The sequence below is a fragment of the Streptomyces venetus genome (assembly GCF_039540295.1).
GTDB classification, from domain to species: Bacteria; Actinomycetota; Actinomycetes; order Streptomycetales; family Streptomycetaceae; genus Streptomyces; species Streptomyces venetus.
Genome location: NZ_BAABET010000003.1, coordinates 396,214 through 452,460, shown reverse-complemented (window position 1 = coordinate 452,460; position 56,247 = coordinate 396,214). Strand labels below are relative to the sequence as shown.

Below are 56,247 nucleotides of genomic sequence, written 5' to 3'. Positions count from 1 at the left end.
GGACCAGCGCTACGGCCCCTCCACCCGCCTGCTCGTCTCCTCCACCCCGCCGGAGCTGCTGCGCGGCGGTGAGGGCGCGGGGACGGACCTGTCCCGCACCCTCGAACTCGACCCCGCCGTACCGGAGGGCGTGCTGCACGTCTCCGCCATGGCCGCCTCCTGCGACGACGACCCGGACAACGAGTACCCCGCCTGTCACGTCCACCAGCAGGACTGGGGGGTTCCCGTCCGTCTCACCGAGACGGGGACGGACCGGCTTCCCCTGGTGCTGGCCGGGATGGACGCCTGACCGGCCCCGGCGACGTCGTCGTCACACCCCCAGCTCCTCCGGTGCTTCCTCGTCGTCCGTGACCGTCTCCTCCGGGGCGGCCTTCCGGCGCAGGTTCTCCACGTCGGTCTGGAGGCCGATGAGCAGCTTGTGCAGTTCGTCGAGGACGCCCACCGGGACGATGGGGGTGTGGCCACCGACCTCCGGTTCGAGGAGGAGCAGCCGGTCCAGGGCGTCCCGGGCGCCGGCGACGCTCTGCCGCAGGACGTACCGGTGTTCGGCGGCCCGCTGGCTGGCGGGCCGGGACACCTCCTGCGGCCGGCCAGGGGCCGGATCGGTGGACGAGCCGGCCTCTCCGCTCCCTCCCTCGCCGGTCTCCTCGCCCCCGTCGCCCGGCACGCCCTCGTCGGCTTCGGCAGAGCCCGCCGCCGGTCCTGCCGCCGGTCCCGCCGTCGGCCCGGCCCCGGACCCCGGCTGGGGCGGCACGAAGAGGGCCTTCGGCGGGTGCGCCTTGAGCGCCCGGTCCGGGTTCGACGCCCAGACGACATCCCACTGGTGCAGCATCACCGGCACGCCGTCGGCGTCGCGCTCGATCCGGTCGGGTTCGCCGAGGTCGGTCTTGAAATGCACGTACGGCGTGCCGGCCTCGCCCTCCGTCTTCTGCTTGTGGATGAGCTGGCGCATCGTCACCGCGTTCTCGGGCAGGGCGTCGCTGCGGAACCGGTTCGCGGCCAGGGCGAGGGTCCACAGCCCCAGTTCGTTGTGCTGCTGGGACAGGTCCTCGACGACCTGGTTGACGTCGGCGCGGAACGGGACACCGCCCTTCTCCTTCGCGGCGTTCAGGGCCGATCCGACGTTCCGCGTGAGGAGCTTGTCGGCGATCAGCGCCACGCCCCCGGCCACGGCCAGGGTGCAGCGGGCGTCCCGGTCGCCGAGCAGGGCGGGCTTCACCAGGCTGGTGAAGTCGTCGGTGGGCAGGGGTTCCCACTCCTGGATCACGTCGGAGGTGAGGACACCGCCGTTGTTCCAGGCGTTGCGGGCCTGGGTGGTGACGTGCTTCTTGTACGAGCGCCAGGGGAGGTCGATCAGCGGACCGAGCAGTTCCGCGAACCCCTTCAGGCCCATGCGCTTGCCGCCCTTGATGGCCTTGGCCTGGTCCTTCAACGGCTCGAGGAGCTCCGGGCGGGTCAGCGCGTGCACCAGGTAGACACTGCGCCACAGGGCGGTTCCGGGCGGGGCCGTGCCGCCGTCGGTGGTGAACACCGAGGGGAGCTCCTCCACCGGGATCCGGCCGACGGCGAGGCCGTAGACGACCTGGAGGTCGTCCTTGGGGACGAGCGAGTCGCCGAGCTGGATCACGCGCTTGAGGGCGCGGGTGGCGACCTCGACGTTCTGTGCGGCCGCGTCCCACTGCTTGAACTCGACGTGGACCGAGGCCAGTACGGAGCGGATCGCGTCGTCGAAGATGTCCTCGGCGGCCAGCAGATGCCCGGGGTGGCCTTCCGCCCCGACGGCGATCTGGGCCGGGAGGACGGAGGTCTGGGCGATCTGGGCGGCGCGGGTTCCCGGCTCCTCCGTGGCCATGGCCTGGGCGAACTCATCCCTGAGCGCCCGGCGCCACCGCTCGCGGCCCGTGGCCAGCCGCTGCCCGAATGGGTCACCGCCGGTTCCCGGGGACACGGTGGGGTTCTTGCCGAACAGCGAGTCCACCGCGAGCCCCGCCGCCTCCGCCGCGTCCGCGTCCGGCCCGGCCTGCACGGCCCAGGCGCTGGCGAGCCGGGTGATGCCGTCCCGGACGACCAGGGCGTGGAAGGACTCCGTGCCGTCCTCGAAGGTGATCTCGACGGGGTGGGTGATGAGGTTGCGGGTGACCTTGCGGGCGAGGATCGAGGGCGCGTAGCTGTTGAGCGACAGGGTGCCGTGGATGGTCTGCCACACGTGGTTCCGCAGGTGGGTGGGGTCCTGGTACCGGTAGCGGACGATGGCGCAGGGCCGGTCGGCGTCGGTGATGCCCTGGACCTGCGGGTCGGGGATCTCCATGACCTCCATGCCGGTGCGGGGCTGGATGCCGGGCAGCACTTCGCTCAGGTGGACCCGGGTGACCACCGAGTGCAGGGTCGCGCCGTCGACGTTCTCCACCATCAGCAGCCCCGCCGGCTCCTCGGGGGTGGGCCGGAGCTGCACGGCCACCCCGTCGGGCCCGGTCGTGGCGCGGGCGACGGCCCGCCAGGCCTCCTCCGGCAGGAGCGTCACCGGGTTGGCCCGGCCCGCCGCCACCACCTTCGCCAGCTCCGCGTCCCCGGTGGCGACCGGCAGATCGGGCTCGACATTGGACACGAGTACGGACTCGGAGCCCCACTGCACGGTGAAGGAGCGGGGAGCGTGAACGGGCATGGGTGCTGTCCTCCGGGACATGGGAGCGGTGAGGCGGTGCGGGTGTGCAGGGGGAGCAGCGGCCCGTGGCTCTCGGGCCGCTGCTCGGCGCTCGGCGGACCGGGTTCCGTCAGAGGGCGAGGGGCCGTGCGGCGTCCGGCAGCAGCTCGGGGAGCCACTCCCACAGGAACCGGCGGTGGTGGGACCTGGCGTAGTGCTGGTAGGCGCAGTACGCGACGAACTCCGCCGCCTCCAGCAGGCCTCCCACCTCGGCCGTTGCGTACGGACCACCCTGGGCCGGGCTCGGGACGGTGGGGCCGGGGGTGAGCTCGTACCAGGCGGTCACGGCCGGGGTGCGGATGAGGGCCAGGGTGGACGACCTGTCCCTGGCGTGCCGGGACGACAGCCCGCCGAGGACGGCCTCGGTCGTCGCGGCGGGGCTCATGCCCCGTCCGAGGGCGGTGCCGACGGTGGTCCCGGGCAGCCGGGCGACCACCTCCAGCCCGCGGCGCAGGACCCGGCGGTAACCCAGCTGTTCGGCCTTGCTCGGTCCGCGCCGGGCCGACGGGAAGCGCGGTCTGCCCTGTCCGGCGGCGAGTTTCCTGGCGCGAAGCATGTCACCGCGCCTGATGTTCAGCGCGGGGTCCGTGTACAGCTCCTCGCGGAACTCGCCCCAGACGTCCAGAGCTTCCTTCGACTCCAGGGCCTCGTAGGACAGGTGGAGCCATCCGGCGACGGACATGTCCGGGCCGCCGGACAGGACCGTGAAGTAGACACTCCCGGGTGGGTTGTTCGCGTTCGCGAACATGGGAGATATGTGTTCGTCCTCGCCGCCGGCGGCGGGGACGGCAGGGTGGTTCTCGGAAGCGCTCAAGGCTCAACTCCAGTGCATGACAAGGGATGTCATGGAGCCTCCGCTGCAACGCGGTGCTCGTGCGTTGCAGGCGCCTCGCTTCGCACACCGATGAAACTACTGTCTGCGTGGCGGGCCACCAAGCCGATTCGGCCGGTCGATCGAACCTGGACGAATCCCGGTCTGAATCGACCGATCGGGACGCGATCAGGAGCGATAGAGAGTGATGAGGGCGCGTCGGGCGGGAGCACCGGCACGGCGCCCTGGCCGAGCCCGGCAAGGACGTGATCGTGCGGCGGGCGGTCGCCTACGAACCCAAATGCCCCAGCGCTTCGGGGTAGTTGTCGAAGAGCCGGGGCAACGGGCTCTGCCCGAGCTTGTCGAGGGCGGCGAGTGTCGACGCGACGGCCACGGTCTGTCCGAGGATGCTGTTCTTCTCGATCACGAACACGTACTCGTTCTCGGACGTCGGCAGGCGCCGGGGCAGCGTGATGAGCCCGAGCTTGTCCAGCTCCTTCGAGATCTCGTCACACAGCTCGGCGCTCAGCCGCTGCCGCTCCGGCGCCGCGTACTTCTTGATGAAGCGCATGGAGAGCCGCTTGATGCCGTGATCGACCTCGACGGCATGAGCGATAACGGTGAAGTTCATAACTCAGCACATTACTGAATTAGTTACTGAGTTGACTGGAACTTGAGTCGAAAGCCTCCTGGATGCTCGGGCGACCCGGGGTGCGGACCTCGCTGTCCTACACCCCGTACCCGTCGCTGTACCCGTCGCGCCGGTGGTGGTGGGCCGCCGGGTCGTCCATGACGCCCGGGGTCGTGGGGGGAACCACCACGCGCCTGCGCCGGTAGATGCTGCTGAACGTGGTGACGCCGATCAGTCCGACGATCATGAAGATGATGCCGACCAGGTCGAGGTTGACCCCCTGCATGTCCCAGTCGGTCGCGAACGTGAGGATGGCTCCCACGGCGATGAGGATGATGCATCCGCCGAGGCCCATGAGTTTCGCCTCCCTGTACGGTCCGGTCTCTCCGGTCCGCACTCCGGGTACCCCCGAGGGGAACACCCATGCGGTGGCGGCCTGTTCTACCTCTCCAGGAACGCCGTCAACGCGTTCGCGAGCAGGAACGGGTCGTCGGCGCCGCACAGTTCGCGTGCGCTGTGCATCGACAGGATGGCCACGCCGATGTCGACCGTCTTGATTCCGTGCCGGGCGGCGGTGATCGGGCCGATCGTGGTGCCGCACGGCATGGAGTTGTTGGAGACGAAGGACTGGAAGGGGACTCCGGCCCTCTCGCAGGCCGCCGTGAACTCGGCGCGGCCCGCACCGTCCGTGGCGTAGCGGTTGTTGACGTTGACCTTGAGGATCGGGCCGCCGTTCACGCGAGGGTGGTGCGTCGGGTCGTGCCGCTCCGCGTAGTTGGGGTGGACCGCGTGGCCCGTGTCGGAGGAGAGGCAGATCGTGCCGGCGAAGGCGCGGGCCCGGTCCTCGAAGGAGCCGCCGCGCGCGAACACCGAGCGTTCCAGCACGTTTCCGAGCAGCGGACCGTCCGCGCCGGTGTCCGACTGGGAGCCGTTCTCCTCGTGGTCGAAGGCGGCCAGGACCGGGATGGAGGAGAGCGTGGACCTCCCGGAAGTCCCGGAAGTCCCGGACGCCCCGGACGCCACAGCGGCCAGGGCCGCCGTACCCGCGTGCACCGACAGGAGGTTGTCCATGCGCGGACCGGCCAGCAGTTCGCGGTCACGGCCCAGGTAGGCGGGCGCTTCCACGGAGTGCGTCATCAGGTCCCAGCCGGTGACCTCGCCCGCGGGGAGGCCGGCCGTCTCCTCCAGGAAGGCGATCAGGTCGCCGTCGCGGACGTCGTTGCCGAGGCCCCAGACCGGCTGCATGTGCCGCTGCTTGTCGAGCTTGAGGCCGTCCGCCGTGACCGAGCGGTCCAGGTGGATGGCGAGCTGCGGGACCCGCAGCAGCGGGCGGTCGACGTTCACCAGCCGGGTCGAGCCGTCGCGCAGGGTGAGGCGGCCCGCGAGGCCGAGGTCGCGGTCCAGCCAGGAGTTGAGCAGCGGTCCGCCGTAGATCTCCACGGCGATCTGGCGCCAGCCGTGCGCCCCGCTGTCGGGGAGCGGCTTGACGCGCAGGTTGGGGGAGTCGGTGTGGGCGCCGACGATCCGGAACGGCGTGTGGGGCGCGGCGCCCTCCGGCACGTACCAGGCGATGATCGCGCCGCCGCGCAGCACGTACTTGCCGCCGTGCGTCCCGTCCCAGGCGTCCGTCTCGGCGACCTGCTTGAAGCCCGCCTTCTCCAGTCGCTCGGCGGCTGTGGCCACGGCGTGGTACGGCGACGGGCTCGCCGCCAGGAAGGTCATGAGATCGTCGGTGTGGCCGCGGTCGAAGCGGGCTGATTCGGTCATGGTTTCACCTTAACGACGGACGAGGGCCCGTTCCCGGGGTAAGGGAACAGGCCCTCGAACAGAGGACGTGGAGGAGACTAGAACGCGGCCTCGTCCAGCTCCATCAGGTCCAGCTCGACGCCCTCGGCGACCTTGCGGGCCAGGGTGACGCCCGGCAGGACGTTGGCGGCGAAGAACTTCGCCGCGGCGATCTTGCCGGTGTAGAAGGCCTTGTCCTTGGCGGAGGCGGTCTCCAGCTTCTCGGCGGCGATCGAGGCGCCCTTGAGCAGCAGGTACCCGACGACCACGTCACCGGAGGCCATCAGCAGGCGGGTGGTGTTGAGGCCCACCTTGTAGATGTTCTTGACGTCCTGCTCGGTGGCCGCGAGGTCGGTCAGCATCAGGCCGACGATGGCCTCCAGCTCGACAGCGGCCTTGGCGAGGTGCTCGCGGGCACCGGCCAGCTCCTCGCCGCCCGTGCCGAGGGCGAGGAACTTCTTGATGTCCTCGGCGAGGGAGTTCAGCGCGGCGCCCTGGTTGCGGACGATCTTCCGGAAGAAGAAGTCCTGGCCCTGGATCGCCGTGGTGCCCTCGTAGAGGGTGTCGATCTTGGAGTCCCGGATGTACTGCTCGATCGGGTACTCCTGGAGGAAGCCGGAGCCGCCGAAGGTCTGGAGCGACTGGGCGAGCTGCTCGTAGCCCTTCTCGGAGCCGTAGCCCTTGACGATGGGAAGCAGCAGGTCGTTCAGGGCCTCCAGGGCGGAGATGTCCTCGCCCGCGGCCTCCTTGACCTGGATCTCGTCCTGGATGGAGGCCGTGTAGAGGACCAGCGCCCGCATGCCCTCCGCGTACGCCTTCTGCGTCATCAGCGAGCGGCGCACGTCCGGGTGGTGCGTGATGGTGACCTTGGGCGCGGTCTTGTCCATGAAGTTCGCCAGGTCGGGGCCCTGGACGCGCTCCTTGGCGTACTCCAGCGCGTTCAGGTAGCCCGTCGACAGGGTGGAGATCGCCTTCGTGCCGACCATCATGCGGGCGAACTCGATGATGCGGAACATCTGGCGGATGCCGTCGTGCTTGTCGCCGATCAGCCAGCCCTTGGCGGGGTGCTGGTCGCCGAAGGTCATCTCGCAGGTGTTGGAGGCCTTCAGGCCCATCTTGTGCTCGACGTTGGTGGCGTAGACGCCGTTGCGCTCGCCCAGCTCGCCGGTCTCGAAGTCGAAGAGGTACTTCGGGACGAGGAAGAGGGACAGGCCCTTGGTGCCGGGGCCGGCGCCCTCGGGGCGGGCCAGCACGTAGTGGAGGATGTTCTCCGACATGTCGTGCTCACCGGAGGTGATGAAGCGCTTCACGCCCTCGATGTGCCAGGAGCCGTCCTCCTGCTGCACGGCCTTGGTGCGGCCGGCGCCCACGTCGGAGCCCGCGTCGGGCTCGGTGAGCACCATCGTGGAGCCCCACTGCTTCTCCGTGGCGACCTTGGCTATGTGCTTCTGGACCTCGTTGCCCTCCTCGAAGAGGATGCCGGCGAACGCCGGGCCCGAGGAGTACATCCACACGGCCGGGTTGGCGCCCAGGATCAGCTCGGCGTAGGCCCAGATCAGGGAGCGGGGCGAGGTGGTGCCGCCGATCTCCTCGGGCAGGCCCAGGCGCCAGTACTCGGAGTCCATGAAGGCCTGGTAGCTCTTCTTGAACGAGGCGGGGACCGGCGCGGTGTTGGTCTCCGGGTCGAAGACCGGCGGGTTGCGGTCGGCGTCGATGAAGGACTCGGCCAGCTCGTTCTCCGAGAGGCGGGTCAGCTCCTCCAGGATGCTCTTCGCGGTCTCGACGTCCATCTCCCCGAACGGACCGGTGCCGTACACCTTGTCGCGCCCGAGTACCTCGAAGAGGTTGAACTCGATGTCGCGGAGATTCGACTTGTAGTGCCCCATGGCGACAGGCTCCCGGCTCCGTAGAGAGATCGGCGAGGCACTGGATCCTCGCGCTAGTTCACGTACCAACAAGTAGCTCCGATGATGCTACCCGTCGGTAATAAGAAGCAACCCCGAACCGGTCATCTGTGACAGGGCACACCGGCGCCGGGCCGCTCTCGGTACGCTTGCGCCCATGTACGGCTACGACCAGACAGCGGGTGCGCAGTACGCCCCTCCGCAGCAGCCGATGTCCGGCGGATACGGGCAGCAGCCGCCGCTCTACCCCGAGCCGTCCCCGCCCTCGCTCACGGACGCGGTGCGCGCGTTCACCACCGGGCAGATGGCCGCCGAGGACTTCCAGCAGGTCTTCGCCACGTCGAAGGTGTACTGCCCGCGCGGCGACAACCCCGGCTTCCTCGCCCTGCACAACACCCAGCAGCCGGTCATCCCGATGTTCAGCACGCTCAAGGAGCTGCGCCGGTACGCGGGCAAGGAGTCCAAGTACTTCGTGATCACCGGCGCCGAGGTGCTGGACCTGCTGCCCACCGGCTACGGCTTCGTCCTCGACATGGAGGGCGAGCACCGCATGGTGTTCGACGCGAAGGCCGTGGAGCAGATGGTCGAGTTCGCGATGCGCCGGATGTATGGCTAGACGCCATTGCTGCGCAGACGGCGGCTGAGCCCCGCTCCCTCTCCTTCTTACTGCGGCAGGCGCAGTGCCAGGCCGTCGAGGACGACCTCCAGGCCGTAGGCGAACTTGTCGTCGCGGAGCCGCGCGGGGTCGGCGGCCTGTGCGCTGGTCTCGGCCTCGGTGGCCGCCAGGTGGTCGTAGCCGGCGGAGACCTGCCGGGCCGTGGGCAGCAGCCGGGCCACGAACTCCGACTCGGACTCCCCGGAGCGGGCGACCGCCGTGAGCCAGGCGGCCTCCGTCGTGCTCATACCGATGACGTACGAGAAGACGGCGTCGATCGCCCGGCTCGGCTCCGGGAACCCCGCCGCCGTGAACAGCGCCGCGAGGCGCTCGGAGAAGCTCATGTAGTTGGGCCCCAGGTAGGCGAGCCCCGCCTGCCCCAGCACCAGGGTCAGCCAGGGGTGCCGTAGCGCCGTCGTGCGGAAGGACCCGGCCGCCTCGGTCACCGCCGCGCGCCAGTCGGGGTCGCCGGCCGGCGGGACGTGGATCTCGGCGGCGACCTCGTCCACCGCGAGCTCCATCAGTTCGTCCTTGGTGGCGACATGCCGGTACAGGGACGTCGCCCCGGCGTTCAGGCGGGCGCCGAGCTTGCGCATGCTGAGCGCCTCGATGCCCTCGGCGTCGAGCATCGCGATCGCCTCCCGCACGATCGCGTCGCGGCTGAGCGCGGGCTGGTCGGTGCGGCGCTGTTCGCGGGCCCATACGGACGGGATCGGGTTCGGGCCCTTGCTCTTCGTGCTCCTGGTCATCGGCGCTCCTCCTGACGTCGTGCGAACAGCGTGCGCAATCAGCGTACAGAACTCAAGGCTTGCGAACGCCGTTCCGCTGTGCGTACAGTGTTCGCATCGAAGGAACGGTGTACGCAGCAAGTGAGTCGGAGGGGAACTGCTATGGAAGCCCGCAATCCACGTCGCTGGTGGATCCTGATCGTGCTGTGCCTCAGCACGCTGGTGCTGGTCGTCGACAACATGGCGCTGACCGTGGCGGTGCCCTCGCTGACCGAGGACCTCGGGGCGAGCACGCAGGACATGCAGTGGATCCTCGACTCCTACACCCTGGTCTTCGCCGGTCTGCTGCTGACCTCGGGGAGCCTCGGGGACCGCTTCGGGCGCCGGAAGGTGATGCTGATCGGTCTGCTGCTGTTCGGGGCGGCCTCGCTGGGGGCGGTGTTCTGTGCGAGTCCGGGTGAGCTGATCGCGGTGCGGATCGCCATGGGGGTCGGCGGTGCGCTGATCATGCCGTCGACGCTGTCCATCCTGATCACGGTCTTCGACGAGGACGAGCGGCCCAAGGCGATGGCCGCGTGGGGGTCGGTGTCGATGCTGGGACTGGTGGGCAGCCCGGTCCTCGGCGGTGTGCTGATCGACCACTTCGCCTGGCAGGCCATCTTCCTGATCAACGTCCCGATCGTCGGGCTCGCGCTGCTGGCCGGTGTGCTGCTGATGCCGGAGTCGAAGGCGCCCTGGCAGAAGCCTGACCCGCTGGGCGCGGTGCTGTCGGCGGTGGGCATGACGGCCCTGGTGTGGTGGATCATCGAGATTCCGCAGCACGGCGCGTTCGGCGGCCGCTCCCTCCTCGTCCTGGCCGTCGCGGTGGCCGCCCTGGCCGGCTTCGTGGTCTGGGAGAACGTGACCCGCTCGCCGATGGTCCCGCTGGTCCTCTTCAAGCACCGCAACTTCAGCGGTGGCTCGCTCTCCCTGGCGCTCGTCCAGATCGGCAACGCCGGCCTGCTGCTGGTCCTGACCCAGTACCTCCAGTTCGTGCTCGGCTGGTCCGCCGTCAAGGCGGGCCTGGCCTTCCTGCCGCTGGCGGTGGCCGCGCTGGCCGGCAACACCGCCGGGGCGCAGCTCGCCGTGAAGGTGGGCAACCGGTTCGTCATCCTCGCCGGGATGCTGCTGATGGCCGCGTCCTTCGGGCTGCTGACCACGCTGAGCGCCGACAGTGGCTTCACGGTCCCGGCCGTGGCGCTGGGTGTCCTGGGGCTGGGCGCCGGGCTGGCGATGCCGGCCGCGGTGGCCGCGCTGATGGGCACCATCCCGGAGGACAAGGCGGGCGTCGGTTCGGCGCTCAACGACACCATCCAGCAGTCCGGTACCGCCCTCGGCATCGCGATCCTCGGGTCCCTGCTCTCCCACGGCTACGCCGACGAGATGCCGGCCGGTGCCCCTGGGCAGGCCAGGGAGTCCATCGGTGGCGCGCTCGCCGTTGCCGGCGGTGACACGGGTCTGGTGCGGGCGGCCCGCGAGGCCTTCACCTCCTCGATGTCGACGACCTTCACGATCAGCGCGATCGGTGTCCTGGTGGCGGCCGCGGTGGCCACGGTGGTGATGCGGGACCGCACGGCGGAGCCCGCCGCAGCCGAGAGCGAGGAGCACGAGCTGATCGCCTGAGGCGGACCTGCGGAAGACCGGCCACCTGGAGGGGGGCCGGTCTTCCGCCATGCCGGTGTCCCGTGATTCGCTGCGCCGTCCCCCGGGAATGCCCTCCCGGTTTTCTCTGTTTGGGGTGGCAGAAAGTTCAACGCTCAACTAAACTGGGCGTACACGAGGAGGAACCGACATGCCTGCTGTGACCGTCGAGAACCCGTTGACGCTGCCCCGCGTGACCGCACCGACCGAGGCCGTGGCACGTCCCGTGCTCACCGTCACGACCGCCCCGAGCGGCTTCGAGGGCGAGGGCTTCCCGGTGCGCCGGGCGTTCGCGGGGATCAACTACCGCCACCTCGACCCGTTCATCATGATGGACCAGATGGGCGAGGTGGAGTACGCGCCGGGCGAGCCCAAGGGCACCCCCTGGCACCCGCACCGCGGCTTCGAGACCGTCACCTACATCATCGACGGGATCTTCGACCACCAGGACTCCAACGGCGGTGGCGGCACCATCACCAACGGCGACACCCAATGGATGACCGCGGGCTCGGGCCTGCTGCACATCGAGGCCCCACCGGAGCATCTCGTCGTGTCCGGCGGGCTCTTCCACGGCCTCCAGCTGTGGGTGAACCTCCCCGCCAGGGACAAGATGATGGCCCCGCGCTACCAGGACATCCGCGGCGGCTCGGTCCAGCTGCTCAGCACCCCCGACGGCGGCGCGCTGCTCCGCGTCATCGCCGGTGAGCTGGACGGACACCAGGGCCCCGGCATCACGCACACGCCGATCACGATGATCCACGCGACGGTGGCGCCGGGTGCGGAACTCACCCTCCCGTGGCGCGAGGACTTCAACGGCCTGGCGTACGTGCTGGCCGGGCGCGGCAGCGTCGGCCCCGAGCGCCGGCCGGTGCACATGGGCCAGACCGCCGTGTTCGGCGCGGGCTCCTCGCTGACCGTCCGCGCGGACGAGAAGCAGGACTCCCACACGCCGGACCTGGAGGTCGTCCTGCTCGGCGGACAGCCGATCCGTGAGCCCATGGCCCACTACGGCCCGTTCGTCATGAACACCAAGGACGAGCTCATGCAGGCCTTCGAGGACTTCCAGAAGGGACGGCTGGGCACGGTCCCGGCGGTGCACGGGATGTCCGAGGCAGGCCCCCAGGGCTGACGCCCCGTCACCCGGGCGGACCGTTCCGACGGGACGGCCCGCCCGGGTCGTGGTCGGGTGGAGGAGTGCAGGACACCCCCTCGCCCGGCCCCGGCCCGTTCCTCCCCGGGCCCGTCCAGCGCCTCGCCGCCTGGTGTGCCGTCCTGCTGCTCGTCTCCGGGGTCGTCTACGTCGGGATCCGGCTGTGCGACGAGCTCCGGACCGCCGTCGTGCCGGTGCTGCTCGCGCTGCTCGGGACCGCCCTGCTCGGGCCCCTGCACCGGCGGCTCGTGAAGGCCGGGGTGCACCGGTCGGTCGCGGCGGCCCTCACCTGCGTAGCCGTCGTCGCCGTGGTCGGCGGGGCCGTGTACATCGTGGTCGCCGCGCTCATCGACACCGGCGACCAGATCGTCGCCTCGCTCAAGGAGGCCTCCCGGGGCGTCTCCGAGCACTTCGGGGCGGCCGGGACCTCGCTGGACGACCTCGCCTCCAACGCCCGGGAACTGCTGGGCAAGTTCGGCGGCACGGCCGCCTCCGGCGTGATCAGCGGATTCAGCGTGGTCGGCGAATCCATCGCCGTGGCGGTCCTCGCGCTGCTGCTCGTCTTCTTCTTCCTGCGCGACTCCGACAAGGCCGCCGGGGCACTGCGGTCCCTGGCGCCCCGCGGATCGGCCGACACCCTGGAGGCCATGGCACGGCGGGCCCTCAGGGCCGTCGAGGGGTTCATGCGGGGGACGACCATCATCGCCCTCATCGACGCGCTCTGCATCACCGTCGGACTGCTCCTCCTCGACGTGCCCGGGGCGCCCGGGCTGGGAGCGCTGGTCTTCGTCGGGGCGTACATCCCCTACCTCGGCGCCTTCATCTCCGGCGCCGTCGCCGTGCTGGTCGCGCTCGCCGACCGGGGGTTCGTCATCGCGCTGTGGGTGCTCGGGGTGGTGTTCGCGGTGCAGGTGCTGGAGGGGCATGTGCTCCAGCCGGCGATCCAGAGCCGGACCGTGCAGATGCACCCGGCGGTGGTCATGGTGACGATCACGGCCGGGGCGTCGGTCGCCGGAGTGCTCGGCTTGCTGCTCGCCGTGCCGCTCACCGCGGCCGCCTTCGGCGTCGCCCAGGAACTCCGCACCCGCTACGAGGGCCAGGAGCCGTCGCCCGAACCGTCCACGGACTCGTAGAGCTCGTACCAGATGCTCTTGCCCTGGCCGCGCGGGTCGACGCCCCACGCGTGGGCGAGCAGTTCGATCAGCACCAGGCCGCGGCCGGAGGACGCCAGCTCCCCCGGTCTGCGCTTGTGCGGCAGGTCGTCACCGGTGTCGGTGACCTCGATCCGCAGCCGCCGCTCCCCCACCCCGCCGGTGATCTCCGCGACGAGCAGCGCGTCGGAGTCGGTGTGCACGAGGACGTTCGTCAGCAGCTCGGACAGCAGCAGCACCGCCGAGTCCCGCTGGTCCGGCGAGGACCAGTCGTGCAGCAGATCACGCAGCTGCTGCCGGGCCTCCGCGACCCGCTCGGGCTCGGCCTGCGCGACCGTCAGCACCGTGCGCCGCACCGGCTGCGGCACGGTCATGGTGTCGCCGCAGCCACAGCCCCCGCCCTCCCGGCTGAGCAGCAGCATGGCGATGTCGTCCTCGCGGCGGTCGGTCAGCGGGCCGGTGGTGTGGTGCGAGGAAGGGCCGTGCACCGCCTGCACCAGGGTGTCGGCGAGCTCCTCCAGATCGCCCTTGTGGTCCTCCAGGATCACCCGCAGGCGGAGCCAGCCGGAATCCAGGTCGTGCCCGCCGGTCTCGATCAGGCCGTCCGTGCAGAGCAGCATGGTCTCGCCGGGTTCCAGAGCGAGCCGTGTCGTGGGGTAGTCGGCGTCCGGGTCGATGCCCAGCGGCAGACCGCCCGACGTCGGCCGCGTCAGCACCGTGCCGTCGGACATCCGGAACGCCGGGTCCGGATGCCCGGCACGGGCGATGTCCAGCACCCCGTTCGCCGGGTCGACCTCGACGTACACGCAGGTCGCGAACCGCGGGTCGGAAGGCTCCTCGTCGCCGATGCCGTGCAGGAAACGCGAGGCCCGGGAGAGGACGGCGTCGGGGCGGTGACCCTCGGACGCGTAGGCCCGCAGGGCGATGCGGAGCTGGCCCATCAGCCCCGCCGCCCGTACGTCATGGCCCTGGACGTCCCCGATGACCAGCGCGAACCGCCCGCTCGGCAACGGGATCACGTCGTACCAGTCGCCGCCGACCTGGAGCCCGCCGCCGGTCGGGACGTAGCGGGCGGCGACGCTCATGCCCGGGATGCGCTGAGGGCCGAGCCTCGGCAGCATCGTGCGCTGGAGCCCGTCGGTCAGCGCCCGCTCGCTCTCCGCCAGCCCCGCCCGGGTCAGCGCCTGCGCCAGCATCCGCGCCACGGTGGCGAGCACCGACCGCTCGTCCGGCGTGAACGCCACCGGGTAGGTGAAGGCGGCCATCCACGCGCCCATCGTGCGACCGGCCACCGTCAGCGGCAGGAACGCCCAGGACCGGCGGCCGAAGCGCTGGGCGAGCGGCCAGGTCAGCGGGTAGCGGGCCTGGTACTGCTCGGGGCTGGACAGATACAACGCCCGGCCGGTCCGTACGACTTCGGCGGCCGGGTAGTCGGTGTCCAGAGCCATGTCGGAGAAGGGGCTGTCGTCGCCCGGCTGCTGCCCGTGGTGCCCGATGACCGTCAGGCGATCGCCCGAGACCCCGAACACCGCCAGGCCGTCCGGCGAGAACCCGGGCATCGACAGATTGGCCGTCACCCGCAGGACCTCCTGCGTGGAGCGCGCCTCGGCCAGCGCACGGCCCGCGTCCAGCAGGAACGCCTCGCGGGAGCGCCGCCAGTCGCCGGTGACCGCACTGCGCCCCGCCGGGGTGCCCGGCGTCGGCTCGGTGACCTCCTGGAGCGTCCCGATCAGCCGGTACGCCTTGTGGACCCGGTCGAAGGACGGCTTGGAGCGGCTGCGGACGACCCGGACGATCCGCCCCTGCTCGTCCATGACCCGGATCCGCACCTCGGCGAGGGTCCCCTCGGCGACGGCGAGCTGGACCACGCCGGTGATCTCGTTCCAGTCGACCGGGTGCAGCCGGGCCCGGGCCTGGGCCTCCGTGAGGCTGACCTGTTCGGCGGGCAGCCCGAGCAGCCGTGCCGCCTCGGCATCGACCGTGACCAGCCCGGTGGCGGTGTCCCATTGCCAGAGGCCGGTCGCGAGGGCGGCGAGAGCCTCCCCCACGGCGGGCAGAGGCTCGCCAGTGCGCATTGCCCTACTTTAAGAAGAGGGGATCGAAGACTGCCACCGAAGACTGAAGCGTGCTCGATCGTTAACTGTGGAGAGCCGATCTTGCCCTGCCCGGTACGCTGGGGTCTGTGTTTCACGTGAAACACAGACCCCGATCAGCGAAGACTGGATGAACGACGATGCATCGGTACAGGTCCCACACCTGCGGCGAGCTCCGCTCCTCTGACGTCGGCACCGACGTCCGGCTGAGTGGCTGGCTGCACAATCGGCGCGACCTGGGCGGCATCCTCTTCATCGATCTGCGCGACCACTACGGCATCACGCAGCTCGTGGCCCGTCCCGGAACCCCCTCCTACGAGGCCCTCGACAAGCTCTCCAAGGAGTCGACCGTCCGCGTCGACGGCAAGGTCGTCTCCCGGGGCGGCGAGAACATCAACCCCGAGCTCCCCACCGGTGAGGTCGAGGTCGAGGTCGGCGAGGTCGAACTCCTCGGCGCCGCCGCCCCGCTGCCCTTCACGATCAACACCGAGGACGGGGTCAACGAGGAGCGGCGCCTGGAGTACCGCTTCCTGGACCTGCGCCGCGAGCGCATGCACCGCAACATCATGCTGCGTACCGCGGTCATCTCGGCGATCCGGCACAAGATGACGGCGCTGGGCTTCAACGAGATGGCGACGCCGATCCTGTCCGCGACCTCCCCCGAGGGCGCCCGCGACTTCGTCGTCCCGTCCCGTCTGCACCCGGGCAAGTTCTATGCCCTCCCGCAGGCCCCGCAGCAGTTCAAGCAGCTGCTGATGATCTCCGGCTTCGACCGCTACTTCCAGATCGCGCCCTGTTTCCGTGACGAGGACGCGCGGGCCGACCGCTCGCCGGGCGAGTTCTACCAGCTCGACATCGAGATGAGCTTCGTCGAGCAGGAGGACGTCTTCCAGCCCGTCGAGAAGCTGATGACCGAGCTCTTCGAGGAGTTCGGCGGCGGCCGTCACGTCACCTCGCCGTTCCCGCGGATCCCGTTCCGCGAGGCGATGCTGAAGTACGGCTCCGACAAGCCCGACCTGCGCGCCCAGCTCGAACTCGTCGACATCACCGACATCTTCGAGGGTTCGGAGTTCAAGGCCTTCGCCGGCAAGCACGTCCGTGCCCTGCCGGTCCCGGACGTCTCCGCGCAGCCCCGCAAGTTCTTCGACCAGCTCGGTGACTACGCCGTCTCGCAGGGCGCCAAGGGCCTGGCCTGGGTCCGTGTCGCCGAGGACGGCTCGCTGTCCGGCCCGATCGCGAAGTTCCTCACCGAGGAGAACGTCGCCGAGCTGACCAAGCGCCTGTCGCTCGCGGCCGGCCACGCGGTCTTCTTCGGCGCGGGCGAGTTCGACGAGGTCTCCAAGATCATGGGCGCGGTGCGGGTCGAGGCCGCCAAGCGCGCCGGGCACTTCGAGGAGAACGTCTTCCGGTTCTGCTGGATCGTCGACTTCCCGATGTACGAGAAGGACGAGGAGACCGGCGCGATCGACTTCTCGCACAACCCCTTCTCCATGCCGCAGGGCGGCCTGGAGGCCCTGGAGAGCCAGGACCCGCTGGACATCCTCGGCTGGCAGTACGACATCGTCTGCAACGGCGTCGAGCTGTCCTCCGGCGCGATCCGGAACCACGAGCCGGAGATCATGCTCAAGGCCTTCGAGATCGCCGGATACGACCGCGACACCGTCGAGGAGAAGTTCGCCGGCATGCTGCGCGCCTTCCGCTTCGGCGCCCCGCCGCACGGCGGCATCGCCCCCGGCGTCGACCGCATCGTGATGCTGCTCGCCGACGAGCCCAACATTCGCGAGACCATCTCCTTCCCGCTCAACGGCAACGCCCAGGACCTGATGATGGGCGCGCCGACCGAGCTGGAGGAGGCGCGGCTGAAGGAGCTGCACCTGTCGGTGCGCAAGCCGCAGCCGAAGTAGGGCATACGCGTGTGAGTGGCCCGGGACCGGCGACGGTTTCGGGCCACTTTCGTACGCTGGGCTCTCACCCAGCTCTCACCCAGGCTCCTGACAGGCGTGATCCCTAACTTCCCTTTCCATGACGGGACAGGAAACGGCCGAAGGGCCGAAGCACAAACGGGATCTGACACGCCGTAAGGTCGTCGCCGCGGGCGCCGGCGCGGTGGTGGCGGCGGGTGTCGGCGGTACGTTCGCGGCGGGCGCGTTCGCGGGCGAGGAGACGAAGGCATCCGCACCGGGGAAGGCCGCCGCGAGCTCCGGTGAGGCCTGCTACAAGCTCACTTCGGAGACCACCGAGGGCCCTTACTACATCGACGCGGACAAGCTCCGCAGGGACGTCACCGAGGACCAGGAGGGCATCCCGCTCACCCTGCGCCTGAAGGTGATCGACTCCGAGACCTGCAAGCCCCTCGCGAACGCCGCGGTCGACATCTGGCACTGCAACGCGCTGGGCGTGTACTCGGGGTACGAGGACATGGGCAGCGGCGGTGGGGGCGGTGGGGGCGGTACGCCGCCGTCCGGTACGCCGACCGGTACGCCCACGGGTCCGCCGCCCGGCGGTGGTGGCGGAGGCGGGGGCCACCAGGAGCCCACCGACGACGAGCGCTACCTGCGCGGCACGTGGCGGACGGACAAGAAGGGCGAGGTCGAGTTCCGTACGGTCTTCCCCGGCTGGTACCAGGGCCGCTGCGTGCACATCCACACCAAGGTCCACGTGGGCGGCACCTGGACCGACGCGGGCTACGAGGGCGGCACGACCTGCCACACCGGCCAGCTCTTCTTCGACGAGGCGTCCGTGCTGGCCTCCGCCGAGGTCGAGCCGTACTCCACCAACACCACGACCCGCACCACCCTCGACGAGGACACCATCTACCCGGACAACGGCACCGAGGGCGGGCTGCTGAAGCTCAAGTACAAGAAGAACGCCATCGCCAAGGGCGTGACGGCCACCCTCACCATGGGCGTCGACCCCGAGGCGACGCACGAGGGCACGGAGGCCTCGGTCCAGCCGGGCGCGTCGGAGTCGGCGTCGGCGAGCTGACGGACGCGGTCGCGCGGGGCGGACGTCTGCGGATGGTCCGCCCCGCATTCACATACATGTACTTCTGCTCCATCCGTTGACCCGGAAGGCGGGCCTCCATAAGGTCCCTTCGAGAACGCGTACGTGATTGCTATTCACGTATGTGCACATCGAGGGAGACAACGATGTCAGAAACCGCGATACCGGAGGCCGAACAGCGAGCGGTGGGCAAGTTCCTGCGCCGCATGCTGCCGATCCTGGTCCTGATGCTGCTGGTCAACCAGATGGACCGGACGAACGTGGGCTTCGTCCAGGACGAGTTGCGGGCCGACGTCGGGGTCAGCGCCACGGCGTACGGGCTCGGGGCGGGCCTGTTCTTCATCGGCTACGCGCTGTTCGAGGTGCCCAGCAACATGTGGCTGGAGCGGTTCGGCGCCCGGGTCTGGCTGACCCGGATCATGATCACCTGGGGTGCGGTGATCGTGGCGATGTGCTTCATCCACAACGTGTGGATGTTCTACGGCCTGCGCTTCCTGCTCGGTGTCGCCGAGGCCGGCTTCTTCCCCGGGGTGCTCCTCTACTTCACGCAGTGGCTGCCGGACTCCAGCCGGGGCCGGGCGAGTGCGATCTTCCTGGGCGGCTCGGCCACGGCGTACATCGTGACCGGCCCGATCACCGGCGCGCTGCTGGAGCTGCACGGCGCGGGCGGCATCGCGGGCTGGCGCTGGATGTTCGCCCTCGAAGGGGCCTTCTCCATCCTGGTCGGCTTCATCGCCGGGTTCTTCCTCGTCTCCCGGATCCAGGACGCGAAGTGGCTCACGCAGGAGGAGAAGGACGCGCTGAGCGAGGCGGTGGCCCGGGACAAGGAGGCGCGTGACCGCGCGCCGTCGGTGTCCCGACTGAAGCTGATCTTCCACCCGCAGGTCGCCGTCCTGACGGCGGTCTTCTTCGCGATGGCACTCACCGGCTACGCGATCACCTTCTGGCTGCCGAGCCTGGTGGAGGAGATCGGCGGCCTGTCGCCCTTCCAGATCGGCCTGCTGTCGGCGATCCCCTGGATCTGCGCCGTGATCGCGATGTACACGATGAGCTACTTCACCGACCGGGCCCCGGACCGTCGCCCCTACCTCGCGATCGCCCTGGCCCTCTCCGCCGCCGGCACGTTCCTCGCCACCCTCGGCTCCCCCTGGTTCGGCCTGGCCGCCCTCACACTGGCGGCGGTGGGCGGCAAGTGCGCGGCCACGTTGTTCTGGCCGATGGCCCAGTCGGGCCTCGACCTGAAGATCGCGGCACCGGGTCTGGCCCTGGTCAACTCCATCGGCAACCTGGGCGGTTTCGTCTCTCCGACGCTGTTCGGCTACCTGAAGGACACGACCGGCAGCACGAACGGAGGCCTGTACACGCTGTCGGCGGCGTCGATCCTTGCGGTGCTGGGGGTGGCGTTCGTGCGGCACACGAACCGGGGGTCGCAGGCGGGGCCGGGCGACAAGACCGCGGTGGTCGCGGGGAAGCCGCTCGCGGGGGAGGCTCGCTGACCCGAACGCGCCCCAGGGCCCGTCCCGTTGCCGGGGGCGGGCCCGTGCCTCATCAGGAGACGTGTCGTACGTCCCGGGCTGGTGTCACTGCTGCTGAGCGCCTTCGCCTTCGTAAGTGTTTTGGGTATCCATCGGGAAGTCTTGCTTCCTTGGTGGTCGGGCCCTCGCCTTGGGAGTGCTAATCCCGGCGAGGGCCGTTGCATGCCGATGGACTGCGACACCCACTCCGGCCTGGACGGTCGGATCGAGGTGCTGACCCCGATGGAACGGCCGTTGAAAAGCAGCTACAGCGGCGGCAACGACGGCAACTCCTGTGTGGAGCTTGCCGTCAACCCCGGCACCGTGCACGTCCGCGACTCCAAGGTTCTCGATGGCCCCCGTCTCTCGGTCGCGCCCGGCGCCTGGGCGGACTTCGTGCCCTACGTCGTGGAAAGCCGTTAGCGCGCCACGAACTGGGTCAGGATCGCCTGGACCTCGTAGATGTCGACGCCCTTGGTGAAAGTCTTCTCGATGGGGGTCGGGGTGCCGGAGATCCAGATCTTCAACTCGGCGTCCAGGTCGAAGGTGCCTGCCGTCTCCACCGCGAAGTGGGTGATGCTGCGGTAGGGGACCGAGTGGTACTCGACCTTCTTGCCGGTGATGCCCTGCTTGTCGATCAGGATCAGGCGGCGGTCGGTGAAGAGGATGGTGTCACGGATCAGCAGGAACGCGGCGTGGACCTGTTCGCCGTGGCCGAGGAGTCGGGCGTAGTCCTGCTGGGCCGACTGCGGGTCTACGGTGTGGGCGTTGCCGAACAGTGCCATCGTTCTCTCCCTCGTGTGCCGGTTGCCTTGAGTGTCTCTGTCGGACGTGGCGAACGTGGCGCGTTGGCCGGAAGTCGCTACCGACCGCGGCGGAACAGTTCCTCCGGGGTGTCCACCGTGATGGCGCGGTCGAGACAGCGGGTGAGGGTGTCAGGGTCCGTACACAGGTGGAGGGGGCGGAAGACCTCCTTGGGTGCCTCGATGTCACGCATCTCCAGGAGCCGCAGGACCGCTCCGGCCCACGCCGCCGTGTATCCGGCGGTGTACCCCCTGACCCATTCGTCGTCTTCGTGTTCGTCATCGGGCCGCTTGTCCACCTTGGCCCGGATGCGGGCCATGTCCTGGAGGGAGAGGGAGCCTTGTTGTCTCAGTTTCTCCAGCCCGGAACGGAAATCGCCGGCTACTTGATCCGGCGGAATGCCCAAGCCCATGGACGTCAGGGTGAACCGGAGTAAGTCGTGTAGTTCCGGTGTGGTGTCCGGATCGTCGATCATGATCGGTCCGCGGCGGGCCCCGCATCCTCGGCGAAGAGCTCGTCGACGCTCTCCACGTGGGGCGTCCGGTCCAGCCAGCGGTTGAGGAGGTCAAGGTCGGTGCAGCCGGCGATGAGGTCCCGGGCTTCCTGGGGGACGCGGACGCCCCGTGCTTCGAGGAAGCGGAGGATGGCCTTGGCTTCGCCTCTGGCCTCGCCCTCGAGGTAGGCCTTCTCCATCACCGTGCCCCGGCCGGGGAAGTAGTTGACGAACGTCACGATGTCCCTCCATTTGTCTCCGGCGGGGGTGTCCCCCAACGCCGAGTCGAGAAACTGAAAGAAGTAGCTGGCGGCGTTCCAGTCCATCCCTGCGAGGGCACGGCCCAGTGCGTCCAGTATGGCGTCGATGTGGGGGCTGTTGGCGTGAGCCAGAGCGGAGAACACGGCCATCGCCGGCTTCTCCGCCGCGGTCCTCGGATCGGTGATCACTGGGAGGTTGTCCGGTCCGACGACCAAGGGGTACGTCATCTGGGCGATCCAGCCACGCGTGCCGCAGGAGAAGGGACCGGTCGCCCACTTGGTCGTCGCCCGGTCGCGGCAGACGACGAGCAGGAGAACCGGCAGGCCGTACTTTGCCTGGAGATAGGAGATGTAGTACGGCCAGCTCGATTCCTTCTTGGCGTCCCTTCTCTCCTGCGCCTCTACGGCGAGCAGGAAGTCCTCCCCGTCGGACGGGCCGATGCGCAGCACGGTGTCGATGTGGCGCGCCAGGGGTCTGGCTTCCGTCACGTCGGTGCCGATCGCGTAGACGGCCGCTTTCTCGGGGAACGCGATGCCCAGTACCCCGAAGACCGGGGAAAGGATCTCAGGCCGCTCCTGGAAGATCCGGTGCAGGCCTTCATGGGCTGATGTGACCATGCGGGCTATGTAAGTGGGCAGAAGGCCGTATTTCCGGCGGACGGAAGGCGTTCACTCTTTCGAGGACGGGAGAAACGTTCGCGCCCTGCCCCCGGTGAGCACCGGGGGCAGGGCGCGTTGCCGTACGGGTCGCGGGTTACGCGGTCGGCTTCTCCTCCAGGCGCGGGAAGAGGACCGCGCCCTTGGTGACCGTCGTGCCGGCCGGGAGTCGGCCCCACTCGGCGGTCTCACCGATCTTCTGGTCGGCGAGGCCCCCGAGGGAGGCCTCGGCGCCGAGTGAGTCCCAGAGCTTCTGGGAGGTCTCCGGCATGACCGGGTTGAGCAGGACCGCGATGGCACGGAGGGACTCCGCCGCCGTGTAGAGGATGGTGGCCAGGCGGGCCTTGCCCTCGTCAGAGGTGTCCTTCGCGACCTTCCACGGTTCCTGCTCCGTGATGTAGCCGTTGACCTGCTTGACGAAGTCGAAGATCGCCAGGATGCCGCCCTGGAAGTCCAGGTCCTCGCCGATCTTCCGGTCGGCCTCCGCGGCCGCCTTCGCCAGGCCCTCGTGGATCGCCTTCTCCGCCTCGCCGTCGGCCGTCGACTCCGGCAGCTCGCCGCCGAAGTACTTGCCGACCATCGCCGCGACGCGGGACGCCAGGTTGCCGTAGTCGTTCGCCAGCTCGCTGGTGTAGCGGGCCGAGAAGTCCTCCCAGGAGAAGGAGCCGTCCTGGCCGAAGGCGATCGCGCGCAGGAAGTACCAGCGGTACGCGTCCACGCCGAAGTGCGAGGTCAGGTCCTGCGGCTTGATGCCGGTCAGGTTCGACTTCGACATCTTCTCGCCGCCGACCATCAGCCAGCCATTGGCCGCGATCTTGCCGGGGAGGGGCAGGCCCTGCGCCATCAGCATCGCCGGCCAGATCACCGCGTGGAAGCGGAGGATGTCCTTGCCCACCAGGTGGACGTCGGCGGGGAAGGTCTCCTCGAACTTCGCCTGGTTCTCGTTGTAGCCGACGGCCGTGGCGTAGTTCAGCAGCGCGTCGACCCACACGTAGATCACGTGCTTGCTGTCCCAGGGGACCGGGACGCCCCAGTCGAAGGTCGAGCGGGAGATGGAGAGGTCCTGAAGGCCCTGGCGGACGAAGTTCACGACCTCGTTGCGCGCGGACTCGGGCTGGATGAAGCCCGGGTTCGCCTCGTAGTGGGCGAGGAGCTTGTCGCCGTACTCGCTCAGCTTGAAGAAGTAGTTCTCCTCGCTGAGGATCTCGACCGGCTTCTTGTGGATCGGGCAGAGCTTCTGGCCCGCGTACTCGCCCTCGCCGTCGAGGAGCTCGCCGGGGAGCTTGTACTCCTCGCAGCCGACGCAGTACGGGCCCTCGTAGCCGCCCTTGTAGATCTCGCCCTTGTCGTACAGGTCCTGGACGAACTCCTGGACGCGGTCCGTGTGGCGCTTCTGCGTGGTGCGGATGAAGTCGTCGTTCGCGATCTCCAGGTGCTCCCAGAGAGGCTTCCACGCTTCGGTGACGAGTTTGTCGGCCCACTCCTGGGGGCTGACGCCGTTCGCCTCCGCGGTGCGCATGATCTTCTGACCGTGCTCGTCCGTGCCGGTGAGGTACCACACCTTCTCGCCGCGCTGGCGGTGCCAGCGGGAGAGCACGTCGCCTGCGACGGTCGTATAGGCGTGGCCCAGGTGAGGAGCGTCGTTTACGTAATAGATGGGGGTGGAGACGTAGTACGCCTTTCCACCCTGCTTCTCGGATCCAGTGGCCGCCATGGTCGAAATCCTACTGGTCCGTCGGAGATCGACTCACATCCGTTTCGGGGGGTGGACGGACGGCCGCGTTCTGTCCACCCCCCGGGGTGCTACGGGCGCCAGTTCGCCAGTACGCCCTCGTAGAGCTCCTTGTCCGTGAGCTCGCGAGGGGTTTCGCCGGCGAGGAAGTGGGACGTGTTGGGGGTCTTCAGCTTGCGGAGGTAGTCGAAGGCCTTGTTCTCCGGGTCACCGAAGGCGACGAAGGAGAAGAAGACGGTCGGGTGGGTTTCGGCGGCCTCGGTGAGGGCCTGGGTGGCGGGGGTCTTCGCGTCGGGGGCGCCGTCCGTCTGGAAGATCACCAGGGCCGGGGTGGCGGGCGTCGCGTGCTTCGTGTGGTGGGCGAGGACTGCTTCGACGGCTGCGTGGTAGCTGGTGCGGCCCATGCGGCCGAGGCCCGCGTGCAGGGTGTCGATCTTGTTCTCGTGGTCGGTGAGGGTGATCTCGCCGGTGCCGTCGAGTTCCGTGGAGAAGAAGACGACCGGGACGGTGGCCTCGGGGTCGAGGTGGGCGGCGAGGGCGAGGGTCTGCTCGGCCAGGGCCTGGGCGGAGCCGTCCTTGTAGTACGGGCGCATGGAGGCGGAGCGGTCGAGGACGAGGTAGACCTTGGCGCGGGTGCCGGTGAGGTTGTGCTTCTTGAGGGTGGTGGTGGCTGCCTTGTAGGCGGTGGTGAGGGTGGGGGCCTTGGTTTTGAGGGTGGTGAGGGGGAGGGCGGGGGTTGCGTCCTGGTCCGCCTCGCCTTCGGCTTCGGCGGAGTCGGTCCCACCCGCACCACCCGTGCTGCTTTCGTCGGCGGGTGCGGGTGCGGGTGCCGCTACCGCTGCGGGGGCGGGGGTCACGTCGGCCGTCGGCTTCGCTTTGGCCTCGGGCTCGTCCTTGGCCTCGGCCTTGGCGGCGGCCTTCGGCTTGGCTTCGCGCTTCGCCTCCGCGGCCTCGTCGGCTACGGGCTTCGCGTCCGGAGTCGGCTCGGGCTCCGTGTCGGCCGTCGGCTCCGCGTCGGGCTTCGGCTTTGCCTCGGCTGCCGGTTCCGGGGTCTCAGGCTGTGCCTGGGGCGACTCGGGGGCGGCTTCCGTCTTGCTGTCGGTTTGCGGTGTCTCCGCCGGTGCGGTGGCCTCGGCCTCGGGTGTGGCCTTGGCCTCCGGCTTTGCCGTGGGCTCCTCGGTCGTCGGGACCTCGGTGGCGGCTGGCTTGTCCGTTTCGGTCGCCTTTTCCGCCGACGTCGCCGTCTCTGCGGTCGCTGCCGTCTCCGTGGCCTCCGCCGTCTCCGCGGCCGAGGGCTCCGTCGTGCGCAGCCCGGCGGTGCGGGGTGCCGCTGCGCCCACCCGTGCCGCCCCAGCGGCACGACTGCCCGCAGCTGGGGACGTGGTCGGCTCCTCGGCGGCCGGCTCCGCAGCCTCCGCCACCGGCGGCTCAGCGACTGTGGACTCAGCGACCGGCGGCTCAGCGGCCGTGGACTCAGCGACCGGCTCGTCGGTCACCGGCGCCTCGGCCACGCGCTCCTCCGCAGCCGCGGGCTTCTCCTCGGCCACGCGCTCCTTCGCAGCCGCAGGCTCCTCCGCAGCCACACCCTTCTCCGCAGCCGCAGGCTCCTCCGCAGCCACACCCTTCTCCGCAGCCGCAGGCTTCTCCTCAGCCGACGGCTTCGGCTTCGGCTTCTCGGTCGGCGGTTCCTCGGTAGGCGCCGGCTCGCCTTCCGTCGGTCGCGCCGGCCTCGGGACCGCGACCTTGTCGAAGGCCGCCGACACGAGGTCGTGCTCGTCGTCTCGGGGTTCGGGGACGTTCGCCGTCGGGCTCGGTGTCGGTTCCGGGGAGGGGGACGGGACCTTCGGGGGTGCCGTGGGTGCTGCCGGTGTGTCGTCGGAGGTGGTCGGTTCCGTCGTCGGGGTCTGCGCCGCACCCTCCGCCTCGGCGGTTTGTGTCTTGCGGGACCGTCCGAACGCGTTCCGCAACCGAGTGAGAATGCCCATGTGCGCGCAACCCTTCGCGTGAGTTGAAGCCCGTCAATCCCTGGCCAGGACGGACACGTAAGGTTAGCGGCCCTCCTGGGCGATCTTGGGCAGGGTCGGGGATGCGGGGCCCGCCCTGTCAAGAGGGACATCCGGCCTGTGCGAGCGCCCGCCCCTCCCATTGTCCCAAACCCCGTACGGCTGCCCCGGGTTCACTCGTTGTTCATCAGGGCGCCCGGCCCTCGCGCACATGTGCCCCTACGGTCACGCTGAGACCAAGGGCATCCAAGGAGAGAGCAAAGTGCGCAAGCTGCTGCCGTTGATCGGAACGCCGTCCGGTTCCCACCCCGGCGGCCGGTCCGCCTTGACCTGTCGTTTCCGGTGTGGTGACGCCTGCTTCCACGAGGTGCCCAACACCAGCTCCAACGAGTACGTCGGTGACGTGATCGCCGGTGCGATCGGCCGCCGGTCGATGATGCGGGCCGCCGCCGTGGTGACCGTGGCCGCCGCCGGGGCGGGAGCCGTGGGGGTCGGGCAGGCTCCGTCCGCGGCTGCCGCCGGCCCCGCGGGCGCCGCTCCGGCAGCGGGCAGCGAACGGCGTAAAGCCAAGGGCGCCCGCGGGCTGCGCTTCGCGCCGGTCGCACCCAACACCACCGACGCCGTGACCGTGCCGGAGGGGTACGGGCAGAACGTCGTCATCCGCTGGGGCGAGCCCATCCTGCGCGGCGCGCCCTCCTTCGCCCCGGAGAAGCAGACCGCCAAGGCGCAGGCCGGGCAGTTCGGGTACAACTGTGACTTCCTCGCCCTGCTGCCGTTGCCCGGGGAGCGCAACCGGCAGCTGCTCGTCGCCAATCACGAGTACACCGACGAGATCCTGATGTTCCGGGGATACGACCCCGCCAACCCCACCCGTGAGCAGGTCGAGGTCGCCTGGGCCGCCCACGGGCTGTCCGCGGTCGTCGTCGAGGGCGACAAGCGCACCGGCAAGCTCACCGCCGTGCCCCGGCACACCCTCAACCGCCGCGTCACCGCCACCACCGAGTTCCGGCTCACCGGCCCCGTCGCCGGGTCGGACCTGGTGAAGACCTCCGCCGATCCGAGCGGGACCAAGGTGCTGGGCACCCTCAACAACTGCTCGGGCGGTACCACCCCGTGGGGCACGACCCTGCACGGCGAGGAGAACTTCAACCAGTACTTCGCCAACAGCGGCCGCGCCACCGACAAGCGGTACGGCATCGGCACCGGGGCCTCCGAGCGCAAGTGGGAGCGGTTCGACAAGCGCTTCGACGTCGCCAAGGAGCCGAACGAGGTGCACCGGTTCGGGTACGTCGTGGAGTTCGATCCGTACGACCCGGACTCGACCCCTCGTAAGCACACCGCGCTCGGGCGGTTCAAGCACGAGGCCGCGAACATCCGGATGACCGCCGACGGGCGTCCCGTCGTGTACACCGGCGACGACGAGCGGTTCGACTACTTCTACAAGTTCGTCAGCAGCAAGCGGATGAAGCACGGATCGTCGCGTGCCGTGCGTGAGCACAACCTGTCCCTGCTCGACGAGGGGACGCTGTACGTCGCCAAGGTCACCGGTGACTCCCCGGCGATCGAGATCGACGGCACCGGCAAGCTGCCCGCCGACGGCGAGTTCGACGGCAGCGGCGAGTGGATCCCGCTGGCCACCGCCACCGCGAAGGGCGCCGTCTCGCACGTGGACGGGATGAGCGCCGAGGAGGTGTTCGTCTTCACGCGGCTCGCCGGTGACAAGGTCGGGGCGACCAAGATGGACCGGCCCGAGGACATCGAGCCCAACCCGGTGACCGGCAAGGTGTACGTCGCCCTCACCAACAACACCAACCGTGGCGTCGGCTCCAACGCCAAGGCCGACGAGGCCAACCCGCGCAACGCCAACAAGCACGGTCACGTGCTCGAGCTCACCGAGCGCTGGAACCGGCCGGAGAGCACGAAGTTCGCCTGGACGCTCTTCCTCGTCGCCGGTGACCCGGAGGACCCCGCGACTTACTTCGCCGGGTTCCCGAAGGACTCCGTCAGCCAGATCTCCTGCCCGGACAACGTCGCCTTCGACCCCTACGGCAACCTGTGGATCTCCACCGACGGCGCCCAGCTCGGCTCGCACGACGGCCTGTTCGGTGTGGCGACCCGCGGTGAGCGGCGCGGTGAGCTGAAGCAGTTCCTGACCGTGCCGAAGGGGGCCGAGACCTGCGGCCCGATCATCCAGGACCGGCGCGTCCTCGTCGCTGTGCAGCATCCGGGCGAGGTCGACGGCGCGTCCGTGGAGAAGCCGGCCAGCACCTGGCCCGACGGGCCCGGGAAGTACGTCCGTCCGGCCGTCGTGGCCGTGTGGCGTGCCGACGGCGGCGACATCGGCGTCTGAGCGGCCCCGGGGGCAGCGGCGGATGAGGCCCGTGCAGTGAGCTGATGTCCGGTGGCGGCCCCGGCACGTCCTGCACCAACGCCAACCCGAACGCCACCGAGCGGGCCCGGGTGAACCAGCTGTGGGCCAACGGACTCGCGGCGGCGATGGACAAGGCGCTGGAGAAGTCCGGCCGTTAGGGCCCGGACCCCGAACGAGATGCGGCCGTCCTCCACACCGGAGGGCGGCCGCCTCGGTGTCAGCGGCGCTCGTGGAGCGTGAGGTCCGTGACGACCGCGCGGTGGTCGGTGCCGGCCACGTCCAGGACGCGGGCGCGGCTCGCGCCGAAGTCCTCCGACACCAGGACGTGGTCGATCTGCGCGCCGAACGTCGGAGCCGTGGAGGCCGGCCAGGTGGCCGTGCGGTCGGCGCCGTCCAGGCGGGACGCGTCGTACAGGCCGGTGTCGAGGATGCGGCGGAAGACGGCGTGGTCCTGGGAGGCGTTGAAGTCGCCGGCCAGTACGAGGGGGATGCCGCGGTCGGTGGCGGCCGCGTGGCGCAGGGCGCCCAGCTCGCGCTTCCAGAGGTCCACCTGGCCGGGCAGCGGGGGCATGGGGTGGGCCAGCTGGAGGCGTACGGGGTGGCCGTCGACGTCGGCGACCGCACCGGGCATGCCCATCGTGCCGGGGACGCCGGCCGTGGGCCGCAGGGGGAAGCGGCTGAGGATGACGGAGCCCTCGGAGCCGCCGCCCTCGACAGCCCGGCGGTGCGGATAGTCCTGCGAGAGGTCCGCCTTCAGCCGGGCGTCGCACGCGTAGTCGCATTCCTCCACGAAGACCACGTCCGGTTCCTCGCGGCGGACGGTGGCGACCAGGGACGCGGTGCCCTGCCCGAACTCCACGTTCGAGGTGAGGACGCGCAGTTCGGCGACCGGGCGGCCGACCGGGTCGCCGACCTTGCCGTACGGGTCGGTGTACCAGGCGAGCAGGCCGAGCAGGACGACTCCCCAGAGCATCCCGAGCCACCAGCGGGACAGCAGCGCGAGCAGCAGCGCCAGCGCGGTCGGCGCGAGCAGCCAGGGAAGGAAGGCGAGGAGCTGCGGGACCGGGGTGATGCCGTCGCTGTCGGCGGTCCGGAAGCCGACGACCACGCTCACCCCGATGAAGAGCAGGCCGGCGCACCAGGCGGCGAGGCGCCGTCCGGGACGACGGTGCTCCGGGCCGTCGTCGGTGGCGGCCCACTCGGCAGCAGCGGCGGTGTTCAAATCCCGGCCTCCCGTTCGCGAGGTGAGATGCCCGAATCCTCCCTCAACGGCGGATCTTCCTCAACGGTGGATCTCCCTCAAAGGCGGCTCCTGCCCCAAGGCGGCTCCTCCTCGACGGCGGATCTCCCTCAAAGACGGGGTGGGGCGGGAGAAGGTTGCCGTTCGTCGACGCGGGTCAGGAACTCGCCCAGTGCCTTGTCGAACACCTCGGGGCGTTCCAGGTTCGGCATGTGGGCCGCGCCCTCGACCACGAGCAACGCCGAGTCCGGGAGGGCCGTGTGCATGGCCCGGGCGTCGGAGACCGGCGTGAAGTCGTCGTCGGCTCCCACGACGACCAGGGCCGGGACGGATACGCGGGTCAGCAGGTCGCGGTAGTCGGGGCGCCGGGCGCGGGCGCGCAGGGCAGCGGCGGCGCCCTCGGGCGCGGTGGCCGTCATCATGCGGTGCACGTGGGCCTTGACCTCGGCGGGGGCGTACGGGGCGACCATCCGCTCCAGGACCTCGTCGGCGTAGCCGCGCATGCCCTCCCGCAGGAGGCGGTCCGCCATGGCGTCGCGGGTGCGGACGCCCTCGGGGGTCTCCGCCGCCGGGAAGGTGTCCGCGAGGACCAGGCCGCGGACCCGGTCGGGGAAGAGGCGGTAGCAGTCCATGACGATCTGGCCGCCCATCGACAGGCCCGCCAGGACGCAGGACTCCACCTCCAGCTCGTCCAGCAGGGCCTCGATGTCCCGGGCGAATCCGGAGAAGTCCGTGACGGCCGGGGTGGTCGGGGAGGCGCCGTAGCCGCGCAGGTCGGGGGCGATGACGCGGCGGGCCGTCGAGAACGTGTCGAGCTGCGGGGCCCACATCGTGCGGTCGAAGGGGTGGCCGTGCACGAGGACCAAGGGGACCGGAGGGACAAGCGGCTGCCCGTCGGTTACGGGGCCTTTGTCCTCGTATGCGAGGAAGGGTGCCATGTGAGGACCCTATGCCGCCCCAACTCCTCGGTGCAATAAGATCTTTGCTCTCGGTGCAATCCGAGAGGGCCGACGAGGGGAGCCTCATGGGGGACTACCGGCGCATCGCGGACCTGCTCGCCGACGACATCGCCGCCGGACGGCTCAGGCCCGGCCAACGCCTCCCGCCACAGCGGGCGTTCGCGCGGCGCCGGGGCATCGCCCCGTCGACGGCCGGGCGGGTGTACGCCGAGCTCGTACGACGTGGGCTGGTCGTCGGCGAGGTCGGGCGCGGCACCTTCGTACGGGCCGCTCCGGCGGGACCAGCGGGGCGGGCGCTGGCCGAGCCCGGCCCGGCCGACGCTCCCGTCAACCTGGAGCTCAACTACCCCCGCGCACCCGGTCAGGCGGAGCTCCTCGCGCCCGTCCTCGCCCCCCTGCTCCGTCCCGACGTGCTGGCCGAGGCCCTGCTGCCGGCCGCCGCCACCGGCACCGAGTCCGCCCGGGAGGCCGCGGTCGCCCTGCTCGCCACGCCCGGCTGGCGCCCCGACCCGGCCCGGCTGCTGTTCACCGGCAACGCCCGCCAGGCCATCGCCGCGGTCCTGGCCTCCCTGGTCCGGCCGGGCGGCCGGGTCGGCGTCGAGCAGCTGACGTATCCGCTGGTCAAGGAGATCGCGGCCCGGCTGGGCATCACTCTGGTGCCGCTGGCCGGTGACGCGGCCGGGCTGTTCCCGGAGGCCGTCGCGGCCGCGCACCGCACGGCCCCCCTGTCCGCCCTCTACGTCCAGCCGACGCTGCACAACCCGACGTCGCTGACGACGAGCGGGCCCCGGCTGCTCCAGCTCGCCCAGCTGGTCCACGACCTGAACCTGCCGGTCGTGGAGGACCGCATCTGGTCCTTCCTGCAGACCCCCGGGGACCCTCTCGCCGTGCACGCCCCCGCCCTCACGCACGTCGTCGACGGTCTCTCCAAGCGGGTCGCTCCAGGGCTGACCGTCGGGTTCCTCGTCGTGCCGCCGCACCGGGTCGGTGCCGTCGCCGATGCCGTGCGCTCGGGCGGGTGGAGCGCGGGGCGGTTCGCGCTGGAAGCGGCCGTGCGGTGGGCCGGGGAGGGAACCGTGGCGCGGCTGACGGAGGCCAAGCGCGCGGACGCGACGCGCAGGCAGCGGATCCTCGCCGAGGAACTCGCCGGTTTCGCCGTACGGTCCGACCCGCGCGCCTACTTCGCCTGGTGGGAGCTGCCCGCCCCGTGGCGCGCGGACACCTTCACGGCGGCCGCCGCGGCGCACGGCATCGCCGTCACACCCGGTCCCGCCTTCGCCGTCGCCCCCGGCCACACGCCCGACGCCGTCAGGCTCGGGCTCGCCTCGGCCCCGGAGCGCGATCTGCGGCGGGCGCTGCGGACGCTCGCGCACGTCGCCGCGCGGCGCGCCGGGGACCGTACCGGCCCGTGAGCCAGGAGCCGAGCGCCACCGCCAGACCGAGCGCCAGCAGCAGCCAGGACACCGTGCGCAGGGTCTCCGTCAGGGCGTCGTAGACCGCGCCCGCGGCCGGGCGGTGCAGGGCGTCGGGCAGGTCGGCGAGGGTGAGGCGGCGGCCGATCGCGACGGCGAGGACGAGCAGCCCGCCGCCCAGGGCCGTGCCGAGCCCCAGGGCGGTGACCGCCCGGCGCCGGCACGCGGCGACGGCGATCCCGGCGGCGGCGAGGACGGCGGCGGTGAGCGGCAGCCAGAAGGCGGCGGTGTCCAGCACGTGGTACCCCGTGCGCAGCCGGTCCACGTTCCCGGCGGGGAGCACCGGGACGCGGGTGTGCGTGACCGGGATGCGGTGGGCGAACGACACGTGGTCGTCGGTGAGTTGGCGTTTGACCCGGGCGACGACCGGGGCGAGGTCGACGGTCACCTCGGCCGCGCGCGCCTCGTCGTGGCGCAGCGCGCGCAGCACGGCCGCGTGCAGGGCCCGGTTCGCCGCGTCCCAGGCCGCGCGGAACGCCTCGGTCCGGGTGAACGACCGCACCGCGTCGTGCACGAACGGCCCGGCCGCGCCGCGCAGCGGACCGGTGTCGAGCTCGGGCCCGGCCGCCCGCATGATGCCGTCCGCGACGGCGTCCGCGACCGCCTGCCGCACATCCGGGTCGGCGGCGAGCGGCGCCATCGTACGGACGTAGCGGCCGGTGTCGGTCAGCCCGTGCGCCGCCCAGGAGGCGAGCGCCCCGAACGGCACGAGCAGGCACGCGAGGGCCAGCAGAACGGCCGACAGGGCGTTCCGCAGTCGTGGGGGCGCCTGCTCGGATACGGGCGCCCGGTCGCGCTCGGTCACCCCTCCAGGCAAGGCCGCTCCGGCCCGGCACGCGAGCGGCGTGACTGCATTCGGCCCCACATGTCGAGCCGAACGGGCGCCGAACGGGCGCCCCGCGTACCCGGCCGGCCCGGATCGGGATCAGGCGACGCGGCGGCCGGCCGCGTCCTCGTGCGTGTAGTAGCGGTAGAACATGATCACGAAGGCGCCCGCCCCGGCCACCAGGCCCAGCCACATGGACCACAGCACGGAGTAGCCGGACAGGCTGATGAGGAAGCCGGCCGCGCAGCCCGTGAAGGCGAACCAGAGCACCGCGTGCAGTTCGCGTCGCAGCCTCGGGCCGAAGTGCCACACGGCGCCGTACAGGACGGCGAACACCAGCGCGCTGAGGAAGCCGAGCAGCAGGTTCCAGCCCGTGATGGGCCCGCCGTAGCGCTGGATGGCCGCGGCCCAGTAGCCGTAGACCAGCCCCAGGACGACGGGGACCACGACCTTGGCGATCGCGTGGGTCCGCGCGCTGAAGACGTCGGGTGTGCGAGGCCGCGTGAGCTGTTCGGTCACGCCCTGTGAGGCGGGTGCCGCGTGCGCCATGAGAGTTCTCCTCTCTCCCTGCCCCTGCCTACCAGAGCACACCGCCGGGCAGGCGCTGGCAAGTCGGCGGGCGAATCCCCCTAAGGCGGACGTTTACGGTCCTGAGACCCCCCTTCGCAGCCGCAGCGGTTACGGTGCTGCCGTACGTGATCGACAGGGGGAGGGACGAGATGCCCGGAACCGTGCTGCTGCTGGCGGCCTCGCCGGTGGGCAAGGGGCGTCTGGTGGACGCCGCCTCCGTGCTGCCCGTCCTGGCCGCCGTCCCACCCTCCGTGCTGTCCGGCACGGACACCGCGAACGTCGTCGAACTCGCCGACCCGCTGGAACCGCAGGCCGTCCTCACCCGGCTGCGCGCCGCCGCCGCGGCACCCGGCCCGCTCACCGTGTTCGTCACGGGCCAGCTGGTGCTCGACCGCCGCCAGCGCCTGCCGCACCTCGCGCTGGCCCGCACCACCGCGTCCACCGCCCGCTACACGGCGTTCCCCTGGCACTGGTTCCGGGACGAACTGCGCCTCAGGCCGGCCGGGGCGACGACCCTCCTGCTCGACCTGCACGCGGACGCCGAGACCTGGGAGCTGCTGCGGAGCACACCCCTGGACTCGGGCCGCGGCAACGCCGTGCACGGCCGTATCGCGCCGCCGCCGTCCAGACGCGCGGTCGGGGCGCCCGCCTACATGAAGGCCGTCGCGACGATCCTGCGCAGCGGGGTCCGGCCGCCGGCGGAGCAGTTGCACCAGCAGGCGCTGACCCGGATCGCGGCGGAGAACGCGGGCGCGGACATCGTGATCAGCACACCGGGACCGTCGGCCGGTGACCCGCACGCCGCCATCACCGCCGCCGTCCAGTCCGGCCGTCACTCCGACGCCGACGCGCTCGCCGCCCGCAACGAGCAGGCGGCCGTCGCCGCCCACGGGCCCGCCTCGGAGGAGGCGCTGCACTGGGCCGAGGTCCGGGCGGATCTGGCGATGTTCGCCGGGGACGCGGCCCGCAGCTGCCACACCTGGCTGACGGTGGCCACCGTGCGGCTGAACGCCGGGCAGGCACCCGACGCGCCCGCCGTCGAGGCCGCCGTGGACCGGGCCCACCACCAGTGGGGCCAGGTCCGCGACACCGCCAGCGCCCGCGATCTGGGCGCCGCGCTCGCCGAGTTGCGGGGGCGGGTGCCCGGGCGGCGCGAGGGCGCGCTGGACCATGTGCAGCGCCAGTTGCGGCAGTTGCAGACGCAGGGCTGAGAACTCCCGCGCCCTGTGCGACGGGTGGGACAGGGGTGGGCAACCGCTCTCGCGGGTCATGTCACAGGTCTGCCGCCGGGCCTGACCCGGTGTCATGATGTCGGACATGACAGAGGGGGACCAAGTGGCTGTCTTAGGCGTACGCGTCCGGCTGGGCGCCGGCGCGACCGTGGACGACGTCAGAGCTCTGAAGACGTGGCTGGAGCGGGAAGAACCGCTGGAGAGACTGTGCTCCGAAGAGGTCCTGAGCATCGAGGAGCGGACCAGCACGGACGCCGCCAAGGGGCGGCTGGGGCCCGACCTCGAACTCGTCCTCAAAGTGCTCGGTGACGTCGTCACCATCGCGGCCCTGACCGAGTACACCGCACGCGCGGTGAAGACCTGGACGAACAACCGCCGCAGGCTCCAGGGCGGCGATCCCGATCCGCAGATCCGCCCGCTGGAACCCGACGGGGAGTAGGCCGTGGGCCGCTTCGACCCGCGTCGCAAGGTGAACCGGGCGCTGCTGGTCGGTGTGTCCGAGTACGACCACACGGCACCGGACCCGCAGGGCGTGGCCTGCCAGCTCCCCGCCGTGCGGCACAACCGGAGGGCACTCGAGGACGCGCTGAACGGTGGCGGTGTGTTCGGCGAGGGCGAGGTGAGGGCCCTGCCCTCGCCCACCCCGGACCAGTTCACGGGCGCGCTGCGCCGCGCCTGCCGGGAGACCAGGGGTCTGCTGCTGCTCTACTTCGCCGGGCACGCCGTCACCTCCACATCCGGCAACGAGCTGCACCTCCAGCTGCGCACGGCGAGGGTGCTCACCGGGAACGGGCTGCCCGGTTCGGTGAGTTTCACCCAGGTGCTGGGCGAGCTGGCCGACAGCCGTGCCGAGCAGGTGGTGGTGATCCTCGACTGCTGCTACGCGGGCAACGCCGCGGGAATCTGGCACCGCTTCGACGATCCGAAGCGGAAGAAGGACAAGATCCTGCTGCTGATGAGCGTGCAGCCGAACCGCTGCATCCTGGGCGGGGACGCCGACGAGGCCACGCCGTTCACCCGGGAGCTGGCGCGCGTCCTCGACCAGGGCGGGGAGGTGTCGCTGTCCGAGCTGTACGCCGCGGTGAAGAAGCGGATGGCCGAGGCGAGGTACAAGGCGGAGGACGACGACCCGCAGCGGCCCCAGGCGCTGGCACCCCCGTGGGACCCGGACGCGGACGTGCTGCTGGCGGCGGGACCGGTGCCGCCGCCCCCGCCGCCGCCCCCGGCCGGCCTCTCCTGGCTCCGGCGTCTGCTCGCCCGCGCCCGGACCGCCGTCGGTGGCCTGTTCGGCCGCACCGTCCTGGCGCTGCTGCTGGCGTTCCTCGCCATCGGCACCGCCGGCTACGTGATCCTGGAGTGGACCGGGAACTCCGGCCCCTGCCGCCCGGTGGAGCTGCGGGTCCTCACCGACCCGGATCTGGAGCCGGCGATGCGGGCGGCGGCGGACGCCTACCTCGCCTCCGGTGACAACACCGCCGAGGACGGCTGCCGGCGCAGCGGCATCACCGTCTACAGCGCGGGCGCCGCCGGCGTGGTGACCGCGCTGGGCGGGCGCACCGACCCCTGGCAGCGGCCGCGCGAGGACGACAACCCGCAGCGGGACATCGGCCCGCAGCCGGACGTGTGGATCCCCGCCACCCGCGCGGACGCCCGCCGGGCCGGCGCCCTCCAGGGGGACCACGACCGGGTCTTCGCCCGGCTGGAGGCGGACTCCGCGCCGCTCGCCTACTCGCCGGTCGTGCTGGCCGTCCCCCCTGGCCTCGCCGACTCCGGCGCGTCCGGGGGGCGGTCGCTGTCGGAGCTCGTCGACGCCCTGGAGGCCGTCGACCCGAAGGCCCAGGTGCGGCGCCCCGACCCGGGGTTCACCGGCGCGGCACTGCTGGCGACGGTGGGCCTGTACGGCGGCGGGGCCGACGCGCGCAGCGCCGAGCGGGGCATCTCCCGGCCGGTCCGGCCCGACTCCTCGGCGCTCCGGCTGCTGTGCACGCTGCCCGACGACAACGCCGTGGACGACCACAGCGCGGCCCTGGTCCCCGAGTTCCTGCTCAGGAGCGGCATCGGCTGCCATCCGGCCACGCGCGCCCCGCGCACCGCCGTCTACCCCGACGACGTCCCCGGCCTGGAACCGACGTTCGTCCGGGTGCGCTGGGAGGACGGCGACCGGGACGAGAAGGCGCGGGACGAGGAGGTGAACCGGTTCCGTGACTGGCTGACCGGCGAGGACGGCCGGGCGGTCCTCGGCGGGCAGGGGTTCCGGTCCGCGACGGCGCAACGCGGTCTGCTCGACCCCAAGTCGGCCCGCTGGGGGATGACCGAGTCGGTCGCCGCCACGGACCCCGCCGACCCGGCGGAGATGGACTCGGCACTGGAGCGGTACGGCAACGCGCACGGACCCGGCCGGGTCCTGTACCTCCTCGACAGCTCCGGCTCGATGGCCGGCCTGTGGGACGGATCCAGCGGCGGCCCCGGCATCCTGAAGCAGACCCTGACCGGGCTCGGCGGGGAGGACGAGTACGGGGTGTGGGCGGTGCACGGCCTGGGAGACGGCGGCGGTACGCACACCGAACTGCTCGGCTTCGGCACGCACGCCCGCAAGGACGCCGAGCGTGCCCTCGACACCGCGAAGGTCCGGGACGCGGAGGCCGATCCACCCGCCGCGCTGCTCGACGCCCTGGACTTCATGCGGGAGCGCGGCGGCGACGACGAGCGGCCGCAGCTGATCGTGTACCTGACCGACGGCGAGGACGACGACCGCCTGAGCGGGGACCGCCGGCAGCAGGTGGCCGACCGGGCCCGGGCCTCGGGCGTGCCCGTCGCCATGGTCACCCTGAAGAGCGGGGCCTGTGACCGTGACCGCCCCGCCACGCAGATCGCGGAGGCCGGCCGGGGCCGCTGCCTCGACCCCGGGGACGACCTCGTGCCCGACCTGCGCGACGAGGTGGCCCACACCGGAACGGGGGAGGAACGATGACCCGCCGCCTGCCGGCCTTCGTGCCGGCGCTGCTGTCCCTGCTGGCGCTCGCCGCCTGCTCCGGTGGTGAGGTGCGGCAGCCGCCGCCGGGCGCCGACACCTCGTCCCGGATCGTGGTGGCCAGCGGACAGGACGTCACCGGCAAGAACGGCATCCGCCAGCAGCTCATCGACGCCTGGAACGAGCGGGAGGGCAAGCAGGGCTACCGGGCCCGTCTGGTGGAACTCCCCGGCTCGGCCGACCAGCAGCGCAGCCAGCTGCTCGGCGCCCTCCAGTCCGGCAGCGCCGACTACGACGTGGTGAACCTGGACGTGACCTGGATCCCGGAGTTCGCCGACGCCGGCCTGATCCGCCCGCTGACCGACACGGCGGTCACCTCGCCCGGGGACCTCATCCCGTCGGTGGACAGCACGTCGTACTGGGACGGCGAGCGGTACGCGGTCCCGTTCAACAGCGACGCGGGCCTGCTGTACTACCGCAAGGACCACCTGCTCAAGGCCGGTGCCTCCCGGACCGACCTCAGCGAGGGGCTCACCTGGGACGAGCTGCGGGAACTGTTCGACGCCGTGGACCGCGCCCACCTCGACGGCCAGGAGGCGGGCTGGACCACCCAGCTCGCCGCGTACGAGGGCCGCACCGTCAACGCGATCGAGGCGTTCGCCTCTGCCGTACCCGACTTCCGCCTGACCGACGACGACGGCGAATACGCCGCGACGCGGGAGCAGTTGACGGCGGGCGTGACGGAACTGCGCGCGCGCACCGCGGGGTCGTACACCCTCGACGAGGCCCTGGAGTCGCGGGAGGCCGAGTCGCTCAGCGCGTTCGCGGAGGGCCGCACCACCTTCCTGCGGCACTGGCCGTACGTCTACCCGGCCCTGTACGAGACCTTCAAGGACCATCTCGGTGTGGCCCGGCTGCCCGGCAAGGCCGTGCTCGGCGGGCAGAACCTGGCCGTCACCTCCTCCGCCTCCGGGCAGCGGGCCGCCAAGGCGTCCGAACTGATCGCGTTCCTCACCGACCCGGACAGCGAACGCTGCCTGCTGCGCGCCGGGTTCGCCGCGACCCGGACCTCCGCCTACCAGGAGCCCGGGTCCGCGCCCGCGTGCCGGCACGCTCCTGCCTACGCGGAGACGCCCTCGGCGTCCCCGACCGGCGAGAGCACGCTCCGTACGCCGCCCGACCGGTTCCCCGACGGCACCAGCTACTCCCGCGACATCCTGCTCCCGGCCCTGCGCGAGGCCGCGCACCGCCCCCGCACTCCCCGGTACGGCGCGGTGACCCACACCCTCATCACCGAACTGGACGCCCTGTACGGGCCGCCGAGCGGGCCGGGCGGCAGCCGGCCGGGCGACGCGGAGGTCGCGAAAAGTCTTGACGAGGCTTTGAACAGGGTTTTGCCAGGTTGAATTCCCTCCTCGTGATGTTCACAGTTCCTCCATTGCGTACGTATGTCGCCGTGGGTAGCCTCAATTTCGCACTGACCATGCACTGACCATGCAATTAGGAAAACGGGGATGGACTTCGTGAGCATACGAAGCAAGGGGATTTCTGCTGTCATCACCTTCGCCATGACCGGCGCGCTGTGCGGCGTCGGGGCGCAGGCGGCGAGCGCGGCTCCGGCCCAGCCGGAGGTGCGCGCCGGAGCGGACGAGATCTGCGCGGTCCTGGGGATCGGCAGCGGCGCGGCGGGCCTCAGCAAGGCCCTGGCCAAGGGCGCCTCGTGGGTCGGCATCGGCGCCAGCATCGGGTGCTACGCCTACACGAAGGCCAAGGAGGCCACGCCCGCCGAGAAGCGCGCCGCCATGATCAAGTCCTACGAGAAGTACCAGGCCATGAGCGACATCAAGAAGCTCGACGCACTCGGCTACTACTGTCGGAAGAAGGAGAGCGGCGGTGGCGGTGGCACCGATGTCGCGCCCGTCGGCAACCCGACGGTCATGGTCGGCTGGCGCGACATCAAGATGAAGGGCGTGACGTACAAGTGCACGGCCAACAGGGACTGACCGGCCGCCGCGGACCGGGGTACGGAGAACGTCTTCTGTTCTCCGTGGCGCTGGTCGTGGTGAGCCTGCTGTGGATCACGCAGGACATGGCGACGTGGGCGACCGCGATATGCGGCGTCGGTGCGGCCGTAGGCGCGCTGGGCGTTTTCTATTTCGGCTGGCGTTATCTTCGCGCCCGCGGGAATTCACGCTGACTGAATTCTTCGGTCGCTTCTTTTCGGCGCGTATTCCACGCCCGTCCGGCCGCCGCGGCATCGACACCGCGGCGCGCCGGTCGGGCGTGTGCCGTTCCTGCGTCAGCGCGTGAAGACGAAGTACTTCCACGACCCGTAGGTCGTCGTGTTCACGTTGTCGCCCGACGTCGGGTCGATGTACGACGAGCGGATGCGGAAACGCGGACCGATCGGCGGCGTGTCGTCGAGCGCCACCGTGTCCTTGCCGTAGCGGTCGAGGGCGAAGTACTCCGTGGCCGTGGTGTGCCACGCGCCGTCGGTGTAACGCTGGACCTGGAGCTGGTACTTGCGGCCCGGGTACATCGACATCGTCGTGTTCAGGACCGGGTCCTTGGACTGGTGGAAGTAGGCGTACTTCTGGTTCCAGGCGGTCGCCGTCTTGTAGGCGCCGCTCAGCGACGTCGAGACCTTGACCTTGGTGTAGACCGAGTTGGTGACCGACTTCGCGGCGTACCGAGTGTCGCCCGTGAACTTCGCGGTGACCTTCGCGTCCCGGGTCAGGTGGACCGTCGCCGACAGATTGCCGTCCGCGTTCACCGTGCCCTTCTTGACCAGCGCGTTCGGCTTGTCGGAGCCGTACGGGTCGGCCCAGATCTCGACGGTGCGGTTCTTGTACGTTGTGCCGAGGTGCGCGGTGAAGGTGACGTCGGAGCCGTAGTCGTACACCTTGCCGTTGTTGTTCAGCGTCAGCGCGGTCGTGGTCTTCGCGACGGTGAGCGCGTGGGTGGCGGTGGCGCCCGCGTGGTCACCGTCGCCCGCGTACGTCACCGTGTAGGTCACCTTGCCGCCGGCCGGCGGGGTGTCCGTGAAGGAGTACGAGCCGTCGGCGGCGACCGTGGCCGTGCCGAGGGCCTTGCCGGACGGGGACTCGTCGTCGGTACGGGTGACGGAGACCTTCGTGCCCGCCGGGAACGCCGTCGACGAGGAGAGCGCGCCCGTGAGCGTGAGGGGCTTGGCACGGGTGGCCGAGGCGGCGGCGTTCACCGTGAGGGTGGTGGACGCCTTCGTCGGAGCGTCGAGAACGCGCAGCGAGTAGACGTCGCTGTCGTTCTGCGATATCGCGAACAGCCTGCTCTCGTCCGGTGCCCAGGCGAGGCCCGCCGGAGCGAGGGTGTCGGCGCCGCTGCTGTTGCCGGTGTTGGGGAAGTCGTACTGTCTCAGCGGCATGGAGACGCCCGGCTTGAAGACGTGCACGTCCGGGTCGTACCAGGAGAACGTGCCTGCCGCGACGTCGCCGTTCGGGGCGATGTCCACCGCGTTCGGGTACGTGTTGGTGACGTACTTGCCGTCGGCGGACAGGTCCGGGAGCTTGTACACCGCCTGGTAGTACGGGGCTCCGCTGGCCGTGACGACGTCCTTGCCGTCCGGCGTGACCGCGAGGTCCCGGAGGTTGCCGCCGCCGGTGCTGCCCGGGTCGAAGGCGTAGGCCGTACGGCTCGCCGTGCCGGAGGAGACGTCGTACACGGCGAGTACGACCGGGCTCTGGCCCGGCGCGCCCGCCACCAGCGTGCCCGCCGCGCCCGGGGAGGCGTCCAGGATCGGGGCCTCGTAGAAGGTGCGGCCGGTGTCCTGGTTCAGGGTGAGGCCCGGGTCGGCGGCGCTCGGGTCGAGCGAGCCGATGTTGCCGTTGCCGGAGGCGCCGTAGCTGAACCAGAGCTTGCCGCCGGCGAGGGCCACGTACGCGGGGCCGGCGCCCGCGCCCGTGGAGAAGCGGCGCGACTCCGTCGCGGTCGCCGTGTCGATCGCGACGACCGCGTCGGCGTCGTGCACGGCCGCGTACAGCGTGCCCGAGTCGGGCGACAGCTCCAGGCCATGCACTCCGGGCAGCGAGCCCACGGTGGAGACGACCTTGCCCGCGTAGTCGGTGACGACGACCTGCCCGGCCGTCGGGTCGCTGATGAAGACGCGCTGGTGGACCCCGTCGACGACCATGTCACCGGTCGACTTCAGGGGCAGGAGCGCGCTGGAGTCGGCCGCCGCCGGCCCGGCGCCCGCCGCGACGAGCGTGACCGAGCTGAAGAGGACCGCGAGCGCTGTCGCGGCCGTGAGAGTGCGTCTGCGCACGGTTGGTTCGAACCCCCCGGAACGAAAAGAAGTGATCAACCTGCGCAGGTTAAGGCACACCACTGACACAGAGGTGAAACGGGGAGTAAGACACCGGTGTGAACGAGCCGGGCCGTTCGCTCAGCGGGAGTTCGCGACGGTCTGCCGGTCCTGCTGCGGCTCCTCGGCTCTGGCCGGGCCCGCGTTCGCCGCCAGCAGCAGGGTCGCGACGGCGACGACGGCGGCGGTGAAGCCTCTGGCGTACCGCTCGGCGGTGCGTGTGCGTTCGAGCACGGCGACCTCGCAACTGGGGGCGGCGAATACGGCGGCAAGTATTAAGCGAGTTCAACAATCCGGCTTAACCCTCCGTTTAACCTAGGGGCTGTTCAGGGCGAACGGCAAGAGGGGCAGGGGGAGTCGGCGTGGGGGAGCGTGACGATCCGGGGGTCATCGGGCGACGGGTGCAGCGGTTGCGTGTCGAACGGGGACTGACGCAACGGCAGTTGGCGGAACCTGTGTACACACCGGCCTACATCTCCACCCTGGAGTCGGGCCGGGTGCGCCCCTCCGACGACGCCCTGCGGCATCTCGCCGGCCGGCTCGGCGTGGCCTTCGACGAGCTCGCCACCGGGCGGTCGGCCCGGCTCGTCACCGAGCTGCGGCTGCGGCTGACCGAGGCCCAGCGCACCCTGGCCGTCGGCGAGACCGAGGCGGCGGCGGAGCAGTACGCCGCGCTCCTCGACGAGGCCGAAACGCACGGGCTGACCGCGGAACAGGCCGCCGCGCTGCTCGGGCTCGGCGAGTGCGCCCTGGAGACGGGCGAGCTCGTGACCGGCCGGCAGTACTTCGAACGGGCCGAGTCCTGCCTGGCCGGCGCCCCCCTGCCCACCCGCGTCCCGGCCCTGCGCGGGCGGGCCGTCGCGCACTACCTCGCCGGTGAGCTCCGGTACGCCGTCTACCTGCTGGAGTCCACCCTCGACGAGCTGAACCGGGGTGGCCTGCACGACCCCGACGCCCTGCTGCTGCTCTACGCCAGCGCCATCGGGCCGTACATGGACATGGGCGCGCACGCCCGTGCCGCCCAGGCCGCCGAGTTCGCCCTCGCGCTCGCCCCGCAGTCCGGCGACCCCGCCCTGGTCGCGCGCATGCACCGCTCGGTGGCCCGCACCCTGGTCGCCGAGGGCCGCCTCGCCGAGGCCGACGCGTCACTGGCCAAGGCCGCCGAGCTGTACCGCGGCCTGCAGATCCGCACCGAACTCGCCAACTGCCACTGGATGCGCGGCTACGTCTACGCCCAGGACGGCCAACTGGAGCGGGCCGAGGCGGAGTTGCGGGAGGCCCTCGGCATGCTGTCGGCCAAGCGCGCCGCCCTCTACAGCAGCCAGGTCGCCGTCGAGCTGGCCGACGTGCTGCACCGGCGGGGCAAGTCCGACGAGGCGTCGGCCCTGCTGCACGGGGTGCTCGACGACCTGTCCTCCGAGCGCGGTGCCGTCCACTCCGCAGCCGCGCACCGGCTGCTCGGCATCATCGCCGAGGACGCCCGCCGGACCGAGGAGGCCGAGGAGCACTACGTGCGTGCCCTGAGCCTGCTGGAGCGGGCGGGCGCGGCCGGTGACCTGGCCGACCTGTGCCGGCTGCTGGGCGACCTGCTGCGCCGCACCGGGCGGGTGGAGGCGGCCCTGGACGCCTACCGGACCGGCCTCGGCCACCGCACGGCTCCCGGCACGACCACCTTGGGGCCCGCCCCCGCACAGCCTCCGCTCTGACCGCTCCCTCCTCCTCCTCGGTCACCGCCCCGCGGCGGCGGACCCGGGGACGGGTTTCGCCTCACCGGCGGCGGGTAGTCGGCCACGGATCCGGGCGAAGCGGGCGAAGGAGGCGGTGGTCGTGCGGCCCACGGATGACCCGCGAGGCCCCTTCGGGGGCGACCCGGATCCCCGCCGCGGGGGCCCTGAGCGGGATCCGGACGGGTTCGGTGCCGCCGATGTGATCGCCAGGGAAGTGCGGGGCTCCGCGCCCGGCGAAGTGCCCGGGCGGCTCTGCGAGGTCGCCGTCGAACTGCTGCCGGTGAGCGGCGCGAGCGTGTCGCTGCGCAGCGACGGCATGCCCGTCCAGCTGAGCGCGAGCAACGCGCGGGCCGCGCACCTGGCGCAGATCCAGGCCACGCTGGGCGACGGCCCCTGCCAGAGCGCGCTGGAGGACGGGGCGCCGGTGCTCGCCTGCGACCTGACGGACGCCCGCGACGCCGGCCGCTGGCCCGTCTTCGCCGAGGAGGCCACGGCCGCCGGGGTGCGGGCGGTGTACGCGCTGCCGCTGGGCAGCGACGGACTGTGCGTGGGCACCCTCGACCTGTACCGCGACAGCCCCGGCGGCCTCACCGAGAACCAGTTGCACGTGGCCCGTCTGGTGGCCGGTGTCATGACGGGGGCCCTGATGTCGCTGCCGCGCGGTGACGAGGTGGAGTCGCCCGACGGGGAGGCCTGGCTGAGCGGGCTGGCCGCCGACCAGGACGAGGTCTACCAGGCCGTCGGCATGATCATGGCGCAGCTCGGCGTCGGCGCCGACGACGCGCTGGCGCGGCTGCGGGGGGACGCCTTCGCACGCGGGTGCACGGCCCTCGAGGTGGCACACGAGGTGATCACCCACCGGAGGCGCTTCGAGCGGGAGTAGCGGCCGCTCAGATCTGCGCCCGCCCCTGCTTCCTGATCTCGGTGAGGCGCTCCGCCCCGACCCGCACCGCGTGCTGTGTGACCTCCGCGTACACCTCGTCGAGGCCGGCGTTGGTGAGGGTGATCGCCTCCGCGCCGACGCGTACGGCGGCGACGTCGAGGGTGAGGTACGTCAGCTCCCCCTTCTCGGTCTCGCCGGCCATGGTGATCCGCAGCGCCTGGCGGGCGTCCCCGACGGGCGGCAGCGGCATGTCGGTGACCTCGACGCCCTGGGCCCGGCCGCGGGTGGTCGCGGCCGTGAACTGGCCGCACCTGCGCGGCAGCGACTTCAGCCAGGCCAGGGTGCGGTCGACGTCCGCCGGGGGGTAGGGGGCGATCTCGTAGCGCAGCTGGGTGTCGGTGCCGGCGGCGTCGAGCGCGGACGTCGCGCGCGGGCCGGCCGGGGCGCCGAAGAACTCCTCCGTGTAGAGGGCGTCGAGCAGCCGCTGGCAGTCGGGGCGCTCCGTGGTCCCCTTGAGCAGCCCGTCCCGCCAGGTCTTGGCACCTCGCGTCGGCACCCACGGCTCCCCCAGATCGGCCTCGGTGACCAGCGCCGCCTGGGCCTGAAGCTGGGTGAGTCCGGCCCCGGAGCCGGGGGGCCGCTCACCGGCGGGCGCCGCGGCGGTGGCGGAGGCGGAGAACCACCGGGGCCGCGCCCCGTCCTGGACGGAACAGGCGGCCGTGGACAACAGGGCGGTCATGGACAGCCCGGAGGCCAGGAGGGCACGGGCGGTGGCCGGGGGACGATTCATCTGGGGTGCCTCCTGAGGGGGGCGGGCCCGGTGGGAGCGGGCACTCCAAGATCGGTACGTGCTCTTACGGCACCACCACGACGGGCGGCACACCAGTGCGACGGGCTGTTCGGGTGAGGCGGGGGCGGGCAGCGCGAGCACGGCGGGAAAACCCGTCGCCCCGCACGCGGCACCCCTGTTACGGTCACGCCCATGCAGCGCGCCCAGCCGTTCCCGTCCCTCACGACGACGCCGGAGAGTGTCCCGGCGCGCTGACAGCTGATGTCCGAAGCCCCGGGGCGAGTGCCCCGGGGCTTCGTCGCGTGGTGCTCGCCTCCGAGCCGTGAACCGTGAACCGTGAACCGTGAATCCGGAGGAGCCCACCATGACCACCCCGCCCGACCACCGCAGGCTCGGCCGTGAACTCGACCTCTTCGACACCGATCCGCTGATGGGCGCGGGACTGCCGTACTGGCTGCCCGACGGCGCGATCGTGCGGCACACCCTGGAGGAATACGTCCGGGAGGCGGAACGGCGGGCCGGCTACCGGCACGTGTACTCGCCCGTCCTCGGCAAACGCGAGCTGTACGAGATCTCCGGGCACTGGGACCACTACAGCGAGGACATGTTCCCTCCGATGGAACTGGGCGCCGAACAGGTCCTGCTGCGCCCGAGCCTCTGTCCCCACCACGCCCTGATCTACCGTGCCCGCTCCCACAGCTACCGCGAACTACCCCTCCGCATGGCCGAGTTGGGCGGTATGTACCGCTCGGAGCTGTCGGGCGTGCTCGGTGGTCTGACCCGGGTGCGGGCCATCACCCTCAACGACGCGCACATCTTCTGCACCCTGGAACAGGCCGTGGAGGAGGCGCGTTCCGCGCTGGAGCTGATCGGCCGCGCCTACGCGGACCTGGGCATCCGCCCGGCCCGCTACCGGCTGTCCCTCCCCGGAGAGGGCGGCAAGTACGTGGCCGACCCGGAGCTGTGGCGGCGGGCCACCGCCCTCCTCCGGGAGGTCCTGGACGGCTCCGGCATCCGCTACGAGGCCGCCGAGGGCGAGGCGGCCTTCTACGGCCCGAAGATCGACGTGCAGATCGCCGACCCGGCGGGCCGGGAGGCCACCCTGTCCACCGTGCAGATCGACTTCCACCAGCCCGAACGCTTCGACCTGCACTACATCGGCCCGGACGGGGCGAAACACCGCCCGGTCATGGTGCACCGCAGCGTCATCGGCAGTGTGGAACGCGCGGTCGCGCACCTCGTCGAGTCCCACGGCGGCGCCTTCCCGCCGTGGCTGGCCCCGGTGCAGCTGGCGATCCTGCCGGTGGCGGACGAGCAGGCGGAGCACGCCCACGACCTGGCCCGCCGCGCCCGGGACCTGGGCCTGCGCGCGGAGGTCGCGGACCCGGCGGAGGGCACCCTCGCCGCCCGGATCCGCGCGGCCCGGCTGGTGCCGTACCAGGCGGTGATCGGCGCGCGTGAGGCCGCCGCCGGCCTCGTGGCGGTGCGGCTGCGGGACGGGCACCGGCCGGATCCCCTCCCCGCCGCCGAGCTGTTGCGGCGTGTCGGGGACCGGGTGGCGGCTCGCGGCACCGGCCTGTGGGACCAGCCGTAGGGGGCGCTCAGAACGCCCAGCGCGTGTGGCTGTAGATCCCGTTGTCCCGCCCGAAGCCGTACGCCGTGCCCGGGGTCACCCCGAACACCACCACGTCGCCCCGGCGGCACGCGTCGCCGATGCCGTGGAACGTGCCCTCGGGGGAGGTGATGTGCGGCCCGTACTTGGTCTCGTACGCCGTGATCACCTCCTCCAGCAGGGAACGGTCGGCGACCGGCTCGGCCCTGCCCTCGACCACGAGGTCCAGGCCCTCGGTCAGGGAGTTCGCACCGGTGGTCAGCGCGCAGTGCGCGTGACGGGCGAGGTTCTTCGCCTTCTGCTCCTCCCGGCCGGTGGAGAAGTACAGCACCCCGTCGTGCCAGGCGGCGATGCAGGGCGTGACGTGCAGCCTGCCGTCGGGCCGCACCGTGGACACCCAGAAGATCTCGGCGGTGGCCAGCCGGCGCTGGGCCTCGGCCCACTCGGTGGCGGTGACGTCCGCGGCGCCCGGGCGGGGGTTGAGTGCGGAGCTGTATCGGGAGTCGAGTTCGGTGGCGGGTTGTTTCGCGGTTCCTTGTGCCGGCATGGCGGGGCTCCTTGTCTCCGTGTGTGTCGGTCCGTGTGTCAGTCCGTCCTCCAGGGCCGGAGCTTGTCGGGGTTGAGTACGGCCCAGATGCGCTGGATCCGGTCGCCCGCGATGTCGAACGCCAGCACCGACACGGTGACGCCGTCCAGCTCGGCGACCAGGCCGGGCCGGCCGTTGACCTCGCGTTCGAGGAGCGTGACGCCGGGCAGCGCCCGGGCCCGGTCGGCGAGGAAGCGGGCGATCGGCTCGGCGCCCTCGACCGGGTGAAGTGCGGCGGGGACGAGTCCGCCGCCGTCGCCGGTCGCCGTGGCGTCGGGGGCCAGCAGGCCGACGAGGCCGTCGATGTCCTTGGCCTCCCAGGCCTGCCGGAAGGCCCGGACGAGACCGGCGCTGCCCGCCGCCGGGGCCGGTGCGGGCGGTGCCGTACGGATGCGGCGGCGGGCCGAGGACGCCAGCTGGCGGCAGGCGGCCGGGGTGCGGCCCACGATCTCGGCGACTTCGGCGAAGGAGTACCGGAACACGTCGTGCAGGACGAAGGCGACCCGCTCGGCGGGGGTCATCGACTCGAGCACGACGAGGAAGGCCATGGTGAGCGACTCGTCGAGGGTGACGCGGTCGGCGGGATCGGCCGCCTCTGCCGCGGTGTCGTCCCACCGCCCGCCGATCCACTCAGGGCCGCCGGGCAGCGGCTCCGGGACCCATTCGCCCACGTACCGCTCCCGCCGGGCCCGGGCCGAGCCGAGCAGGTCGAGGCAGATACGGCCGGCGACGGTCGTCAGCCAGCCGCCGGGCGACTCGATCTCGGCCCGCTGCCGCGGGGACAGGGCGTACCAGCGGGCGTACGTCTCCTGCACGACGTCCTCGGCCTCGGCCAGCGAGCCGAGCAGCCGGTACGCGAGGCCGGTCAGCTGCCGCCGCTCGCGCGTGATCGCGCCCAGCTCGTCTTCCGGCTCGGTCGGTGTGGTCATGGTGCGGATGGCTCCCTCGGTCGCTCGGGTCCTCACCCGTCCGACGAAACAGTGCCCCGGAGTGTCAGGGCGGCGCCCCTCACCTCACATTCGAGGGGGCTGTGTCGTCGTACCGCTGAGACCGACATCGGGTTCTGCATCCCCTTCCAGGAGACACCACCATGACCACCACGACCACTCTCGGCGAACTGACCGGCGACTACGTCCTCGACACCGCCCGTACGCGGATCGGCTTCACCGCGCGGGCCGCGATGATCAGCAAGGTCCATGGGCTGTTCGAGACGTTCGAGGGCAGCGCGCGTCTGGACGGCGGCAGCCCCTCGCAGTCGAGCGTCCGCCTCACGGTCCGGGCACGGAGCGTCCAGACCCGCAACGAAAAGCGCGACGACCATCTGCGCGGCGGCGACTTCCTGGACGCGGACGCCCACCCGGCCCTCACCTTCACCTCGACCCGCGTGGAGCAGGTCGGCGCCACCGGCTTCAAGGTCACCGGTGATCTGACCGTCCGCGGTGTGACCAGGCCGGTCACCGTGGACTTCGAGCTGGCCGGCGCCGGGGACGAGCGGGGCGGCTTCCGGGTCGGCTTCACGGGCAGTACGACCATCGACCGCCTGGACTGGGGCGTCAGCGGGGCCCGGGGCATGGTGGGCCGGAAGGTGACGCTGGAGTTCGACGTCACCGCGATACGCCGGCCCTGACCCGGAGGCGGACCAGGTCGTAGGGTCGCAGGCACCAGGATCGTACGACCAGTGGAAGGAGCCTCGCCGTGACGGACGGTCAGCGCATCCCGGTGATCATCGACTGTGACACCGGCGTCGACGACGCCCTCGCCCTGCTGTTCGCCGTGCGGCACCCGGCACTCGACGTGCGCGCGATCACCTGCGTCGCCGGGAACACGGACGTGGACGGCGTCGTCCGCAACACCCTGACCGTGCTGGAGGTGGCCGGGGCCGGGGACATTCCCGTGGCCCGGGGCGCCGAGCGGCCGCTGATCGAACCCGTGCGGACGGCCCGGCACGTGCACGGGCAGGACGGCATGGGGGACCTGGGGCTGCCCGCGCCGACCCGGGTGCCGGTCGACGTGGACGCGGTGACGCTGCTGCGCCGCGAGATCCTCGCCTCGCCGAGGCCGGTCACCCTCATCCCCACGGCGCCCCTGACCAACATCGCGCTGCTGCTGCGGACGCACCCCGAGGTGACCCGCAACATCGAGCGGATCGTGTTCATGGGCGGCGCGGTGGCGACCGGGAACGCCACACCGGTCGCGGAGTTCAACGTGTGGCACGACCCGGAGGCCGCCGCGGTCCTGCTCACCGCGGGGGTGCCGATCACCATGTACGGCCTGGACGTCTTCAAGCGGGTCCTGGTGCCCGCCGGGGAGGTGCAGCGGCTGCGGACGAGCGCGGAACCGAGCCTGCGGCTGGCCGGGGAACTGCTCGCCCACCGTGATCCGGCGACCTCGGGCGACCCCACTCCCATGGGCGGCCTCGGTGACGCGGGCGCGGTCTGCGCGGTCGTCGACCCCGAGGGCATCACCACCGAGCGCCTGCCGGTCGAGGTCGTCCTCGCCCCCGGCCCCTCCCGCGGCCAGACGATCGTCGACCGCCGCCCCCGCCCCGGCGAGTCCGAGATCCACGAGGGCACGCGCGAACAGCCCCTGGTGGACGTGGCGTTGGACGTGGACGTGGAGCGGTACGTGAACCTGTACCTGAAGACCCTGTAGCCCGTCTACGGCAGGACGATGCCGACGGCTGTTCTGCCGTAGAGGGGGCCCTCGGGCCGGTCGGTCGCGGTCGCGGTGGACCGGGAGACCGGAGCCGGGCCGGGGGTGGAGGTCGCTCGTCGGCCCGCCCTGCCGCGGTCCCGGTGGGGCGTCGGCAGGGCGGAGACTCGCGGGAGTGGCCTGGCTCAGGCGCCCGAGGCATTGCCCTTCGCCCGGCGGCGCGTCACGACCACCAGGGCCGCGCCGCCCGCGAGCAGCGCCGCCGCGCCGAGGGCGATCGGGCCGGTGCTGCCGTCGGCGCCGGTCTCGGCGAGGTCGCCGCCACCGCCGTTCGGCTTGGGGGCGCCGGGCGTCGACTCGGAGGCGGACGGGGTGGGCGTGTCCCCGTCGGAGGACGGCGGCGACGAGGGCTCGGACGGCTCGGACGGCTCGGACGGCTCGGACGGGGAGGCCGGCGGGGTCGTCTGCTCGGCCGGCTCCGACGGGGTCGCGGGCGGTGTGGCCGGGGGCGGCTCCTCCTCCGCCGGCGGCGGGGTCGTGCAGTTCTTCGTGCCTCCGTTCCAGGCCGCGATCAGCTTGTCCTTGATGACCGGGCGGTCCGGTCCCTTGGGCAGCTCGCCGTGCTCGAACCCGTCCTTCGCGTCCAGCTCGCCGTCGAAGCGCACCGCGCCCCGGTAGAGGTCGATCTGCCCGAAGCAGCCCTTGTCCGGGACGGCGATGTCGAGCGAGTCGGTGCCGCCCGGCTTGACCGTCACCGTGTCGAAGTCGACGAACACCTGCTCGCCGGAGGTCGCGAAGGTCGCGCCGTGCGCGAGGTAGGAGGCGAGGGAGGCCGTGCACGTGGCGGCGTCACCCGCGGTGCGGACCTTGATGTGGACCTTGCCGTCGTCGGTCGGCTTCAGGTTCTGGTCGTCGACCTTCACCGAGTCGTAGAAGTTCGTGCCGTCGAGCGAGAACAGGCAACGGTCGGTCCCCGTCTCCGTGCCCGCGCCCGTCCCTGGCTGGTAGCTGCCGCCGGACGACCAGCCGTCCCCACCCGGCGCACCCTGCGCGAACGCGGTGGTGGCGGAGGCGGCGCAGAGGGCGAGGGCCGCGGCGCCCGCCCCCAGCAGGCGGCGCGCGGTGACACGTCTCGCTATGGACATGCGGATCCCATTTCTTGGCGTGTGCCGGAACCCGGGTGACGGCATGCGCGCAGCGCACGGCGCACGGCTGCGGGCCGCACCGGGGGTGAGTGGTGGAAGAAACACGGGGCTCATTGGTCACATGCGCCTCAGTGCGCCCCCATCGTGGCCGCGCCGCATCACCCTGTCAACCTGCGGTGACACAAAGGAAGTTACTCCGTCATCACACTTTCCTCACAGTAGAAATGGACTACTCCGATTCGACGCGATGGTTCCTTTTCCCGCCCTATGCCGTGCGAAGGCCGCCGCGACGGTCCCGCTGCCGGCCGGTGAGGTGCTGCTGAGCAGCGCGCCCCTGGAGGACGGGCGGCTCGGGCTCGACACGACGGTGTGGCTCGGGCGTTGGCCCGGACCCCGGGCTCGCCCCACCGGGCGGGCGAGCCCGCCACCCGCACGGCCGAGCAGGACGCGCCATCTGCGGGAACGCCCCGCGACAATCGCTCCAGAGTCCCCTCGCCGTCCGCACAGGGAGCCCCGCCCGCGATGAACGCGATGAACGCGAAGAACCCGATGAGCAGGTCAAGGAAGACAGCAGCCGTCGCGGGGGTCGTCGTGGCGGGAGTGCTCGCGCTGCCTGGCCCGGCCGTGGCGGCCCGGGACGGTCACCTGTGGGGTGCCGCGACCATCGCTCCCGGCCGGGAGGGCATCGTCGAGGTCGCGAGCCGGCAGGGAGTGACGCCCGGCGCGGGCGCCACCCTGACGCTGAGAGCCCCCAGGGGCACCCGGGTGACGGGGACCCCGCTCGACGCGGCCGGGTACCGCGGCCGGATCGCCACCGGCGGGCGCAGCGGGACGTACACCGTCACCGGCGACGCGGCCGGGCAACCGTGGCAGGACCGTACGTTCCCCTTCGTGCTGGCCGTTCCCACGGGCGCCGTGCCCGGCACCCGGCTGCGCGACTGCTTCCTGCGGATCACCGACGCGCAGGGCGTGCGGCAGGCCGCCGGCCGCTGCTCCGTGACCGTGGGCCTGGCGGAGCCGACCATGAGCCGCCCGCTGTCCGGCGTACCGCTGGGCGCCCGGCCCCAGATCTCCGGGACGGCGCACCCGGGCGCCCAGGTCACCGTCCGCGACAAACACGACCACGCGGCCTGCGCGACCACCGCGGCCCCCGACGGCACCTGGACCTGCACCCCCGGCCCGGCCCTCCCACCCGGCGCCAACCGCCTCCAGGCGACCGCCTCCCTGAACGGGGTCAGCGCCACGAGCGAGCAGATCGACATCTCGGTGGCGGAGACCGTCCCGGGCCAGTAGCGCACGGTGCGCTTCACCTTGGCCTCGGATCTCGCCGCGCAGATCGCGGTCGGTGCGACCAGCAGGGCTTTCGACGGTACCCGGCCCTGCCACTACCGGCCCGGCCGTCCCGGGTCAGTAGCGCACGGCTTGGGCCACCTGGGCCCGGTTCTCGGCTGAGAGGCCAGGGCCTGCGCGACCGCCGCGGCCGCGGATGCCACCTGGGCCTGCACCCCCTGGCCCAGCCCTCTTGCCTGGTGGCAACCGTCTCCGTGCCCGGGCCGCCTGGGTCGGGTCTCGCGACCAGCGCGGCCTTGCGGCGGCACCGGGCCCGCGCCCCCGGCTGCCCGGTCCACCTGCCCGGTCCACCCGCCCGGTGGCGACCGTCTCCGGGTGGACGCCTCAGGGCCGAGGCCGAGGCGTCGGCGGCTCAGGACGTGGCGGCCGAGCAGGTGTCGTGGGTCAGTAGCGCACAGCCTGGGCCACCCGGGCGCGGATCTCGCCGGAGAGGTCGTGGGTGCTGCGGGCGGTGGCCGTGGCGGAGTCGCCCGGCTGGACGTGGTCCACGGTGACGATGACCGTGTCGACCAGCTCGCCCCCGGCGTCGGTGAAGTTCACCTGGACGGCGAAGGACCTCTCGGAGTCGTCGGTGTTGTGGGCGGTGACCTCGGCCCGGGCCCGGCCGTCGGAGCCGACCTCGGGCGCGGTGACCTTCACGTCGCCCTTGACGTCGACGCCGCCCTGGATGTCGTCGAGCCGGCGCCCGGCCTCCGCCGTGGCCGACTCGACCGCCTCAGAGGCCTGGGAGGCGATCGACCCCACCGCCGACTCCGCCTTGCTGGCCGTGTCCGAGGGGCTGCTGTAGCTGTCGCAGCCGGCGAGCAGGGCGCCCACGGCGAGCGCCAGCGCCGACCCGCCCGTCGCCCAGCGGGCCCGGTGGCGGGCAGCCCCGTCCCCTCCCCGGTCGCGCGGCCTCACGTGCGTCCGAGGCCGCCGCCGCCGAAGGATCCGCTGGATCCGGGCGACCAACGGCGCGGTTCCTGGTCCTTTCCGGTCCTGGTGCTCGCATGATGCAGCTCATGCGGCAGGAGCCGCTTGCCGTCGCCCGTCACGACCGGCACGTCGTCGGGCTCCCGCCTTTCCCGCGTCTCATGGACCGGACCGCCGTCCGGGAGATGCGGCTGCTCCTCGGGGCCCGGGTGGTGGGTGTCCTTGTCCATGACCCGCATCCCCACCCGTACGGCCCAGATCAGCGCGCAGGCCACGATCAGGCCGCTGACGAAGGCGATGGTCACGGCGACCGCGTGTTCCGGCGATGCCGCCAGCAGTTCGTACGTAGCCGTTCTCATGCTCCGATTATCGCCGACGTAATGCGATAAAGCGCCCGGAATGTCCCACCGGAATGTCCGATCAGGGCGCCCGGCCGGGCCCCCGGGCAACCTCGGCCGCGCCGGTGACGACCAGACGGTGACAGCCCACCCCCCACACGAGGGAGATCACCATGCGCAGACACCTGGCACGGCTGCTCACCGTGCTGGCCGTGCTGGCGGCGGCGTTCGCCACGCCGGGTCTGGCGAGCGCCAGGACGCAGGCCGCCGACGAGTGGAACCCGCCCGCGGGCCTCGTCCAGCCCCTGAACGAGGTGTGGAGCCACGTCGAGTCGACGTACCCGAACCTGTACGGCTTCCGGAACTACGGCTGGGACCAGGTCATGGCCAACCGGGGCAGCGTCAACTACTGCGTGCGCTGGGAGTCCGACGCCCCGGTCAGCGCCGCCCTGCGCGACCGGATCCACGCGGCGCTGAAGAAGCAGTTCGGCAAGTGGACGACGGCCATGACCGAGAACGGCAAGGGTCACAACGCCTGGCCGTACACCGACGTGCCCGTCAACATCGTCGGCTGGGCGGTGAAGAACCGCTCCACCCTCCAGTGGACCGACAACTCCGTCGACATCTACGCCGGCAACCTCGACAGCGGAGGCGCCCCGCAGTGCGCCCCGGACTGCGGCCGCTTCTTCCACCAGGACGGCGACTACTCGAAGTGTCCGGGCGGCGCCGCCCGCCACTACGACCAGTCGCTGTGGCTGACCAAGGGCTTCCAGGGCGGCGCGGGCGGTGACTGGGGCCAGCGCGTGGGCCAGGAGTACTTCACCGGCGCCCTGAACCAGGAGAACATCCACATCTACCTGCACGAGGTCGGCCACACCTTCGGCCTCGACGACTTCTACGACTGGTCGCCGACCGGCCAGTGCTGCTTCCTGATGAAGGCGGGCAGCGCCACGCAGATCACGGAGTTCGACAAGTGGATGGCGCGCGACTTCTGGCGCCACCTGAAGAGCCGCTACGGCCTCTGAGTCATCCGGCGAGCAGGACCAGGACCAGGGCGAGCAGCGCCGGGACGGTCTGGACGAAGAGGATCTTCCGGCCGGCGGTCGCGGCGCCGTAGAGTCCCGCGACCGCGACGCACAGCAGGAAGAACACCGAGACCTGGAAGCCCACCGGGTCGGACGCCACCGCGCCCCACAGCAGACCGGCGGCGAGGAAGCCGTTGTAGAGGCCCTGGTTCGCGGCCAGGGCCTTCGTCGACGCAGCGAACTCGGCGCTGGTGCCGAAGGCCGCGCGGGCCCGTGGAGTGGTCCACAGGAACATCTCCAGCACCAGGATGTAGGCGTGGAGCGCGGCGAGAGCCAGCACCGCGAGGGTGGCGAGGGTCGACATGTACGCATCATCGCAGGCGTGCACCGCTGTCCCCGTTCGGGCCTCCCGGGAGGCGGCGCGGGGCGCCCCGGGGGAGAGTTCGGACAGTGGAAGGCCGGGTCGGGCCGACGCGTCCCCGCGTGTGCCGCTCGGGAGCCCGGCCCGGCCTTCCCGCACGCCGGTGCCGGGGTCACCGGTCCCGCCCGGGCGGCTGTCCGGAATCGACCATTCTCGGTTGACCGGCAGCATCAACTTTGATCAGCTGTCCCATCAGTCTTGTTCGATTCTGAAATCGAGCGGCTCATGGCTCCCAGGGGGGGAGCTTGTGACGAGTTGGGGAGTTTCCTTGATGCATCACGATGCTGCCGTGCCGCGCCGCGCCAGACTCCGGCGCGGCGCGGCCGCCCTGACGCTGCTGGCGCTGACCGGCGGCACCGCCCTGACGGGGGCCTCGGCGGCCACGGCCGCCGGCAGCGCCGGGCCCGCCGGAAAGGCGTGCACCCCGACGGACACCTTCTCCGGCTGCCGCCTGTTCGACCCGACGGACGCCGCGCAGGAGTTCAAGGTGCCGTCCGGGGTGACGAAGCTCGACGTACGGGCCTGGGGAGAGGGCGGTGCCGGCAACTCCATGACGACCGGCGGTGCGGGCGGCTTCGTCGCCGGCACCCTGAAGGTGACGCCCGGCGAGGTGCTGCGCCTCGCCGTCGCCGGGCCGCGCTTCGGTGACGCCCTCGGCGGCAAGGCGGGTGCCGCCGGTGCCGAGCGCGGTGGCAACAGCAGCGGTATCCGCACGAGCACCGGCGCTGCGCTGGTCGTCGCCGGCGGCGGTGGCGGCGGTGGCGGCGACCTGGTCCACGCCCAGGCGGGTGCCGCCGGTGGCGAGTCCGGCCAGGACGCCTCCGAGGCGGGCCGCGGGGGCAAGGGCGCCACCGGCGCCAAGGGCGGCGCGGGCGCCGGCAACGGTGCCGCGGGCGCCGACCACGCCAAGGGCGGCGCCGGCGGCGCCGGCGGTGCGGGCAGGTACGGCGGTGGCGGCGGCGGCGCCGGTTACGCGGGTGGTGGCGGTGGTACGGGCGCCGAGGCCGGCAGTACCCCCGGGAACGACGGCACCACCGGCAGCGGTGGCGGCGGCTCCAGCTTCGTCGAGCC

At 71.6% G+C, this 56,247-nt stretch carries 51 protein-coding genes and 1 pseudogene (2 of these 52 cut by a window edge); 26 read left to right on the top strand and 26 right to left on the bottom strand.

Annotation, left to right across the window (positions count from 1 at the left end; genetic code table 11):
- Positions 1-289 carry the end of an NHL domain-containing thioredoxin family protein gene (locus tag ABEA82_RS11895; RefSeq protein ID WP_345661374.1) on the top strand. Its footprint begins 1,529 nt before the window's first position, so only the last 289 of its 1,818 coding nucleotides appear in the window; its start codon lies beyond the left edge, outside the window; the stop codon is at positions 287-289.
- A 21-nt stretch (positions 290-310) separates the two neighbouring features.
- On the opposite strand, the gene ABEA82_RS11890 is transcribed toward ABEA82_RS11895, so the two are convergent.
- From ABEA82_RS11890 to ABEA82_RS11865, 6 genes are all read right to left on the bottom strand, one after another.
- Complete coding sequence (locus tag ABEA82_RS11890; protein WP_345661373.1) at positions 311-2,662, bottom strand: hypothetical protein; 2,352 nt, start codon at positions 2,660-2,662, stop codon at positions 311-313.
- Positions 2,663-2,771: 109 nt separating this feature from the next.
- Positions 2,772-3,449 (bottom strand): hypothetical protein, encoded by a 678-nt coding sequence (locus ABEA82_RS11885; RefSeq protein ID WP_345661372.1) that lies wholly within the window; start codon positions 3,447-3,449, stop codon positions 2,772-2,774.
- A gap of 352 nt (positions 3,450-3,801) precedes the next feature.
- Positions 3,802-4,143: a hypothetical protein gene (locus tag ABEA82_RS11880; protein WP_345661371.1), complete on the bottom strand. Its 342-nt coding sequence runs from the start codon at positions 4,141-4,143 to the stop codon at positions 3,802-3,804.
- A gap of 97 nt (positions 4,144-4,240) precedes the next feature.
- Positions 4,241-4,498 (bottom strand): DUF6458 family protein, encoded by a 258-nt coding sequence (locus tag ABEA82_RS11875; RefSeq protein ID WP_345661370.1) that lies wholly within the window; start codon positions 4,496-4,498, stop codon positions 4,241-4,243.
- A gap of 86 nt (positions 4,499-4,584) precedes the next feature.
- A complete protein-coding gene (locus tag ABEA82_RS11870) occupies positions 4,585-5,910 on the bottom strand; it encodes a M18 family aminopeptidase (protein WP_345661369.1) in 1,326 nt (441 codons plus the stop codon).
- 77 nt (positions 5,911-5,987) lie between these two features.
- Entirely contained in the window at positions 5,988-7,814 is a 1,827-nt protein-coding gene (locus ABEA82_RS11865; RefSeq protein WP_345661368.1) for an acyl-CoA dehydrogenase, read from the bottom strand.
- A gap of 175 nt (positions 7,815-7,989) precedes the next feature.
- Between ABEA82_RS11865 and ABEA82_RS11860 the strand changes: the two genes are divergently transcribed.
- On the top strand, positions 7,990-8,448 hold the full coding sequence (locus ABEA82_RS11860; RefSeq protein WP_345661367.1) for an SseB family protein: 459 nt from the start codon (positions 7,990-7,992) through the stop codon (positions 8,446-8,448).
- A gap of 47 nt (positions 8,449-8,495) precedes the next feature.
- On the opposite strand, the gene ABEA82_RS11855 is transcribed toward ABEA82_RS11860, so the two are convergent.
- Positions 8,496-9,236 carry a TetR/AcrR family transcriptional regulator C-terminal domain-containing protein gene (locus tag ABEA82_RS11855; RefSeq protein ID WP_345661366.1) on the bottom strand — a complete coding sequence of 247 codons (741 nt, stop codon included), beginning with the start codon at positions 9,234-9,236 and terminating at the stop codon, positions 8,496-8,498.
- 141 nt (positions 9,237-9,377) lie between these two features.
- Between ABEA82_RS11855 and ABEA82_RS11850 the strand changes: the two genes are divergently transcribed.
- The 3 genes from ABEA82_RS11850 (at position 9,378) to ABEA82_RS11840 (ending at position 13,178) form a co-directional block, all read left to right on the top strand.
- Positions 9,378-10,877 (top strand): MFS transporter, encoded by a 1,500-nt coding sequence (locus tag ABEA82_RS11850; protein WP_345661365.1) that lies wholly within the window; start codon positions 9,378-9,380, stop codon positions 10,875-10,877.
- Positions 10,878-11,046: 169 nt separating this feature from the next.
- On the top strand, positions 11,047-12,024 hold the full coding sequence (locus tag ABEA82_RS11845; RefSeq protein ID WP_345661364.1) for a pirin family protein: 978 nt from the start codon (positions 11,047-11,049) through the stop codon (positions 12,022-12,024).
- Positions 12,025-12,089: 65 nt separating this feature from the next.
- Complete coding sequence (locus ABEA82_RS11840) at positions 12,090-13,178, top strand: AI-2E family transporter (RefSeq protein ID WP_345661363.1); 1,089 nt, start codon at positions 12,090-12,092, stop codon at positions 13,176-13,178.
- Here the strand turns inward: ABEA82_RS11840 and ABEA82_RS11835 are convergent.
- Entirely contained in the window at positions 13,133-15,271 is a 2,139-nt protein-coding gene (locus tag ABEA82_RS11835) for a SpoIIE family protein phosphatase (RefSeq protein WP_345661362.1), read from the bottom strand. The genes ABEA82_RS11840 and ABEA82_RS11835 overlap by 46 nt on opposite strands.
- Positions 15,272-15,429: 158 nt before the next feature.
- Here ABEA82_RS11835 and aspS point away from each other — a divergent pair, with 158 nt between their 5' ends.
- The 4 genes from aspS (at position 15,430) to ABEA82_RS11815 (ending at position 20,229) form a co-directional block, all read left to right on the top strand.
- Positions 15,430-17,193, top strand: coding sequence for an aspartate--tRNA ligase (aspS, locus tag ABEA82_RS11830; protein ID WP_345661361.1), 1,764 nt, complete (start codon positions 15,430-15,432; stop codon positions 17,191-17,193).
- Between the two features lie 118 nt (positions 17,194-17,311).
- Positions 17,312-18,274: an intradiol ring-cleavage dioxygenase gene (locus tag ABEA82_RS11825; RefSeq protein WP_345661360.1), complete on the top strand. Its 963-nt coding sequence runs from the start codon at positions 17,312-17,314 to the stop codon at positions 18,272-18,274.
- Positions 18,275-18,438: 164 nt separating this feature from the next.
- Positions 18,439-19,788, top strand: a complete 1,350-nt coding sequence (locus ABEA82_RS11820) for an MFS transporter (protein ID WP_345661359.1) — start codon at positions 18,439-18,441, stop codon at positions 19,786-19,788.
- Between the two features lie 261 nt (positions 19,789-20,049).
- Positions 20,050-20,229 carry a DUF397 domain-containing protein gene (locus tag ABEA82_RS11815; protein WP_345661702.1) on the top strand — a complete coding sequence of 60 codons (180 nt, stop codon included), beginning with the start codon at positions 20,050-20,052 and terminating at the stop codon, positions 20,227-20,229.
- Here ABEA82_RS11815 and ABEA82_RS11810 read toward each other — a convergent pair.
- The 5 genes from ABEA82_RS11810 to ABEA82_RS11790 form a co-directional block, all read right to left on the bottom strand.
- Positions 20,226-20,591: a PH domain-containing protein gene (locus ABEA82_RS11810; protein WP_003991620.1), complete on the bottom strand. Its 366-nt coding sequence runs from the start codon at positions 20,589-20,591 to the stop codon at positions 20,226-20,228. The two genes, ABEA82_RS11815 and ABEA82_RS11810, sit on opposite strands and share 4 nt — an antisense overlap.
- Positions 20,592-20,668: 77 nt before the next feature.
- Positions 20,669-21,085, bottom strand: a complete 417-nt coding sequence (locus ABEA82_RS11805; RefSeq protein WP_345661358.1) for a hypothetical protein — start codon at positions 21,083-21,085, stop codon at positions 20,669-20,671.
- A complete protein-coding gene (locus tag ABEA82_RS11800) occupies positions 21,082-21,981 on the bottom strand; it encodes a hypothetical protein (RefSeq protein ID WP_345661357.1) in 900 nt (299 codons plus the stop codon). The genes ABEA82_RS11805 and ABEA82_RS11800 overlap by 4 nt, the downstream gene beginning before the upstream one ends.
- Before the next feature lie 136 nt (positions 21,982-22,117).
- Positions 22,118-23,734 (bottom strand): methionine--tRNA ligase, encoded by a 1,617-nt coding sequence (metG, locus tag ABEA82_RS11795; RefSeq protein ID WP_345661356.1) that lies wholly within the window; start codon positions 23,732-23,734, stop codon positions 22,118-22,120.
- Positions 23,735-23,823: 89 nt separating this feature from the next.
- Complete coding sequence (locus tag ABEA82_RS11790) at positions 23,824-25,737, bottom strand: VWA domain-containing protein (RefSeq protein ID WP_345661355.1); 1,914 nt, start codon at positions 25,735-25,737, stop codon at positions 23,824-23,826.
- Positions 25,738-26,017: 280 nt separating this feature from the next.
- Here ABEA82_RS11790 and ABEA82_RS11785 point away from each other — a divergent pair, with 280 nt between their 5' ends.
- Positions 26,018-28,105, top strand: a complete 2,088-nt coding sequence (locus ABEA82_RS11785; RefSeq protein WP_345661354.1) for a PhoX family protein — start codon at positions 26,018-26,020, stop codon at positions 28,103-28,105.
- Between the two features lie 26 nt (positions 28,106-28,131).
- Positions 28,132-28,284, top strand: a pseudogene (locus ABEA82_RS11780) (snapalysin family zinc-dependent metalloprotease); the annotation flags it as partial.
- A 59-nt stretch (positions 28,285-28,343) separates the two neighbouring features.
- Here the strand turns inward: ABEA82_RS11780 and ABEA82_RS11775 are convergent.
- Together ABEA82_RS11775 and ABEA82_RS11770 are read right to left on the bottom strand one after the other, a co-directional pair.
- Complete coding sequence (locus ABEA82_RS11775) at positions 28,344-29,348, bottom strand: endonuclease/exonuclease/phosphatase family protein (protein WP_345661353.1); 1,005 nt, start codon at positions 29,346-29,348, stop codon at positions 28,344-28,346.
- 128 nt (positions 29,349-29,476) lie between these two features.
- The gene (locus ABEA82_RS11770) at positions 29,477-30,304 is read right to left on the bottom strand and encodes an alpha/beta fold hydrolase (protein WP_345661352.1); all 828 of its coding nucleotides are present in this window, start codon (positions 30,302-30,304) and stop codon (positions 29,477-29,479) included.
- An 86-nt stretch (positions 30,305-30,390) separates the two neighbouring features.
- On the opposite strand from ABEA82_RS11770, the gene ABEA82_RS11765 reads away from it, so the two are divergent.
- Entirely contained in the window at positions 30,391-31,737 is a 1,347-nt protein-coding gene (locus ABEA82_RS11765) for an aminotransferase-like domain-containing protein (protein ID WP_345661351.1), read from the top strand.
- Here the strand turns inward: ABEA82_RS11765 and ABEA82_RS11760 are convergent.
- Complete coding sequence (locus tag ABEA82_RS11760) at positions 31,634-32,602, bottom strand: hypothetical protein (RefSeq protein ID WP_345661350.1); 969 nt, start codon at positions 32,600-32,602, stop codon at positions 31,634-31,636. The genes ABEA82_RS11765 and ABEA82_RS11760 overlap by 104 nt on opposite strands.
- A gap of 120 nt (positions 32,603-32,722) precedes the next feature.
- Positions 32,723-33,172 carry a hypothetical protein gene (locus ABEA82_RS11755; RefSeq protein WP_345661348.1) on the bottom strand — a complete coding sequence of 150 codons (450 nt, stop codon included), beginning with the start codon at positions 33,170-33,172 and terminating at the stop codon, positions 32,723-32,725.
- A 170-nt stretch (positions 33,173-33,342) separates the two neighbouring features.
- On the opposite strand from ABEA82_RS11755, the gene ABEA82_RS11750 reads away from it, so the two are divergent.
- The 6 genes from ABEA82_RS11750 to ABEA82_RS11725 all read left to right on the top strand — a co-directional run bounded on the left by ABEA82_RS11750 (position 33,343) and on the right by ABEA82_RS11725 (position 39,593).
- Positions 33,343-34,404 carry a hypothetical protein gene (locus tag ABEA82_RS11750; protein WP_345661347.1) on the top strand — a complete coding sequence of 354 codons (1,062 nt, stop codon included), beginning with the start codon at positions 33,343-33,345 and terminating at the stop codon, positions 34,402-34,404.
- A 124-nt stretch (positions 34,405-34,528) separates the two neighbouring features.
- Positions 34,529-34,864, top strand: coding sequence for a hypothetical protein (locus tag ABEA82_RS11745; RefSeq protein WP_345661346.1), 336 nt, complete (start codon positions 34,529-34,531; stop codon positions 34,862-34,864).
- A gap of 3 nt (positions 34,865-34,867) precedes the next feature.
- Positions 34,868-37,396: a vWA domain-containing protein gene (locus tag ABEA82_RS11740; protein WP_345661345.1), complete on the top strand. Its 2,529-nt coding sequence runs from the start codon at positions 34,868-34,870 to the stop codon at positions 37,394-37,396.
- On the top strand, positions 37,393-38,802 hold the full coding sequence (locus ABEA82_RS11735; protein WP_345661344.1) for an extracellular solute-binding protein: 1,410 nt from the start codon (positions 37,393-37,395) through the stop codon (positions 38,800-38,802). Before ABEA82_RS11740 ends, ABEA82_RS11735 begins: the two co-directional genes overlap by 4 nt.
- 108 nt (positions 38,803-38,910) lie before the next feature.
- Entirely contained in the window at positions 38,911-39,399 is a 489-nt protein-coding gene (locus ABEA82_RS11730) for a hypothetical protein (RefSeq protein WP_345661343.1), read from the top strand.
- Positions 39,400-39,443: 44 nt separating this feature from the next.
- Positions 39,444-39,593, top strand: a complete 150-nt coding sequence (locus ABEA82_RS11725; protein ID WP_345661342.1) for a hypothetical protein — start codon at positions 39,444-39,446, stop codon at positions 39,591-39,593.
- A 102-nt stretch (positions 39,594-39,695) separates the two neighbouring features.
- Here ABEA82_RS11725 and ABEA82_RS11720 read toward each other — a convergent pair whose 3' ends face one another.
- Positions 39,696-41,696, bottom strand: a complete 2,001-nt coding sequence (locus tag ABEA82_RS11720) for an Ig-like domain repeat protein (RefSeq protein WP_345661341.1) — start codon at positions 41,694-41,696, stop codon at positions 39,696-39,698.
- A 120-nt stretch (positions 41,697-41,816) separates the two neighbouring features.
- On the bottom strand, positions 41,817-41,969 hold the full coding sequence (locus ABEA82_RS11715; RefSeq protein WP_345661340.1) for a hypothetical protein: 153 nt from the start codon (positions 41,967-41,969) through the stop codon (positions 41,817-41,819).
- Positions 41,970-42,097: 128 nt separating this feature from the next.
- On the opposite strand from ABEA82_RS11715, the gene ABEA82_RS11710 reads away from it, so the two are divergent.
- Together ABEA82_RS11710 and ABEA82_RS11705 are read left to right on the top strand one after the other, a co-directional pair.
- Positions 42,098-43,441, top strand: a complete 1,344-nt coding sequence (locus ABEA82_RS11710; protein ID WP_345661339.1) for a tetratricopeptide repeat protein — start codon at positions 42,098-42,100, stop codon at positions 43,439-43,441.
- 115 nt (positions 43,442-43,556) lie between these two features.
- Positions 43,557-44,345 (top strand): GAF and ANTAR domain-containing protein, encoded by a 789-nt coding sequence (locus ABEA82_RS11705; RefSeq protein WP_345661338.1) that lies wholly within the window; start codon positions 43,557-43,559, stop codon positions 44,343-44,345.
- A 7-nt stretch (positions 44,346-44,352) separates the two neighbouring features.
- Here the strand turns inward: ABEA82_RS11705 and ABEA82_RS11700 are convergent, their stop codons facing one another.
- The gene (locus ABEA82_RS11700; RefSeq protein ID WP_345661337.1) at positions 44,353-45,135 is read right to left on the bottom strand and encodes a hypothetical protein; all 783 of its coding nucleotides are present in this window, start codon (positions 45,133-45,135) and stop codon (positions 44,353-44,355) included.
- Positions 45,136-45,499: 364 nt separating this feature from the next.
- On the opposite strand from ABEA82_RS11700, the gene thrS reads away from it, so the two are divergent.
- Positions 45,500-46,729 carry a threonine--tRNA ligase gene (thrS, locus tag ABEA82_RS11695; RefSeq protein WP_345661336.1) on the top strand — a complete coding sequence of 410 codons (1,230 nt, stop codon included), beginning with the start codon at positions 45,500-45,502 and terminating at the stop codon, positions 46,727-46,729.
- A 7-nt stretch (positions 46,730-46,736) separates the two neighbouring features.
- Here the strand turns inward: thrS and ABEA82_RS11690 are convergent, their stop codons facing one another.
- Together ABEA82_RS11690 and sigJ are read right to left on the bottom strand one after the other, a co-directional pair.
- Complete coding sequence (locus ABEA82_RS11690) at positions 46,737-47,294, bottom strand: pyridoxamine 5'-phosphate oxidase family protein (RefSeq protein ID WP_345661335.1); 558 nt, start codon at positions 47,292-47,294, stop codon at positions 46,737-46,739.
- A 38-nt stretch (positions 47,295-47,332) separates the two neighbouring features.
- Positions 47,333-48,262: an RNA polymerase sigma factor SigJ gene (sigJ, locus tag ABEA82_RS11685; RefSeq protein WP_345661334.1), complete on the bottom strand. Its 930-nt coding sequence runs from the start codon at positions 48,260-48,262 to the stop codon at positions 47,333-47,335.
- A gap of 161 nt (positions 48,263-48,423) precedes the next feature.
- Here sigJ and ABEA82_RS11680 point away from each other — a divergent pair, with 161 nt between their 5' ends.
- Entirely contained in the window at positions 48,424-48,960 is a 537-nt protein-coding gene (locus tag ABEA82_RS11680) for a YceI family protein (RefSeq protein WP_345661333.1), read from the top strand.
- Positions 48,961-49,028: 68 nt separating this feature from the next.
- Complete coding sequence (locus ABEA82_RS11675; RefSeq protein ID WP_345661332.1) at positions 49,029-49,985, top strand: nucleoside hydrolase; 957 nt, start codon at positions 49,029-49,031, stop codon at positions 49,983-49,985.
- A 185-nt stretch (positions 49,986-50,170) separates the two neighbouring features.
- Here the strand turns inward: ABEA82_RS11675 and ABEA82_RS11670 are convergent, their stop codons facing one another.
- Positions 50,171-51,130, bottom strand: coding sequence for an LAETG motif-containing sortase-dependent surface protein (locus ABEA82_RS11670; RefSeq protein WP_345661331.1), 960 nt, complete (start codon positions 51,128-51,130; stop codon positions 50,171-50,173).
- 522 nt (positions 51,131-51,652) lie between these two features.
- Between ABEA82_RS11670 and ABEA82_RS11665 the strand changes: the two genes are divergently transcribed.
- Positions 51,653-52,423 (top strand): Ig-like domain-containing protein, encoded by a 771-nt coding sequence (locus ABEA82_RS11665; RefSeq protein ID WP_345661330.1) that lies wholly within the window; start codon positions 51,653-51,655, stop codon positions 52,421-52,423.
- Between the two features lie 441 nt (positions 52,424-52,864).
- On the opposite strand, the gene ABEA82_RS11660 is transcribed toward ABEA82_RS11665, so the two are convergent.
- Positions 52,865-53,380, bottom strand: coding sequence for an FxLYD domain-containing protein (locus tag ABEA82_RS11660; RefSeq protein WP_345661329.1), 516 nt, complete (start codon positions 53,378-53,380; stop codon positions 52,865-52,867).
- Entirely contained in the window at positions 53,377-53,751 is a 375-nt protein-coding gene (locus ABEA82_RS11655) for a DUF6479 family protein (protein ID WP_345661328.1), read from the bottom strand. Before ABEA82_RS11655 ends, ABEA82_RS11660 begins: the two co-directional genes overlap by 4 nt.
- Before the next feature lie 152 nt (positions 53,752-53,903).
- Between ABEA82_RS11655 and ABEA82_RS11650 the strand changes: the two genes are divergently transcribed.
- On the top strand, positions 53,904-54,755 hold the full coding sequence (locus ABEA82_RS11650; protein ID WP_345661327.1) for a hypothetical protein: 852 nt from the start codon (positions 53,904-53,906) through the stop codon (positions 54,753-54,755).
- 1 nt (position 54,756) lies between these two features.
- On the opposite strand, the gene ABEA82_RS11645 is transcribed toward ABEA82_RS11650, so the two are convergent.
- A complete protein-coding gene (locus ABEA82_RS11645; protein WP_345661326.1) occupies positions 54,757-55,119 on the bottom strand; it encodes a DUF1304 domain-containing protein in 363 nt (120 codons plus the stop codon).
- A gap of 328 nt (positions 55,120-55,447) precedes the next feature.
- On the opposite strand from ABEA82_RS11645, the gene ABEA82_RS11640 reads away from it, so the two are divergent.
- Positions 55,448-56,247 carry the start of an Ig-like domain-containing protein gene (locus tag ABEA82_RS11640; protein ID WP_345661325.1) on the top strand. It continues 1,120 nt past the right edge of the window, so only the first 800 of its 1,920 coding nucleotides appear in the window; it begins with the start codon at positions 55,448-55,450; its stop codon lies off the right edge, out of view.

Bases quoted from the DNA above. Each gene is read 5' to 3' on its own strand.
- ABEA82_RS11890 (WP_345661373.1), bottom strand. From the start codon at position 2,662: ATGCCCGTTCACGCTCCCCGCTCCTTCACCGTGCAGTGGGGCTCCGAG.
- ABEA82_RS11885 (WP_345661372.1), bottom strand. From the start codon at position 3,449: ATGTTCGCGAACGCGAACAACCCACCCGGGAGTGTCTACTTCACGGTC.
- ABEA82_RS11880 (WP_345661371.1), bottom strand. From the start codon at position 4,143: ATGAACTTCACCGTTATCGCTCATGCCGTCGAGGTCGATCACGGCATC.
- ABEA82_RS11875 (WP_345661370.1), bottom strand. From the start codon at position 4,498: ATGGGCCTCGGCGGATGCATCATCCTCATCGCCGTGGGAGCCATCCTC.
- ABEA82_RS11870 (WP_345661369.1), bottom strand. From the start codon at position 5,910: ATGACCGAATCAGCCCGCTTCGACCGCGGCCACACCGACGATCTCATG.
- ABEA82_RS11865 (WP_345661368.1), bottom strand. From the start codon at position 7,814: ATGGGGCACTACAAGTCGAATCTCCGCGACATCGAGTTCAACCTCTTC.
- ABEA82_RS11860 (WP_345661367.1), top strand. From the start codon at position 7,990: ATGTACGGCTACGACCAGACAGCGGGTGCGCAGTACGCCCCTCCGCAG.
- ABEA82_RS11855 (WP_345661366.1), bottom strand. From the start codon at position 9,236: ATGACCAGGAGCACGAAGAGCAAGGGCCCGAACCCGATCCCGTCCGTA.
- ABEA82_RS11850 (WP_345661365.1), top strand. From the start codon at position 9,378: ATGGAAGCCCGCAATCCACGTCGCTGGTGGATCCTGATCGTGCTGTGC.
- ABEA82_RS11845 (WP_345661364.1), top strand. From the start codon at position 11,047: ATGCCTGCTGTGACCGTCGAGAACCCGTTGACGCTGCCCCGCGTGACC.
- ABEA82_RS11835 (WP_345661362.1), bottom strand. From the start codon at position 15,271: ATGCGCACTGGCGAGCCTCTGCCCGCCGTGGGGGAGGCTCTCGCCGCC.
- aspS (WP_345661361.1), top strand. From the start codon at position 15,430: ATGCATCGGTACAGGTCCCACACCTGCGGCGAGCTCCGCTCCTCTGAC.
- ABEA82_RS11825 (WP_345661360.1), top strand. From the start codon at position 17,312: ATGACGGGACAGGAAACGGCCGAAGGGCCGAAGCACAAACGGGATCTG.
- ABEA82_RS11820 (WP_345661359.1), top strand. From the start codon at position 18,439: ATGTCAGAAACCGCGATACCGGAGGCCGAACAGCGAGCGGTGGGCAAG.
- ABEA82_RS11815 (WP_345661702.1), top strand. From the start codon at position 20,050: ATGGAACGGCCGTTGAAAAGCAGCTACAGCGGCGGCAACGACGGCAAC.
- ABEA82_RS11810 (WP_003991620.1), bottom strand. From the start codon at position 20,591: ATGGCACTGTTCGGCAACGCCCACACCGTAGACCCGCAGTCGGCCCAG.
- ABEA82_RS11805 (WP_345661358.1), bottom strand. From the start codon at position 21,085: ATGATCGACGATCCGGACACCACACCGGAACTACACGACTTACTCCGG.
- ABEA82_RS11800 (WP_345661357.1), bottom strand. From the start codon at position 21,981: ATGGTCACATCAGCCCATGAAGGCCTGCACCGGATCTTCCAGGAGCGG.
- metG (WP_345661356.1), bottom strand. From the start codon at position 23,734: ATGGCGGCCACTGGATCCGAGAAGCAGGGTGGAAAGGCGTACTACGTC.
- ABEA82_RS11790 (WP_345661355.1), bottom strand. From the start codon at position 25,737: ATGGGCATTCTCACTCGGTTGCGGAACGCGTTCGGACGGTCCCGCAAG.
- ABEA82_RS11770 (WP_345661352.1), bottom strand. From the start codon at position 30,304: ATGGCACCCTTCCTCGCATACGAGGACAAAGGCCCCGTAACCGACGGG.
- ABEA82_RS11765 (WP_345661351.1), top strand. From the start codon at position 30,391: ATGGGGGACTACCGGCGCATCGCGGACCTGCTCGCCGACGACATCGCC.
- ABEA82_RS11755 (WP_345661348.1), bottom strand. From the start codon at position 33,172: ATGGCGCACGCGGCACCCGCCTCACAGGGCGTGACCGAACAGCTCACG.
- ABEA82_RS11750 (WP_345661347.1), top strand. From the start codon at position 33,343: ATGCCCGGAACCGTGCTGCTGCTGGCGGCCTCGCCGGTGGGCAAGGGG.
- ABEA82_RS11735 (WP_345661344.1), top strand. From the start codon at position 37,393: ATGACCCGCCGCCTGCCGGCCTTCGTGCCGGCGCTGCTGTCCCTGCTG.
- ABEA82_RS11730 (WP_345661343.1), top strand. From the start codon at position 38,911: ATGGACTTCGTGAGCATACGAAGCAAGGGGATTTCTGCTGTCATCACC.
- ABEA82_RS11700 (WP_345661337.1), bottom strand. From the start codon at position 45,135: ATGAATCGTCCCCCGGCCACCGCCCGTGCCCTCCTGGCCTCCGGGCTG.
- thrS (WP_345661336.1), top strand. From the start codon at position 45,500: ATGACCACCCCGCCCGACCACCGCAGGCTCGGCCGTGAACTCGACCTC.
- ABEA82_RS11690 (WP_345661335.1), bottom strand. From the start codon at position 47,294: ATGCCGGCACAAGGAACCGCGAAACAACCCGCCACCGAACTCGACTCC.
- sigJ (WP_345661334.1), bottom strand. From the start codon at position 48,262: ATGACCACACCGACCGAGCCGGAAGACGAGCTGGGCGCGATCACGCGC.
- ABEA82_RS11680 (WP_345661333.1), top strand. From the start codon at position 48,424: ATGACCACCACGACCACTCTCGGCGAACTGACCGGCGACTACGTCCTC.
- ABEA82_RS11670 (WP_345661331.1), bottom strand. From the start codon at position 51,130: ATGTCCATAGCGAGACGTGTCACCGCGCGCCGCCTGCTGGGGGCGGGC.
- ABEA82_RS11665 (WP_345661330.1), top strand. From the start codon at position 51,653: ATGAACGCGATGAACGCGAAGAACCCGATGAGCAGGTCAAGGAAGACA.
- ABEA82_RS11655 (WP_345661328.1), bottom strand. From the start codon at position 53,751: ATGAGAACGGCTACGTACGAACTGCTGGCGGCATCGCCGGAACACGCG.
- ABEA82_RS11650 (WP_345661327.1), top strand. From the start codon at position 53,904: ATGCGCAGACACCTGGCACGGCTGCTCACCGTGCTGGCCGTGCTGGCG.
- ABEA82_RS11645 (WP_345661326.1), bottom strand. From the start codon at position 55,119: ATGTCGACCCTCGCCACCCTCGCGGTGCTGGCTCTCGCCGCGCTCCAC.